Consider the following 57,671-nt stretch of genomic DNA (forward strand, 5'->3'; position numbering starts at 1 on the left):
GACGAGAATGGCGAGTTCAGTGTCAGTAAGGCGCGCGTAGTTCAGCAGCGTGTTCGGGGTGGCACCGCCAAAGTCCGGCAGCAGGTTAATGTAGCTGGGCTTGAGGGCGTCCGGGTCCTTGGGGTCAGAATCGAAGGGAACGGTATCTACCTGCGCGAAAATCTCGGGGATGATAGTTTTGCCGAGGTCGCGGTTTTTCTCGGTGTCCACGCTGTAGAGGGCGTTGAGCTGATTCAAAGGCATGGGCTCTTCACCATGGGCACTCGCCCAGCGGTCGGCACGATGCAGACCCAGAACCAGGTCGACGAGGGCGTCGAGGACGTTATTACGGTTACGCTGGTCAATCTTACTCCACGTACCGGGGTCCTCGACTGCGCCACTGTGCAGGTCGGTGAGGGTACGCAGCAGCTGCTGCTGGGCGGCGTAGCTGTCACGCTGGCGGGTAGAGGCAGCCTCCGATTCCTCGGGCGGCTCGATAACGCAGCTGTAGCTGGTCGCCGCCACAGCGCTATCAATCGTGCCGTACGAGGGCACGGTGAAGGGCTCCGACAGCGTGGAATCGGCGCTGACCTCGGCAACGATCAGGCTCTCTTCGTAGCCCTTAATGTCTTCAAGCCAGTTCTTGGCGTTGAACGTCGCATTGATGGGGGTCGAATCAATACGCGAAAGCATCGTGAGCTTCTGAATACGGCTGGCACGGAACGTGTACTCCTTACGCTCCGAGCTCTCAGTGTAGTAGCCGACAAAATACCAGGTGCCGTAACGGTACCCAATACCGGCAACACTGACCTTCTCCTGCACGCGGGTCGCACCGGCAGCCGTCTGATAGGTGAACGTGACCGTCTTACGCTCCGCATAGGCGGTGAACAGCTCATTCAGGTGCGGGTTATCGCTAAAGTAAATACGCTGAAGAGGCTCGCGGTAGGTGTACAGGTTCTTCGCGCGCTGACGCTTGCCGGTCTTCGGCTCCAGAATCTTCGCGGCGGCGAGCGCCTCATCGGTGAGGTTCTCGCTGGTCAGCGCAATCTTACGCAGAATGCGGTAGGCGTCATCCTGCAGTTCGGTGCCTTCCCAGCCGCGCAGGATGGTGTTGATGAGGCGGAACTCCTCAGCGGTGGGGTTCCATGCGGGTAGCTTAGCTGCGTCGCTGGGTTCGAGTCGGTAGCGCTCCCCCAGATCCGTGGTCACGTGGGTAATGCGCGCGCCGGCATCACGCAGGGTCTGCTTGGCTCGTTCAAAGGCGCGTTCCTGGGACTCGCTGAGGGAGCCGTTAGCGCGCGTGCTAATACCGAGCAGGGTCAGTAGCTCGTTGCGGCTGATGCCCTGGGTTCGGGTTGCGGCATCGGGTGCCTCGGCGGCGGTGGCGAGGCGGTTCAGGGTCATGAAAAGCTGAGCTGCGGTGGACATGATTCCATCATACCGTGTGTGTTCCGCGGCACTTACTCAGCGTGTGGGTACGCAAAAGCCCGGTACCCCTCCCACAAACGGGAGGAAGCACCGGGCTGCGCGTCTTACGTGAGAAGCGCGAAAAACGCGAAAACCTTACCGGCTAGTCCTTAGCGGACGTCCAGCAGGTCCACCACGAAAATCAGGGACTCACCGGGCTTAATGACCGAACCAGCGCCGCGGTCACCATACGCCATGTCGGCGGGAATCTCCAGGCGACGACGGCCGCCGACCTTCATGCCGAGCAGACCCTCATCCCAACCGCGGATAACCTGGCCAACGCCCACCTGGAACGGCAGCGGCTCGCCGCGGTTCCAAGAAGCGTCAAACTCTTCACCGGTGGAGAATGCCACACCAACGTAGTGGGTGAGCACGCGGGAGCCGGGAACAACCTCAGCGCCAGCACCCTCGATCAGGTCGGTAATGACCAGCTCGGTGGGGGCGTCGCCCTCGGGGAAATCGATTTCAGGCTTTTCGCGGTCGAGGTTACGCTGACCGAAAGACATGGGTGTCTCCTTTGATTGGTTCGACATACATCGAAATAGTGGGTGCGCTCGCCGCCTAAGCCGTATAGGCGGCGAGCGCGGTATAAAAATGTGACGTAAAAACGTGGGTCCCGAAAATATAGGTCCCAGGCTACTGTGCGGTAGCCGAAGCGGACGCTGCCGGGGTCGCAGAAGCATCAGCGGTTGCCGAGGCGCTCGCCTCCGCAGCAGCCGCGCTAGAAGCCGCCTGAGCACGCTGCAGGGTCTGCGGGTTCTCCTCCGCACCCAGAATATCAACCACGAACACCAGGGTTCCCGAAGGCTTGGAACCGCCGGTGTCGTTACCGTACGCCAAATCCGCCGGGATGACCAGCTCAACACGGGAGCCGACCTTCTTGCCCTTCAGACCCTGAGTCCAGCCCTTGATAACGCCCTGCAGGGAGATGCCCATCGGGGTGGCGGCGTCATAGTTGCCGTCGACGACCTTACCGTCGGAGTACTGCACGCCAATGTAACGCACGTACACGGTATCGGTTTCCTTGACCTCGGCGCCCTCGCCCTCAATGAGGGTCTTAGCGGTCAGCTCGGTGACCTCCGGCTTGTTATCGGGCAGCTTGATTTCAGCCTTGCCGGTGGACTCATCCAGAGTGAAGGACGGCAGCGACGGGTCAGCCTCAACAGCCTTACCGGTTGCGTACTTGGGCAGTTTCGTCTTCACGGTGTACACCTCAACGTTGGTTGCGGCGCCGGGCGAAGCGGTCGTGGTGGTCACGCCCGCAGTGCTGCGCTGCTGCAGAACGTTGGTGGTGTACGAGAAGGAGCCGCCAACCTTAATCTTCTTCAGGGTTTCGTACACCTGCGGTGCAGCCTGCTTCAGCTGATCGTTAATCGGCAGCAGAATCGGCTCGCTGGAGTAAGTGGAACCGTTAAGCTTGCCGTCGGTGCCGTTGAACACGGCAGCCTCAACGAGCACGTAGTCACCATCATTGATGGAGTCACCGTTGCCTTCCTCAATCACGTACGCGGAGGGGCTAGAAGCGGCGAAGGGAGTCGCGAAGGACGCCTCAGGCGCAGCGGTCGCGTTCTTCAAGGTGTACTGCACCTTGGACAAATCGCCATTGCTGGACTGCGCGCCGCATGCGGACAGTGCGAGCGCAAGAGCTGCCGCGCTGGCACCGAAAATAGTGAGCTTAGAGCGTTTGGTCATAGTGTTATCCTCTGGGGTTTTCTGTGAGAGTGGGGCGTGTGAGTGCCCGTGTGCCACAGAACAGTTTACAGGTATAGGTTTAGCTGTTTTATGCTACGGCACGTAGCTGTGTTCAGGCTGTGTCGCGGCCGGGGTGTTCCCGAAGGCCCACAACCCCGACCGCCGGTGGGTTTCCCCTCATCAGAGTGTTTCTAGCAATGCTGTTTAGCGGCGCTGTTTAGCAGGGCGGCGGGAATGCCGCCTCCTGGTGCTGACGCGCCTTAGATGCCAACAGGCTCAGCACCTCCTCAAGCTCCTCGCTACCGGTAGCAAACGGGTCCTTACACACCAGCGTGTGCTGCGGGTAGGCATTGAGCTTCAAATGCACCCAATCCACGGTGAACTGCTCCCCCGCCGCAACCGCCGCATTAATGAAACGCGAACGCTGCAGAGCGCGAGTGTTCGGCGGCTGAGTCTTCGCCGCCTCCGCAGCACCCTCGGGCAGGATGCGCTTGACCGCACCGCGACGAACCAGCGCGTGGAAGACACTACGCTCCGGGTCGATGTCGTGGTACGCCAAATTCAGCTGACGGATGCGGGCGCTCGCATAATCGGCAGGCTGACCAGCCGCGCGGGCGCGGGCAATATACGCATCCAGAAGCTTCTTCTTAATAGCCCAGTCAATCTCAGTATCAATGCTGCTGTAGTCGCCGGACTCGATAGCGTCCAGGGTGCGCTGCCACAGGTCCAGGGCGTATTCCACGTGGTGGTGGTGCGCGCCGTACTGCTGCACGTACTGGCGTGCCGCATCCAGGTAGTGACGCTGAACGCTCAACGCCGTGTAGTGCTTACCATCGGTGGTTTCGAAGGTCGCGGTGCCGGTCAGATCGTGGCTGATAGCGCGCAGAGCCGCCGGAACAGACACAATATCCAGGCTTGTGACCGGGAAGCGGTCCTCCAGCATGCGCAACACCAGGTCGGTGCTGGCAATCTTCAGCAGGGTCGTCGGCTCCGCCATGTTCGAATCGCCATTAATGACGTGCATGCGGCGGAACTTCGAAGCGTCCGCGTGCGGCTCATCGCGGGTGTTAATGAGCGGGCGAGCGCGCGAGGTCGAGGTGGACGCCGCCTCCCAAATATGGTCGGCACGCTGCGAGAACGAGTACGAGGGCACACCCGTGCTGGATGCCGGGTCGGTCGAACCGGGCACCGGGCCGCCGTTCGGGTGGGTCTTACCGGCACCGACCAGAATCTGGCGGGTCACCAAAAACGGCACGAGCTGCTTAATCAGGTCGTTGAACTGCAATTTGCGGCTGATCAGGTAGTTCTCGTGGCTACCGTAGGAGTTGCCCGCCGAATCCACGTTGTTCTTGAACAGGTACAGTTCACCGTCGAGGGGGCGACCCTCCGAGCCTGCGAGCAGGCGCTTGCGGGCGGTACGCGCCAGGTCCGCGAAAAGTAGCTCACCAGCACGTTCCTGCGCGAGCAGTTCGTCAATGCTGCCGCATTCGGCGGAGGCGTACTCGGGGTGCGAACCCACATCAAGGTAGAGCCTACCGCCGTTGGGCAGGAAGACGTTCGTTGATCGCCACTGATCCAGGACGGGCTTGAAAAGGGCGGCGGCGGATTCTTCGATGCTCAGCCGACCGAGCCCGTGCGGGACGTAGCTGAGCCCGAATTCGCTTTCAATGCCGAAAATACGGTGTTCCATGATGCTGACCCGGCGCGGGGCGTGCCGGTTACTCGCCGCCCTTCTGGACGAAGCCGGTGACGAAGTCTTCAGCGTTCTCAGCGAGCAGGCCGTCAATTTCGTCGAGCAGGTCGTCGACCTCGCTCACGTCAGACACCACGTGCGAGGCGGCGAGAGTCAGTTCCTGCTCCTGCTCGGCTGCGGTGGTTTCGGTCTGCTGTGCGCTGATGCGTTCGCGGCTCATGGTTCTCTCCTTCAAATGGGGTTGTTCAGACCGGTACCGGTCTTAACGTTAAGTTATGGGGTCACAGGTGGGGTGCTTAGAGGTACTGCTGGAGGCGGTGCCAAATGCAATGCCGAGGCGATACCGGGGTGGTACGCACCGACTGCCGTGAGCTGTGCACTGCACCCTACCTGTGGGTTATGTGGTTTTTACTCTTCTGAATGGGGGTATTCACCCCGGGGAAGAATGTGAGTTGATGTGGGTTTAGGGGTGGTGAGGTGCTACTAGCGCAGGCGGTTCAGCAGCTCATCCGAATGGTTCACCTCATCCAGCAGCGGCTCTACCTCGGCGGCACCGTACCGGGTCGGCTCCATCATCGTAAAACGAGTCAGATCCTTCGAATACCTGCCACGGCAAGACACCGTATCCCAGTTAATACCGAGAATCTCCTCCGGCCAACGCGCCATCAACGTGCCACGCAAAAACGCGCGCGTCTCACGCGGCGGCTCAGTCGTCGCACGCTCCACCTGCTCCGCAGAGAACAGCGTACGCATACGGCCACGCGCCACCAGACGGTGATACAGGCTCTTCGACGGGTCAATATCAGCGTACTGCAAATCCAGAGCCTTCAACTTCGGATTCGCATAATCTACGCCCTGAGCGACATAGCCGCGCACCAGCGCATACTTCGCCACCCAATCCAGACGATCCGCCAGCGAGAGCGGGTTGGTTTCCAGAGCGTCCAGAACCTCGCCCCACAGATCAAGAATCTGCGCGGTCGCAGCATCCACACCCGCCGGGTTCGACTCCTCGTGCGCGCGGGAGGCCTCATAGTAGGCGCGCTGAATCTGCAGCGCACTCGCAGAACCGCTCGTGGACACCGGGTTCGGCAGGGTCACCGAAGAAGGCGCCAACGGCAGCTGAACCGACAGCGACAAATCGTGGCTGACCGCGTGCATCGCCGCCACCGGATCGGACAGGCGCACACCCGGCAGCACCGGGTGCTGCTCGCTGTGCGACTCAATCAGATTCATCACCAGCGCCGCCGTACCAAACTTCAACAGGTTCGAATAGTGCGAGAGGTTCGCATCCGCCGGAATCACGTGCAGGCGGCGGTACTTCGACTCATCCGCATGCGGCTCATCGCGCGTATTCACAATCGGGCGGCGAATCGTGGTCTCCAGACCAATCGTGCGCTCAAAGAAATCAGCACGCGAACTAATCTGAAAACCCGGAACCTCACCGTGCGTACCAATACCCACACGGCCCGCACCCGTAAAAATCGCGCGGGTCGCAAAGAACGGCAGGAGCGCATCCGCAACCTGCTCAAACGGAACATCACGGCTGATCAGATAGTTTTCGTGGGCGCCGTACGACTGGCCCTTCGAGTCGGTGTTGTTCTTGTACAGCTTCACCTGCGGCAAATCCTGCGCGTGGTTGCCCAACTCCACCAGCGACTCGTACGCCAGCGCGTCACCGGCAGCATCATAGAGCACCGCATCGACGGGGGTCAGAACCTCCGGCGACGAATACTCCGGATGCGCATGATCCACATACAGGCGCGCACCATTGGGCAGAATCGCGTTCATGGTCACGCGATCCCAATCCAGACGCTCCGGGAAACCACCGCGACCGTGCACACCGGCGAGCGCATCCAGGGCGCTACGCGGCTCGGCGGGCTCACCCGGTGCCTGAACGCCCGCCTCACGCATAATCTCCAGGGCGATATCTTCGCTGGTTAGCTCGGTGCGGGTGTGCGTCATCTGGCTCGAATGGGCGGTGGAGGCGTCCTGAACCTGACCGAAGGCATCACGCAGCGGCGACTCGGACTCACCCAGCCACTGACCTTCCGGGGTGGTGGTCGAGTAGTTCTCTGCCTGGCGTGCCTGCTCGGCGGTCAGCTCATCCGCCAGGGCGCGGCGCTGCAGCTGTTCGCGGAAAGCGGCGCCGCGGCGGAACGCCAACTTGGCGTAGGTGTTGACCACCAGTGCGGACAGCACGGTCGGGTTGGTGCCCGGCGCGGTGGGGGCGATGACGCCGTACTCGGTTTCTGCACCCATAATGCGGTGCACGCCGTAGCTGGGGGTGGAGTTCATGGGGTTCTCCTGAAAAAATCTATACCATCTAAAGGCTTTGGACCTGCGGTAATACTGAGGTTAATGCGGGATAAGCGCCCGGCTCATGCTTGTAGCGCGGTTTATGGTGCGGGCACACGGCTCATGATGCGTGCGCGGTTTAGCGCGGCGGCTCCACCGACACCAAACGGCCACGCACACCGGCAACGGTGAGCGCATCCTCAATATCGGGCAGCGGCGGCAAGTCCACCTGATCCTCAAACTCGGCGCGTACCGCCTCCAGCAGGTGGCGGGTACCAATACCCACGCCCGCTGCGTCCGCGCCGGCGGTCAGCGCCTGCAGCTGCTCCTTAATCGCCGCCTTCTTCGCGCGGTCCACAATATTGCGAATCACCGCGCCCGAAGCGAAATCGCCGCGGTACAGCGTGTGAGTGGACAGGTTCGCGCTCGCGCCAGAACCAACGACCATGGAAGAATCCACGGTCGCCACAGCGTACGCCGTGGAGGGGGTGCGCGCATACAGCTGACCTGTCGCCGCCGCAATCATCGCGGTCAGGGCGGCGCGGGTCGAACCGGCGGCTGCCACCTCCGCAGCGTCCAGGGGTAGGTCCTCGGTCAGGTACAGACCGAAAATCTCTGCCGCACCGGCGGCATCCGGGCGGTTAATGCGGATCTTCAGGTCGAGTCGGCCCGGGCGCATCACCGCGGCATCAATCAGGTCTTCACGGTTGGTCGCACCAATAACAATGACGTTCTGCAGCGACTCCACACCATCAATTTCGGCAAGCAACTGCGGCACGATGGTCGTCTCAATATCGGAGGAACGACCCGAACCGCGCATACGGAACAGCGACTCCATCTCGTCAAAGAACACGACGACCGGGTGACCCGCCTCCGCCTTCTCACGGGCGGCAACGAAAATATCGCGGATCTGACGCTCGGTCTCACCGACGAACTTATCGAGCAGCTCAGGGCCCTTAATGTTCAAGAAGTAGCCGCGAGTAGCCGAACCCGGGTTCAGCGCAGCCGCACGAGCCGCCAGGGAGTTCGCCACAGCCTTAGCAATCATGGTCTTGCCGTTACCGGGAGGACCGTACAGCAGAATGCCCTTGGGCGGTGCCAGGTGGTAGCGCTCAAAAATCTCGGGGTGCAGGTACGGCAGCTCCACCGCGTCACGAATCTGCTCAATCTGCGCGCCCAGGCCACCAATCTGCTCGTAGGTGACGTCCGGAATCTCTTCCAGAACCAGCTCCTGCGAGCGGGAGGCGGGAACCTGCGAGGTCAGCATGCGGGTGCGTGTGTCGAGGGTGACCGCATCGCCGGTGCGCAGCTGCTCAATGTCGAGGGAACCAGCCACGCGCGCCACCTGCTGAGCACCCGAGGACGTATCAACCAGCACGCGCTGCTCATCCAGCACCTCGCGCACGGTCACCACGTCACCGAAAGGTTCGGTGTCCAGGGCGAGCACCGCCTCCGTCTTGTCGTTGAGCAGCACGGTCATGCCGGGGGTCAGCGTGGACAGGTCAATGAGCGGGGATACGGGAATACGCATCATACGGCCGCTCACCTGCACGTCCAGGTAGGTGTCAATCTCGGCGGGGGTCTTATCGTCCGCGACCTGCTCGTAGGTCATGGTCTGACCCTCATGCACCGCCAGCACAATTGCCGAATTCAGCGGCGGCATGACGTTCTGCGACAGGGAGGCGCGCAGACGCTCTACCTGGTAGCGCATGCTGGTAATTGCCTCAACGAGCTTGCGGTTCTTCTCCCCCGCACCACGAATCTGTCGGCTCATATTGTCGCGGGTTGCCTCCGCCGCGGAGAGTCGACGCAGCACGGCGTCATACTCCTGCGCGCTGACAGGCTGACTGCCGGGCAGGGAGGTCGACCCGAAAGCAGCCGAGTAGTGCGGTGCCGCGCTGGCTGCACTATGGGCGGTGCCGTACTGGGGGGTTCCTGCCTGATCTGCAGATTCGTGGGTGGACACGGTAGCTCCTTTAGCTGTTCGTCCTGTGTGGGAGGCTACTCGGTGCGGGTGGTTGGGCGCAACGAGTAGCCCGGTGAGTGCACTGCGGGGGCTCCAGGCAACGCCCGTGCCCCCGCAGGTCAAAGGTGGTTCATCAATTATTCAGCAGACTCGATGCCGTTTTGTTCCAACGCAATCTCGTTCGCGCGTGCGGCGTGAGCGGCAAGGTTCTTCGCATCGCGTGCGGCGCGGCGAATCTTCTTATCGGTCACCTCACGCTCACCCACGTTCATGGGAATCCACGCGTTCATATCCTCTTCAGAGAAGTCAGTCTTGGACGCGCGACGCTTCGGTGCCAGGCGTACCGCACCGTCAGCCAGGCGACGAGCCACCACCAGGAACGCGGTGTGTGCCACCATGCGGTGGTCGGGGCGGACCGCCAGGCCCTCCACGTGCCAGCCGCGAACAATGGTTTCGTCACATTCGGGTTCGGTGAAGCGGCCGTCCAGGCGCATGCCCTCAACCAGGCGGGACATCTGGGTCACGGTCGCAACGTAGCAGATGAGCACGCCGCCGGGTGCGAGCGCCTCCGCCACAGCGTCCAGGCACTCCCAGGGTGCGAGCATGTCGAGCACGACGCGGTCGACGCTGCCGGGCTCTTCAACCTGCGGCAGGGTGTCCTGCAGGTCGCCGATGCTCAGCTTCCACGCTGGGTGGGGGCCACCAAACATGGTCTCAATGTTGCCGCGGGCGACGTCTGCGAACTCTTCACGACGTTCGAAGGAGTGCACGCAACCGTAGTCGCCGACTGCACGCAGCAGCGCGATGGACAGTGCACCGGAGCCGACGCCGGCCTCGACGACGCGTGCGCCGGGGAAGATGTCTGCCTTGACGATGATCTGGGCGGCGTCCTTGGGGTAGACGACGGCTGCGCCGCGCGGCATGGAGAGCACGAAGTCCTTGTAGAGGGGGCGCAGCGCCTGGTAGAGGATGCCGTGAGTGTTGGCGATGACGGTGCCTTCGGGTGCGCCGATGAGGTCGTCGTGCTTGAGGAAGCCCTTGTGGGAGTGGTATTCGCCGCCTTCGGCGAGGGTGATGGTGGTGATGCGGCCGCGTTCGTCAGTGATTTGGACGCGCTCGCCGGGGCGGAAGGGGCCGCGGCGGTTGATTGCGCCGGTGGGGGTGTGGGTGCCGCTGCTCACGGGGTGATTCTCCTCGGGTTTGGGTCAGTCTGTGCTGTTCGCACTGTGCGGCGAACCGCGGGACGGAAAAAGTCCTTTTCTATTTTAGCGGAGTCTGCAAATCGGCTGTGGCGTGTTCCCCCGCGGGCGTGATAACCAGCGTGATAACCAGGCAGCTGGTTTTTTGCGTGGTCAGCCGGTAGCGGTAGAAAGCTGCCGCATCACATGGAGGCGCAGAAAAGCGCAGGGCGGCAGCCACGGCTTACACCGTAGCGCCGCTCCTGCGTTTCAACGTTTTGTAGGGCGTTATCCCTAGAGGACCACGCCCAGGCGTGCCGCCAGGATGTCACGCACCAGCGCGCCACCGCCGACAGTGGTATCCGCCAGAGCCTTCACAGCCCACGCATCCACAGCCGCCAACGCCGCCGGAGCGTTCAGGTCCTCACCGAGTGCCTCACGCACAGCGGTGAGCAGCTCAACCGCCGCCTCATCGGTGACACCTTCGGAACCCTCACGGCCCTCAGCCACCGACACCGCATGACGGTAAGTGTCTAGGCGAGCCTTCGCGTGCTCCAGCAGCTCATCAGTCCAGAACCAATCCGAACGGTAATGCTGACCCATAATCGCCAGACGCACCGCGTTCGCATCCTCACCGGCCGCACGCAGACGCGAAACCAGCACCAGGTTGCCACGGGACTTGCTCATCTTGTGGCCGTCCAAACCGACCATGCCGGTGTGCGCGTAATGCTTAGCGTGCGGGCGTGCAGACACAGCCCACGAATGGCCCGCACCCAGGTCGTGGTGCGGGAACGTCAGGTCGTTACCGCCCGCCTGAACGGTCAGCGAACCATCCACAAAACGGCGGGCAATCATCGTGCACTCGATGTGCCAGCCCGGGCGGCCCGCACCCAGCTCGCCGGCATCCCAGCTCGGCTCGCCCTCACGCTCAACACGCCACAGCAGCGGATCCAGTGCGTCACGCTTACCGGCACGGTTCGGGTCGCCGCCGCGCTCAGCAAAAATCTCCAGCATCTCATCACGGGTCAGGTGGCAGACCTCGCCCGGTGCCCACGAGTAGCCCTCAGCGTTCGCGGGCAGTTCACGCACAGCCTTCAAGTCCAGGTACACGTCACCGTCAGGATGCACCACACCCTGCTCATCCGTGAAACCGGGCACGCGGTACGCCAGGCCGCGGCGCAGCAAATCCTCAATCAGCGGGAACAGCCACTCAATGGACTCCACCACACCCACATAGTGCGCCGGCGGAATCACGTTCAGCGCCTTCATGTCGGTGCGGAACAGCTCCGTCTGATCCTCAGCCAGCTCACGCCAATCCACATTCGTGGCGGTCGCACGCTCAAGCAGCGGGTCATCCACATCGGTCACATTCTGCACGTACGTCACCGGAACGCCCGCATCCAGCCAGGCGCGGTGTAGCAAGTCAAAAGCAACATAGGTGGAGGCGTGACCCATATGCGTCGCGTCGTACGGGGTGATACCGCAAACGTACAGGCTCGCCGCCTTATCCTCCTGAACCTGAACAATCTCACCGGCAGAAGTATCAAAAATGCGCGGCAGCGCAGCCTGACCGGGCAGAGTCACAGAGGCGGGGGCATCCCAAGCTCGCATGGGTTTCCTTTCCGTAAAAACGCCCACAACCGGTGGACGCGCCACACCCGCCGCCCAACCTCAAGGCATGCGGGTGCCAAAAAATCTACTCCAATAAGAATACCCGCCCGTGAGAAACTCACGGACGGGTATGTCATATCACGCTGAGGGCTAAAGCCTTAGAACGCCGAAGAAGTAGCGTTCAGAACGCCAGTGCCCAGACCAACGAAAATCAGGATACCGAGCGCAATGCGGTACCAAATGAAAATGCCGTAGGACTTCGAAGACACGTACTTCAGGAACCAGCCGATCATCAGGTAACCCACCACGAACGCGACCAGAGTCGCAACGATAGTCGACGGGATACCGTAGTAGCCGGTCGCCTCCTCACCGGTAACCACCTTAAAGGTCTTGTACAGACCAGACATGAACACGGCGGGCATAGCCAGAAGGAACGAGTAACGCGCAGCTGCCTCACGGGTGTAACCCATGAACAGACCCGCAGTAATGGTGCCGCCCGAACGGGAAACGCCCGGAATCAGTGCCAGCGCCTGCGCGCAACCGTACAGCAGGCCGTGACGGAACGTCAGGTCCTTCAGCTCACGCTGCTCGCGGCCAAAACGGTCCGCAAGACCCAGGAACACGGCAAAGACAATCAGCATGGTCGCCACAATCCACAGGCTACGGAACTGCGTGTCAATGTAGTCTTCCAGCAACAGACCCAGAACGCCGATGGGCAGGGAGCCAATAATAATCAGCCAACCCATGCGGGCATCCGGGTCGTTACGCGGTACGCGGCCGGCAAGAGCACCGAACCACGCCTTCAGGATGCGAACAATATCGCGCCAGAAGAAAATCAGAACCGCAGTCTCAGTACCCAGCTGGGTGATTGCGGTAAACGCGGCGCCCGGGTCAGCCTTCTCCGGCAGGATCTGGCCAACAATGTTCAGATGCGCCGATGATGAAATCGGCAGAAATTCGGTCAGGCCCTGAACGAAGCCCAAAATAATTGCTTGAATCCATTCCACGGTTTCAAGAATACCGCAGGTGTACCCGCCCGGGGCGGTTCGCGGAAGGTGATATGAAACCTCCGCAAACCGCCCCGTCCACACTGTGAAACGCTCAGGGTGCCGGTTCGGGCGGTACACCGCGGTGCATCCACGACTTGAGGAAGCCGCGCAAATGCCTCACATGCGTGTCACATGTGGGTCACAGGCGCGCTTTTCGGCGCAAGCGGACTAGCCGCACGACCAGTCAAAAACACCGGTCTCAAAATCAAAAACAGCGCTACCGCACCCAAAATTCAGCACATCAAACTCGTCGAACTCAATATAACGAGCCGTCAGACCATCCGGCAGGCTCTGTGCATAAAAATGCGTGCCGCCCAGGTGAGTGCCCACCGCAATCAGCGGCTTAGCCCACTCAAACCACGCCGAATCCTCCGAGTCCCAATCGAACGGGCTCAGATAACCGGTATCCGGGTCAACATTCTCAAACACATCACTGGGGACCTTACCGGCGTTCGGGTCATCCGTCGGAACCCACCCCACCAGAGCAGGCTTACGAGCCAACGGCTGCTGCTGATCCGCCAAAGCCCAGGCGCTGAAGCTCTCCTCCTCACCACGATGCTCACCGGGGCGGCGCACATCCTCAGGCGGCTCCGTGCGGGAGGCGAACTCAGCCTCAGTCAGGTACAACACCGCAAACTCGGCATCCAAAATATCGCGCAACAGAAGCTGATACGGATGCACCCGAGCCTGCGCATACTGCACCTCAAACGGGTCGTCACTTGCAGCATTAGCAACACCCTCAGTCGCCTCATCCTCAGCGAACTGGCCATCACCGGCGAAGAACGAGAACGCCACCACGCCCGGATACTTCTGCGCATCCGGCAGGTACTCCTCCGGCAACCTCACCGTAAAAATATGCTGCATCGGCAAACCGGTAAACGTACTGCGCGGCCACTGATCCTGCTCAATACCGGGACCAGTCGAACCCACCCAGCCAGCCTCCCACACCTCGGGGGAACCGGCAGGCAGAGCAGTATCATCACCACCGCGCAGCTCATAATTCCAGGCACGAGCAGAAGAATCGGTGCCCGCCGCATCAACGGGGCTAAACACCATCGCGTAGCTTTTCATGAGAGTTCCTCTCTGCAGATTATTTCGCCCCACAAACCGCCAATGCACACAACACCTGTGCACATTAAACGACTAAGGGGCGGGATACATACTCCCAGTATGCATCCCGCCCCCGCATCATGCACGGTTAACGGTCACCCGCAACCCCCGCACAAAGCATATACGGTCATCGCCTACGCCTGGCGCTCATCACGCAGCGCACGGTTCACAGCCGAAATCATCGCCTTCAACGCCGCACGAGTAGTCGAGCTGTCCACACCGATACCCCACAGCACGCGAGAACCAACAGCAGCCTCAACATAGCAAGCAGCGTTAGCAGTCGACGAAGACGACATCGTGTGCTCCGAATAATCCATCACACGAATATCCACGCCCTCACCCGAAAGGATGTTCTGCAGAGCATCCACCGGGCCGGTACCCGAAGCGGAACGAGTGTACGTGTGACCATCAATGTTCAGACCAACACGCAGAGTAGTCGCACCAGTATCAGCCGAATCAATATTAATCGACTCAATACGGTACTTACCCCAACGCTTCTCAGGATCAGCAGCAGGCAGATACTCATCCGCGAAAATGTTCCACAGCTTCTCACTGGTCATCTCGCCACCCTCAGCGTCGGTACGAGCCTGAACAATCTTCGAGAACTCAACCTGAGCACGACGCGGCAAATCCAGACCGTGATCCTGCTTCAGCAGGTACGCCATACCGCCCTTACCGGACTGCGAGTTCACACGAATAATCGCCTCATAGGTACGACCCAAATCGCGAGGATCAATCGGCAGGTACGGAACCTCCCAGTACACCTCATCCACGGTCTTACCCGCCTCAGCAGCGGTACGCTCCAGAGCCTCAAAGCCCTTCTTAATAGCGTCCTGATGAGAACCAGAGAACGCGGTGAACACCAGGTCGCCACCGTACGGCGAACGCTCGTGCACCTTCAACTGGTTGCAGTACTCAACAGTCTTACGGATACCGTCAATATCAGAGAAATCAATCTGCGGATCAATACCCTGGGTGTACATGTTCAGACCCAAAGTTACCAGGTCAACGTTACCGGTGCGCTCGCCATTACCGAAGAGACAACCCTCAATACGGTCAGCGCCCGCCAGGTAACCCAGCTCAGCAGCAGCCACGCCGGTACCGCGGTCATTATGCGGGTGCAGCGACAGCACAATGTGCTCGCGGTGGTTCAGGTTGCGGTGCATCCACTCGACCGAGTCGGCGTACACGTTCGGGGTAGCCATCTCAACGGTAGCGGGCAGGTTCACAATCAGCTCGCGACCGTTCTGACCAATCTCCAGCTCCTCAGCCACAGCGTTCACCACGCGAGCCGCGTACTCCAGCTCGGTGCCGGTGAAGGACTCGGGCGAGTACTCGTAGATGACCTTAGTATCAGAGACCATCTGCTCTTCGTACTTGCGGCACAGACGCGCACCCTGCAGGGCGATATCCAGCACGCCCTCCTGATCCTGGTTGAACACCACGCGACGCTGCAGCACGGAGGTCGAGTTGTAGAAGTGCACAATCGCCTGCGGTGCGCCCTCAATCGCCTCAAAAGTGCGGGCAATCAGGTGCTCACGCGCCTGCACCAGAACCTGAATGGTCACGTCCGAAGGAATGTGGCCATCCTCAACGAGAGTGCGCACAAAATCAAAGTCAGTCTGCGACGCCGAAGGGAAACCAACCTCAATTTCCTTGTAACCCATCTTCACCAGCAGCTTGAACATCGCAAGCTTACGGTCGGTGTCCATGGGGTCAATCAGCGCCTGGTTGCCGTCACGCAGATCCACTGCGCACCAGCGCGGAGCCTTCTCAATGACCTTATCCGGCCAGGTGCGGTCCGGCAGGTCAACAACAATCTGCTCGTGGAAAGGGCGGTACTTATGTACCGGCATGGGGCTGGGCTTCTGGTGGTTTTTCATGATGAATTCCTGTTGGTTGGTCCGTCTCGCTCTACCCCAAATGTGGGGCTCGTACCGTACCGGGTATCGGTCCCCGGCAGCCGTGGTCAAGGCGGTGCATCAGAAAGGATGCGAAGGTGAGATGCCGCGTCAAAAAGCCGGAACGGTTGCGGCAGATTCTAGCGTGCCCCGTTCCGGCGAATAAGCAGCAGGTTCACTGCCTGGCGGGTAACCCCGCGCATGCTCTCACCGTCAATAGTCATGCCTCCACGCTATCACAGGCGCCGGAGGCGGTGGCAGGGCACACGGGACGCCGTCCATCATCTGGAAAGAATTAACGGCAAAGGGGCGTAGCCACCATTTCTGGCGCTACGCCCCTTCACTCAATAGTCACGCATCTGCGCTGTGCCCTACTAGGTTCTACTAGCTACAACCTAGTAGGCGAAAGCAGTCTGGCACTTGTTCTGATCAGCAGTCTGACCGGTCGCGTTACCCGCAATCGCAGCCTCCTGCTTCTCCATCGCCTCACCGGACGGGAAGTCAGTACCAATCGTTACCGATACGCCCAGAACCTCTTCGGTCGCCACCAGGCGGGTCACGTTCAGCTTCGCGGCGATTTCCTTCGCCTCCGCCTCGTAACCGGTCGAGTAGAACACCGTGGTGAAGTTCGTCGGGTTAGCGGAGGTACCCGGAGTAACATTCGAATAGCCCAGACCCTCAATCACCGAAGAAATCGTAGCCGAGCGGCCATCCAGACCGGTCGCGTTGTACACGCTCACCGGAACCGTACGATCGAGCTGAACCGGAGCGGCAGAAGTAGCCTCAGCTGCCGGAGCCTTCTCCTCCTTCAGCGACTTATCATCACGCAGACGCTGGAACACGTTCGCAGCATCCGCAGAAAGCTGCAGGCGGTTCGCGTCCTGGCTCCACGGCTCAGTCGGCACCGTCGCAAACACAACATTCGACAGGTCCACGCCACCAAGAGTCGCACCAACACCCACCAGAGTGCTGATATTAGCCAGGTTCTTATCCACCGTCACGTTCTGAGTAATCGCCTCAGAAATGTTAATCAGACGGCCCGGATTCGACAGAGTACCCTCGCTCTTCACCTTACGCAGCAGCGAAGACAAGAAGCCCTGCTGAGCCTGAATACGACCAATATCGGAACCATCCGAGAAGCCGTGGCGGCTACGCAAGAACGCAAGAGCCTGCTCACCCTCAACAGTAGAAGTACCCGCAGGAAGCTTCAGGCCACTGTACTCGTCATCAATCGGAGCGTCCACACACACCTGAACGCCGCCAACGACCTTCGACAGCTCCTTCACAGCGTTAAAGTCCACCAACATGAAGTGGTCAATATTCACACCGGTCAGCTTACTAATGGTCGCCACAGTACAACCGGCACCACCGCGAGACAGAGACTCGTTAATCTGAACGTTCTCCTCAGCCGGGTACACGGTGCCGGTCTCAGGATCAGTACACTGCGGAACGTCAACCATCAAGTCACGCGGGAACGACAGCACGCTCACGTTCTTACGGTCCTTGCTGATCTGCAGCAGCATCATCACGTCCGCGCGAGCCTCAGAATTGCGGTCATCCTCATCACCGTACGCCCCGTTATTACCCTTACGGGTATCGGAACCAATCACGAGAATGTCCAAGGCGCCGTTCTCCAGGCCGTCCTTGTAATTGCTGATGTTCAGCTCCTGAGTATGCAGATTATTGCGCATACGCAGAGCCACCACACCACCGTAGCCGACAACAACGACGAGCATGCAAGCAACGAGCAGAGCAATCCACTTATTGCGGTTTGAAGTCATGACCGTCGTGCGCATATGACGACCGGTGCTTCGTAAACGAGGTGCCTGGGGCATACCTTTTCTCTTTCTGCCGGTGAGCAAGTGCTTTCTCAGAGTAACACTCTTCCCTATGAGCGCCGAATGAGAGTGAAAAGTTTCACCCGGAGGCATGTACATATTTCCGCAAGCCACCGGGTGAAAACTATGGATGCGCGACCGCCTCTCGGAGTAGTCCCTCAAGGCGATGCGCTCAGGAAAGCTACTAGAATCCCAGGCGGTTCAACGCACGCGCGTCAGACTGCCATTCCTTCGCAACCTTCACATGAATATTCAAATAAATGCGGGTACCAAGCATCGCCTCAATCTGCTCACGAGCCTTCGTACCAATCTTGCGCAGATTCGAGCCGCCCTTACCGATAATGATGTACTTCTGCGACTCACGCTCCACAAACAGGTTCACGTGCACATCCAGCAGCGGGTTATCCGCCGGGCGGCCCTCACGGAACTCCATCTCCTCAACCGTCACAGCAATCGAGTGGGGCAGCTCCTCGCGCGCACCTTCCAGGGCAGCCTCACGCACCAGCTCCGCGATGAGGGTTGCCTCCGGCTCATCGGTCAGCTCACCCTCCGGGTACAGCGGCGGCGACAGCGGAGTGTACTGCGCCAGCAGGTCAGCAACCGCATCCACCTGGAAATGCTTCACAGCAGACACCGGGATAATCGCAGCCCAGCCGCCCTTACCGTCAACCGGCATCGGCTCAGCAACCTCACCGGCACGGCGCTTAGCCGCAGGACCCGAACCCTTCGCGAAAGGCACAGCATCATTCTTGCCGCCCTTACCCTTGGGGCCCTTACCCTTCTGCTTCGCACGATGCGCGGCACGCTTAGCACGAGCCGCACGCTCAGCGCTCATGACCTCCTCGCCGAGCGCCTCAACAGCCAGCAGCTGCTCACGCAGCTCCTCAGAGCTCACAGTGTCAGCCTTCGTCACAATAGCAACCACCGGCTTATTGCTCGACGCCACCAGCTGCGACGCAATGTAACGGTCACCCGGACCGATCTTCTCATTCGCCGGAATGCAGAAGCCCAGCACATCCACCTGCGAAAGAGTGCTCGCCACCAGGTCGTTCAGACGCTCACCCAGCAGAGTGCGGGGGCGGTGAATACCCGGGGTGTCCACCAGAATCAGCTGGTACTCGTCCTTGTGCACAATACCGCGAATCGTGTGGCGGGTCGTTTGCGGACGGTTCGAGGTGATAGCCACCTTCTGACCGACCATAGCGTTCGTCAGAGTAGACTTACCCGCATTCGGGCGGCCCACCAGCGACGCGAAACCCGAACGGAAATCCGCCGGGTAGGTCGGCAGCGGGGTGCTCAAGTCCAGAGTGCTCAAATCGAGCGGGGTGTACTCCTGGTCCATTGTGTTTCTCCTTGTCAAACCCCGTGCGGGGTGTGTGGGGTGTCAGCCTCATCTATCTGCGCCTTCGGGGCGGCGGCGGGCTGGCTCAAAGTATTTGTGCGGCGTCTATGTTCGATGTCTAGCGGTTGCCGTGCTTATCGGGGGCAGGTTCAGCCTCAGCAGTATCTCCCGGAAGGTCCGGATGCGCATGCGGCTCAGACACCGCGGGCGGCTCCGTATCCACGGTGAGAATGTCGGCAACCTCCGCAGAATGAGCCTCCGAGGAACCCTCAGCGTTCTCCTGCTCATCACGAGGCGGCTCGTACCACGCCTGCAACATATCCACCTGGTGGCGGCGGCCCGACGAACCAATCGCACGAATATGAATGCCGTCAATCTCAATCTCAGAACCAACAATCGGCACCATACCCAGATGCTTAGCGAGCAGACCGCCCACCGTATCAACATCTTCGTCCTCGAGTTCACGGCCGAAAATCTCGCCCAGCTCATCAATGCCCAGACGAGCCGACAGACGGAACGTGCCGTCATCGTTCAGCGTGTACTCGGGGCGCTCATGGTCGTACTCGTCGGAGATGTCACCGACCAGCTCCTCAATGAGGTCCTCCAGGGTAATCAGACCGGCGGTTCCGCCGTACTCATCAACCACAATCGCCACGTGCGTGGACTCGCGCTGCATCTCACGCAGCAAGTCCATGGCACGCTTCGACTCAGGCTCAAAACGAGCCGGGCGCATCAGCTCAACCACGGTCGGCAGGGCGGTACCCGCGGGGGCCTCACCGTGCAGGATGAAGGCGCGCATCGCATCCTTCAGGTAGAGCACGCCCAGAATCTCATCGCTCGAATCACCAATCACCGGCATACGCGAATAACCCGAACGCAGGAACAGGCTCAGCGCCTCGCGCAGCGGGGTGTCGCGGCTCGCGGTGAGCATATCGGTACGCGGAACCATGAGCGAACGGATGCGGGTATCGTCCATCTCAAAGACGGACTGCACCATCTGCGCCTCGTCATCCTCAATGGTTTCAGCGTCGGAAGCGCGGTCCAGGAACTCGCGCAGTTCCTCCTCATCGAACACGCCGACGGGAGCCTCAGCCGAACGCTCCGGCGCCAGGCGCACGCTGAGCTTATCAAGCAGGCCGGTCACCGGAGTCAGCAAAACCGACAGGTAGTGCACCGGGCGAGCCAGCACACGAATCGACGCGACCGGGCGGTTACGACCCAGAGCACGCGCCAGCACGTGCAGAATCGGGTAACCCACCAGCGCAACGATCACGAGGGTCAGCACGGCGGCGAGCGCGTGTACCTCTACCAGGTTCAGCAGGCAGGTCATGGTGGCGAGCACCGCGGCGGCTGCCGCAATGAGGCGGGTCAGGCGCAGCGGATGCGTGTACGCCTCGGAGTCACCGTCGAGGGTGCGTTGCAGGACGCGGGCGCCAAGGGTGTCCGGGTGCGCCTCCACGGCTTCTTCTGCCTCGTTGTGCGGCAGGTAGGTGAACGCGGTTTCGGCGATTGCCGCAACCACGGTCAGGCAGAGCGCGATAACGGCGAGGAGGGCTGTGAGTAGAATATCCACGCCGCTCCCCTAGTGTCGGGTTTCGACCGGTGCCGGGCGGCCCAGGAACTCTTCGAGGATGGAGCGCTGAATGCCGAACATTTCAGCTTCCTCTTCGGCGGTGCCGTGGTCGTAGCCGAGGCAGTGCAGAATACCGTGGGTGGTGAGCAGGCACAGCTCATCGAGGGTGCTGTGGCCCGCGTCCGCGCCCTGACGTGCGGCGACGGGCGGGCAGAGGATGATGTCGCCGAGCATGCCGCTGGAGGGGTTTTCGGGGGTTCCCGGTTCCAGCTCGTCCATGGGGAAGCTCATCACGTCGGTTGCGCCGGGCAGGTCCATCCACTCGATGTGCACGCGTTCCATTTCGTCTTCGTTCACGATGGCGATGGACAGGTAGGTGTCATCGGCAAGGTGCATGCGCTTGAAGGCGTGCTCGACGAGGCGGGTGAGCACCTCGGTGTCTACCGCTTCGAAAGATTCGCGGATGAAGGCGTCGGTTGCCGGGTCGGCACCGGTTGCGGGTTCTTCACAGTCGAATTCGATCTCTGCCACCGTTTAGCGTCCTTCCGGGGTGGTCTGTGCGTTGTCGGGGTTCTGCGCAGGGTTCTGCTCGGCGTTCTTTTCGGAGCCGCCGTTAATGCCGGCGCGGTCGAGCAGCTTTTCGGCTGCGGCCTCGATGGTGGCGCGCTTGACCTTGCGGTTGCGCTTGCGTTCCATTGCCTTCTGGTCTTCGCCCCACTGGTCGTAGGCGGACACAATGTTCGACACCAGGGTGTGGCGCACCACGTCAGAGGATTCTAGGATGCTGAAGTGAATATCCTCCACGCCCTGCAGAATGTTGCGCACCTGCTTCAGACCGGATGCGGCGCCACCGGGCAGGTCAATCTGGGTGATGTCACCGGTAATGACCATCTTCGAGCCGAAGCCCAGGCGGGTCAGGAACATCTTCATCTGCTCGGCGGTGGTGTTCTGCGCCTCGTCGAGGATGATGAACGCGTCGTTGAGGGTGCGGCCGCGCATGTACGCCAGCGGTGCGACCTCGATGGTGCCCGCCTCCATGAGCTTGGGGATGGTTTCGGGTTCGAGCATGTCGTGCAGTGCGTCGTAGAGCGGGCGCAGGTACGGGTCGATCTTCTCGTTGAGGGTGCCGGGCAGGAAGCCCAGACGCTCACCGGCTTCCACGGCGGGGCGGGTGAGGATAATGCGGTTCACTTCGTGGGTCTGCAGCGCCTGCACAGCCTTCGCCATGGCGAGGTAGGTCTTACCGGTACCCGCCGGGCCGATACCGAAGATGACGGTGTTCGCGTCGATAGCGTCCACATACTTCTTCTGGTTAATGGTCTTGGGGCGAATCGTGGTGCCGCGGGTGGAGAGGATGCTGGTGGACAGCGAGTGCGCCGGGTTGCTCAGTTCGTCGCCGAGCATGCCCATGAGGCGGTGAATGACCTGCACGGTAATCTGCGTGTCGTGGCTGGAGAGCACGCGCAGTTCGTTCAGCAGCTTAGCGGCGGTGTTCACGGCCTCGGAGGGGCCGGTGATGAGCACGTCCAGGTCCTTGGGGCGCAGGCTAATCTGCTCGAAGTAGTCCTCGATAATCGCCAGGTGTGCGTCCTGCGGGCCGAGCACGGCAATCATTTCTGCGGCGCTCTTGAAGGATACGGTACGCGCGGTTGATAGAGGTCGGGAGGTAGTCATATGGGCTCCTTGGCTAGTGATGTATTTACAAGTATAGATGTGCGTGATGCGCCACGCTCAGGGTGGGCTCTATCAGCTAGGTTCTAGCAGGCGCTTTTACCGGCTGGACTGTGCCGGGGCTAGACTTGAGCGGCAGCGCTCTACCAGCGGCCCAGCACCACATTCAGGGTGCACATGGCGGCAGATCCGGCGGTGGAGGAACGTAGCACCTCGTCACCGAGCAGTGCCAGCTGCGCGCCGGCGTCGGTGAAGAGCTGCACTTCGCGGTCGCTAATGCCGCCTTCGGGTCCAACGAGCAGGTAGATTTCTTCGGGCAGGTTCTCCGCCTCGACAAGCTTGCGTGCCAGGGCGCTGAGGCGTTCGGTCGCCTGCTCATGCAGGATGAACACGGCGGCGGACTGCTCAGAACCCTCCCCAGCAACTTCTTCAATGAGTTCCACCAGGTCGGCGGTGCTGTACAGATCGTACACTTCGGGAATGAGCGCGCGGCGCGACTGCTTCGCCGCGGCGGTGACGGTGTTCTGCCACTTGGTGTGTGCCTTGGAGGCGCGCTCCCCCTTCCAGCGCACGATGGAGCGGTCCGCACTCCACGGAAGCACACCGTACACGCCCAGCTCGGTGGCGGTTTCGATGGCGAGCAGGTCGCGGCCGTCCTTCGCGAGCGCCTGCACCAGGTAGATGGAGGGCACGCTGCGTTCCTCGCGTAGCTCCTGCACCTGCACGCTCACGCCGTCCGCGTTGATGGAGGCGACCGTACCGAGTGCGCGGCGGCCGGTGCCGTCACCCAGGTCGATGCGTTCGCCGAGCTCGAGGCGCTTGACGAGGGCGTGCTTGCCTTCGGAGCCGCCGAGCGCGCAGGTGGCGCCGGGGGTGAGTGCGTCGTATTCTTCCGTGCTGATGTAGAAGATGGGGGCGCTCATGGTTCTCCTTGAGGTGCGGTTTGAAAGCGTGGGTAGTGTGCGGGTGGCGTGTGAAATGGGTGCGCAGCTTAGCGCGGGCGCGTACAGTGCTGTGCTGACAGGAATGCGGCGGGTGCGGGTTGAGTACCGCACCCGCCGCATCCTCAGCTTGGTGTAGGGATCCTACTTGAACTGGTCCTTCAGGCGGGAGAAGAGACCGCCGCGGTGCTTGACCTGCGAACCTTCGGTGAGGGATTCACCGCGCAGGGCGGCGAACTGGCGCAGCAGTTCACGCTGTTCTTCGGTCATATCGGTGGGGGTGACCACCTGGATACGCACCAGCAGGTCGCCGCGACGCTCGGTGCCGAGCACGGTTGCGCCCAGGCCGTTGAGGGTGATCACGTCACCGCTCTGAGTGCCTGCGGGGATCGCAACTTCTTGGTCGCCGTCGAAGGTCTTCAGCGGGATGGTGGTGCCCAGCGCCGCCGCGACCATGGGGATGTTCACGGTGGTGACCAGGTTGTCACCCTCGCGGCTGAAGTACTTGTCGCGCTTGACGTTCAGGTCAATGTACAGGTCGCCGTTGGGGCCACCGTACAGGCCTGCTTCGCCCTTGCCGCGCAGGCGGATACGCGCCTGGTCGTGCACACCGGCGGGAACGTTGAAGGTCAGCGGAACGTCTTCACGTACGCGGCCCTGACCGTGACATTCAGGGCAGGGGGTCTTGATGACGGTGCCGTAGCCGTGGCAGTCGGGGCATTCAACCTGCTGCATGACGGTACCGAGGATGGACTGCACGCGACGCTGCATGAAACCGTGACCGGAGCAGGTGGTGCAGGTTTCGGGCTGGGTGCCCTCTGCGGTGCCTTCGCCGTTACAGGACTTACAGGTCACGGCGGAGCGACGCTCAATAGTCTTCTCAACACCAAACACGGCATCCTGCAGGCTGATGGAGACGGTAATCAGGTCGTCCTGGCCCTGACGCATGCGGGATGCGGGGCCGCGGGCACCTGCCGCGCCGCCGGTGAACATGTTCAGCAGGTCCTCAAAACCGCCGAAGCCGCTGAATCCGCCGCCCGGGTAGCCGCCGCCTCCGGGGTAGCCTGCGCGGCCCTGTTCGTCGCCGGTGGTGTCATAGTTGCGGCGCTTTTCGGGGTCGGAGAGCACCTCGTAGGCGAGGGTGACGCGCTTGAACTCTTCGGCTGCGTCCTCGGAGGGATTCACGTCCGGGTGCAGCTGGCGTGCCTTCTTTCGGTACGCCTTCTTGATCTCTTCGGGGCTGGCGTCGTTCGATACGCCGAGAGTATCGTAGTGGCTCATGCGTTTCCTTCCTCTCGAGACGATGGCGGTGCTCGATGAGTGCACCGCCAACAATGGTCGTATCAATTCTAGGGGATACCACCCCCGACCCGATACAATGGCTAGGCTGAAAGGGGGTCGCTCCCGCTATCCGCTTAATCTGCGGTGCGCCCCGAACCCCGTTTTAGTTCCCCCGCCGGTTCTGTCTCACGGTTCCGTCTGATTGTTCTGTCTCACGGTTCCGGCGCTGTCACCGCCCCTACTGGCTCTGCTGCCCCTACCGCCCCAAAGGAGAATACGTTGAGTACCCACCACTCCCCCTACGGCTGGGGTGCCCAGGATCTAAACGCCGCCCGCATGAGCCGCCAGGCGCCGCCTCCGCGTAAGGTGCCGCTGCGCCGCGGCCTGCTGATTGAGGATATTAACGGCTGGGTGGGTGAGGTCGTGAAGGCTGAACGCATCGGCGGTGCCCTGTTCTTCGGACTCGAGGACGCGAAGGGTCGCGTGAAGAATTTTCCGCTGGGTCCGGGCTACATGATTGAGGGTGAGCCCGTTGAGATTGTCGCCCCGGTAGCGGCGAAGGAGCCGAAGCGCACGATTTCTCGTTCCGGTTCTATTGCGGTGAAGAACGCCCCGGCTCGGGTGGCGCGCGCCTCCCGCATCTGGGTTGAGGGTCTGCACGACGCCGAGCTCGTGGAGAAGGTCTGGGGCCACGATCTGCGCGTTGAGGGCATTGTTGTGGAGCCGCTGCACGGCGTGGATGATCTCGCCGGTGCTATTCGTGAGTTCGCGCCGGGCCCGGGCCGCCGCCTGGGTATTCTGGTCGACCACCTGATTGAGGGCACGAAGGAGCAGCGCATTGTTGCGGAGGCGTTGGCTGTGCCGGGTGCCGCCGGGCACGTGAAGATCGTGGGTCACCCGTTCATCGATATTTGGCAGGCGGTCAAGCCCTCGGTGCTGGGTTTGAAGGCGTGGCCGCAGGTTCCGCGCGGTGAGGATTTCAAGAAGGGCACGCTGCGTCGTCTGGGTCAGCCGCACGAAACGCAGGCGGATGTGGCGCAGGCGTGGAAGCACATCCTCTCCCGCGTTGACTCCTACGCTGACCTGGATCCGACGCTGCTCGGTCCGGTCGAATCGCTCATCGATTTTCTCACCGAGCCGGGCGCCTAACCGCACCCGAAACCCGCTATTGCGCCCCCGTCTGCGGGCGCAGGTGTGAATTTGCTCAGAACCCTTCCCTCGAGGGCATTATCCTGTGGGTTTTGTCCCCTAAAGCGGTACAATGGTTGAGCATGTGGCATTGCCCCCGCGGGCTGTGCCGCGACATCACTACACTCTAGGTCACCACCGCTCAAACGAAGCACCTCGTCAGGGGTGAATCCACCGGCTTCGGTGACCGCCACAAGAAACTTCTATCGAACTAGGATTTTCGTGACTAACGATGTTCGCCCGGCAACCGGGCCTCAGAAAACCCGTAAGATTAGCGTGATTCAGGACCGCAACCGCGCGACTTTCGCGCATTTCGGCGGTATTCTCGGTATCATCCCCTCCGCTGCGGTTTTCTACGTCAGCCGCAATAACGCGCCCTTCGCTGAGCAGGAGGCTCGCGAGGCAATGAACTTCACCCTGCTGCCCTCCATCGCTCTGGTGGTGCTGTGGGTTGTGTCGTTCCTGCCCGGCATGGGCAACATTGCCATGGTTCTGGGTGCGCTCGTGTGGCTGTTCATGGCTATTGCGTCGCTGCGTGCCGGTATTGAGGTGAACCGCGGTGAGCCGTACAGCTACCGCATTAACCCGCGCCTGCTGGACCGCTTCTACTCCACCGAGAACGCAGAATCCGCAGAGTCCTAAGAACTGCCGGTTCTAAACCGCGCTGTCTCAGAACCGCGCTGATAGCTTTTACGTTTGAACGCCCCGCACGTTGTGTGCGGGGCGTTCTACGTTTAAGTACTGCTGTTCTAAAGCCTACTGGCGGAGGCGCTGGCACGTTGGGTTGTGCCTGCTGCTGTATTCGTAGGTTTATGTTGCCGGTTGGGGCTGCAGCTGCCCTGCTGGGGATTTTCTTCCGGGGCTTCTTTGCCTAGTGCGCGTGAATTACCGCAAACTCTACCGAATGGTGCTGTAGATAATCGTTGTTAAACGATCGTGGGCCCCTGTTACCAGGAGCCCACAACCGTATTCACTCAACTTCAGCAAAGACGAGAACACGCTGTTAGACATATACCGTCCTGCCATGACCTATTATGGCACAGCGTAACCTTCAACCACAACTTGAAATTGGGTGTTTTGGAGAATTTTTTCTAAGGAAAGTAATCGAAAAATACGCACTCTAAAAGCGGTATGAAGGAGTGGAAAATTCTTTCGGCTAGTCCAGCACAAATGCGAACAATTAGCACGCCGGTGTAAGGTGTGATGCTCCCCTAAATCCCCTCCAAATAGCCCCGAAAAATTTTTTTAAAAGTTTTTTGAGACCCGCAAAAACGCCCCGAAATCACCGAAATATTACGGCAATACCGGGGCGCACGCCATTCGCAGGCTGCGTCAGAGAAAAGCATCAAGTGGAGCTGCGACAGACCAGAACCGGAACGCCGCCCCGATTGAAAAGCCCCTTGTCAGACCAATGCTTCTTAGTGCTCCTCGTGCTCTTCCGAGACCTCCGGGAGAAGCTCACGGGTGACCGCATCGCCCAGCAGGCGACCCTTGAGGGTTAGTCGCACGTGGGCTTCAGGGTCAGGTTCAGCTTGAGAATTCAAAGCATCAGGCTCAATCAGAGCTTGAGAAACCAGCCAGCGCAGGGAGGCGCCCAGCTGCGCCTCATCGTGCACGGCGAGTAGCTCGCGCATCGCCAAACCCTCACGCACGCGGATCATGAGCATAATCGTCTCAAAAGCACGAGTGGCAGTGTCCAGCACCTCACGTGCCGCCGCCGGGGACTCCCCCGCACGCACCTTCTGCGCATAGGGCACCGGGTGCTTCACGTTCCACCAGCGGGTACCGTTCACGTGCGAGTGCGCGCCGGGGCCGATGCCCCACCAGTCCTGGTTGCGCCAATAGGCGAGGTTGTGGTCGCTGCGGGTGTCCTCGCTGCGCGAGTAGTTGGACACCTCGTACCAGTTGTAGCCGGCTTCGGTGAGCAGCTCCTCGGCGAGCAGGTACATGTCCGCCATGAGGTCTTCGTCTGGCATGGTGTATTCGCCGCGGCGGATCTGCGCGGCAAGCTTGGTGCCGTCCTCCACGATCAGCGAGTACGCGGAAATATGGTCGGGCTCGTAGGAGATTGCGGCGCGAACGCTGCGCTCCCACTGGTGTAGGCTCTCCCCCGGCGAACCGTAGATGAGGTCCACGGACACCTGCAGGCCGACCTCCTTGGCCCAGGCGACGACCTTCGGTACGTTCGACGGCGTGTGGGTGCGGTCGAGTACCTGTAGCACCTCGGGCACGACGGACTGCATGCCGAAGGAGACGCGGGTGAAGCCACCGTCCTTGAGGGTCTGCAGGTCTTCGCGGGTGACGGAGTCGGGGTTCGCTTCGGTGGTGACTTCTGCGCCTTCGACGAGGCCGAATACGTCGATGGCTGCCTGCAGGATGCGTACGAGGTCGCGGGCGGGCAGTTTGGTGGGGGTGCCGCCTCCGAAGAAGACGGTGTGCATGGGGCGTTTTGCGACGCCGGATGCCTCGAGGGTGCGGGCGGCGAAGAGGATTTCTGCGATGGCGTCGTCGGCGTAGGTGCCCAGGCCGATACCGTTGCCGAAGTCTTCGGTGGCGTAGGTGTTGAAGTCGCAGTAGCCGCAGCGTACGGAGCAGAAGGGGATGTGTACGTAGAGGCTGAAGTCGCGGGTTTCGCATCCTGCCGCGCTGGTGGCGGGGATGCGCCCGTCGCGGGGTGCGGGGGCGCCGGTGGGCTGGGCGGGCATTCTGCCTCCTGGAACTAGGTGTACGGGTCGTGAATCAATAATATGGCGGGCGGCATCAACAGACAGCGTGCAGAGAACCCGGCGGTACACGAGGCACCAGCCGGGTTCTCCACACAAACAGGTCGGCACACAGCCGGAAAAGCTACGAAGCTGAGAAGGCTACTTCTTCTTTTCCTTCTCCTCGCCCGAAGACAGTGCCGCAATGAAGGCTTCCTGAGGAACCTCCACACGACCGACCATCTTCATGCGCTTCTTGCCTTCCTTCTGCTTCTCCAGCAGCTTACGCTTACGCGAAATATCGCCACCGTAACACTTGGACAGAACGTCCTTACGCATCGCGCGGATATTCTCGCGGGCAATAATACGCGAACCGATAGCCGCCTGAATCGGCACCTCAAACTGCTGGCGAGGAATCAGCTCACGCAGCTTAGAAGTCATCATCAGGCCGTACGAGTACGCCTTATCGCGGTGAGTAATGGCGCTGAACGCATCCACCTTCTCACCCTGCAGCAGGATGTCGACCTTCACCAGGTCGGCCTCTTCCTCACCGTCGAACTTCCAGTCCAGCGACGCGTAACCGCGGGTACGGGACTTCAACTGATCGAAGAAGTCGAACACGATCTCTGCCAGGGGCAGGCGGTAACGCATCTCCACACGATCCTCGGAGAGGTAATCCATGCCGCCAATCTGGCCGCGGCGAGCCTGGCACAGCTCCATAATCGCGCCAATGTACTCGCTCGGGGCAATAATCGTACACGCCACCATGGGCTCGCGAATCGTCGCGACCTTACCCTCGGGGAATTCGCTCGGGTTGGTCACGCGCTTAGCGTTGCCAGCCTCGTCCACCACGTCGTAAATAACGTTCGGCGCGGTCGAAATCAGGTCCAGGTTGAACTCGCGTTCCAGACGCTCACGCACAATCTCCAGGTGCAGCAGACCCAGGAAGCCACAGCGGAAACCGAAGCCCAGAGCGGCAGAAGTTTCCGGCTCGTAAATCAGTGCGGCATCGTTGAGCTTCAGCTTATCCAGCGCGTCACGCAGCGCCGGGTAGTCCGAACCGTCAATCGGGAACAGGCCGGAGAACACCATCGGCTTGGGGTCCTCGTAACCGCCCAGGGACTCCTCGGCGGGCTTGGCGGCGGAGGTGACGGTATCACCCACACGGGACTGACGGACGTCCTTCACACCGGTAATGAGGTAACCCACCTCGCCCACGCCCAGGCCCTTAGAAGGCACAGGCTCAGGGGAAATCACGCCGATTTCGAGCAGGTCATGCTCAGCGCCGGTGGACATCATCTTAATCTTCTGGCGCGGCTGCAGGCTACCGTCCACAACACGCACGTAGGTGACCACACCGCGGTAGGAGTCGTACACCGAGTCAAAAATCATGGCACGCGCCGGGGCGGATGCGTCACCCTGCGGGGCGGGAATCGCCTCCACAATGCGGTCCAGCAGAGCCTCAACACCCTCGCCGGTCTTACCCGATACGCGCAGAACCTCGTCAGGCTCGCAACCAATCAGGTTCGCCAGCTCCTCAGCGTACTTATCGGGCTGAGCCGCGGGCAGGTCAATCTTGTTCAGCACCGGGATGATGGTCAGGTCATTCTCCATCGCCAGGTACAGGTTCGCCAGAGTCTGAGCCTCAATGCCCTGGGCGGCGTCCACGAGCAGAAGCGCACCCTCACACGCAGCCAGGGAACGGGACACCTCATAGGTGAAGTCCACGTGGCCGGGGGTGTCAATCATGTTCAGCGCGTAGGAGGTGCCGTCAACATCCCAGGGCATGCGCACAGCCTGAGACTTAATGGTGATGCCGCGTTCACGCTCAATGTCCATGCGGTCCAGGTACTGCGCCTTCATATCGCGCGGGGCAACCACGCCGGTGGCCTGCAGCATACGGTCTGCGAGGGTGGACTTACCGTGGTCAATGTGGGCGATAATGCAGAAGTTGCGAATAATCGCGGGGTCGGTCGCCGCCGGAACGGGCGGGTTCTTCGACATGGGTGCCAATCACATCATCCTTTCGAGATGCTGGCTGCGGGTATGGGCATAGTTACCTATCATTTTCCCATACCCGCGCCATATGTGCGAACGGACCTAGCGTTCCGAAGAATCCTCCCCGGAATCCACACCACCATCTGCAGGGTTTTCACCCTCGGAGGCGCCGCTGAGGGAATCCAGGTAGCCCTCAATATCCTCGGCAATCACCTCACCGGAGACAGTGCGCAGAGTCGAATCCATCTTCTGCTCAATCTCACGCACCAGCTCAACCTTCTCGTAGTCCTTCGCCATTTCTTCGGCGAGTTCCGCCTCCCACTCATCAGCGTGGGTGCGCAGGCGGTCGTACTCCTCCGAATCGACCTTGATGCCGAGGATGACTTCCAGCGCCTCGATCAGGCTCACGACCGCACGCGGGTTCTGCTGGTCAAAGCTCAGATACCCCGGGATGCTCATACGCAGCATGACCGAGGAGGACAGGCCGTGCTCAGCGGCGAGCGCAGACATTGCCATCGTCACCGAGGTAGAACCGGTGAAATACTCGTGCAGAATACCGGGGATTGCCGCCAGCTTCTCGTCGTAAGTGGTCAGCGTGTACGGGTACGGGCGGGTGTGCGCCACCTGATCCTCGAAGGTCTCAACGAAGATTGCGTGGTCCACGTGGAGTTTCTTTACGTACTTGAAGAAGCGGGTCATGAACCGCTGCAGGCACAGGCTGGGGGCGGGGCCGGTCACCACGAGCAGGCGCAGTCGGCGCTCCGGGATGGTGACCATGTTGTAGAACATCTTGGGCCACACCAGGACCGTGGATTCGGAGTCGTCGCTGTTCTGCAGCTGCGGGGCGACGGAAGCATAGTCGTAGAAGTCGTCCATGTCGAAGCCGGGGCTCTCATCGCACGGGTCGAACGCGCGGTGAATCACGTCGAGGGCGTCCTCACCGTTGCCCGGGGGTTCCTTCGCGGAGTTGAAACCGACCAGCATGACGGTCGTGTAGTTGTCCTCCTCGGAGGATTCGCCCAGGCGCAGCTTGCCGAGCAGGCCCTTCTTCGCGGGCTGTTCTGTGGAGGCGGGCTTGGCGAAAGCGTCAAAGAGTCGGGCGGGAGGGAAGTTCGGCTGGCTCATCATTGTCCTTAGCTCGTGGTCGGTGGTTGTGTGGTGTGTATCGGCGGTGCTCACTCCCCCGGTGCCGTCTATACGGCACTATTGCTAGGGTGCGGGCGGTGTGCGGTACCGCCGATAGTTCCCACTATACGGGCTTCCACGCGACCCGCAAGCGGTTTCGTCACCGGGCGGGCGGTGCCGCTGCGTACAGTGGAAAACTCAAAAATGGGTACACAAAAGCCCCGCACACGCACACCGTGCACAGGGCCTTGCCACACCTAAAATCTAGCGGTCGAGAAAGTCTATATGTTCCTCGTAGTCGAAGTCTTCAGTAGCCAGTTTCTGAATGGAAGATAAAATGTCTTCCGGGATAATCCCTAAGTTTGCCTTCTCTAAAACATCTTTCGGCATCGACAACCCAGCTTCTACACAATCAGCAGCGGAGCACGACAAAGACATTTCCCACTCCCCCACGGCATCAAAGTGAGTAGCCCACTTATCTTTGCGCGCGATAGGAAGAGAAACCATGTACCCAGAAATGACCTTAGCTTCTTCCCAATCTAGCATATACATTCACGCCCAGACTACCTAAACGGATAAATCGATTCGACCTTCAGTTTATCATCTTCTTTACTTACAGCAACTAAGATTTTTCCTATTCTGGGTATTTCTTTCGTGATTACATACGTCTCGGGAAATCTCCCGGGTTCCCATTCAGATCTAGGAGTTTGAACTATACCTAACAGAAGAATAGCTATATCCCCCGGATCTAACGTGCCAAATGTAGTAGGAGCATTCCCACCTTCACCATGACGAGCCAAAATATGTTGCTACTGCCCAGGTCCCAACAATTTCAAATACTCAGGCCACCCAAAAGAATAATCCCGCAAAACCTCTTTTTCCTCGGGGTAATCAGAATGAAGCCATAGTGGAGCATATTGGACTCCAGCAGAAAGCAATATCCTAATCTGAACTCTTTTCTCGGTACCAGTCTCTACCGGCCCTTCTTCGCGGGCTGTTCTGTGGAGGCGGGCTTGGCGAAAGCGTCAAAGAGTCGGGCGGGCGCCTCCGGAAATCTGGGTATAAAGAAACCCCGTGCACGCACACCATGCACAGGGCTTCTAATTATATAAATCTAACGCTCTAGGAGGTCTAGATGAGCCTCATAGTCGAACTCTTCAGTAGCGTAAGTCCACATGCTCTTCACTAAATCATCGGGCATCCAGCCATGATTAGCTATTCGTGCAACATCATACGGAAAAGTAACCTGATTCTTTACAAAATCACCAATAACGCAGGATAGAGACAACTCCCATTCACCGCCTCGGTCAAAATTTTCTGCAAATGCTCGCGTCTTCTCTTCCAAGTGCCGAGAAAGCATAACAGCAGACAGAATCTTAGCTTTTTGCCAATCCTGCATGTTATTTTCCTTCCTCAATTGGGTAAAAGCTCCGTACAGTGGAAGCTCAAAAATGGGTACACAAAAGCCCCTCACAAGAACACCGCGCACAGGGCTTTCGCAGTATCCTAACGCTCTAACAAATCAAGGTGGGCCTCGTAATCAAAATCCTCAGTAGCAAGTTCCCGAATCCTCGCGTAATCCTTATCATCGAAATACTCAAAATCTAAGTACTTCAAAACAACCTTCGGGAAATGTGCCCCCTGCTTTAAAAAGCAACTGACCGCAGCAATAATAGCTTGGTCCCATTCCTCAGTCCGGGCATATTCTCCCACCCATTTACGACTAATATCAGGCATCGGCATAGTTAGAAGATACTTTGCGATGATTTCTTCTTCCATGCTTTACCCCTTTTACCAGGTTTTTATAGGGAAAATTGACAACACATCTATTTTACCTAGATATTCTGGATCCTTTGCAAGCTTTGCGGCAACTCTTACAAGGCCTATCTTTGGAACGTCTACAACTGCAATATATTGGTGTCGGTTATCCGGGCTCTTCATAAACTCAGTATTTTTCACAGTATATAAAAGGACATCTGCAATCTCATCAGGAGAAAGACCCCTAAACCATGTACGTCCCGACCCATTCTCACCGTAGCGCTTCAACAAAGGTATGGGTGGTTCGGCGCCATGCCTCGGCTCTTCGGTGCCGCTGCGAGGACCGCCTCAGTCTTCTCATTTGCGGCATCACTGATGAGCTCCTGCAAGGTCGCGAGGTTCGCCTCGATTTCCTCGCTGGTCGCACCCGGTACAAAGGGTGCGAAGTCCTGGGATAGGCCAACAGTGGCGAGTGCCTTGACGCGCGCCAGCTCAGCCTGCAGGGACGCAATCTGTGCGGTAGCATCATCCTGCGGCTCAGAGGTTTCAGCCTCAGCTTCAGGTTCCTGCGTGGGCTCTTCAGCAACAGTAGGCTCAGGAACCTCTGCCTGCTTCGCCTTCACAGCCGCCAGCTCAGCCTTCAAATTCTGAACCAGCTTCCACGCACGCTCAGGATCAAAGGTCTCACCGTCACGCTCCCACGGGGGCGTAGTTTCAGTAGTCTCTTCAACCTTTGCTTCGGTGACAGGTGCTTCGCTCATTTTTGTTCCTTTCGGGTATAGCAAAAGGCACCCTGCCGCTTAGCAGGATGCCTTTCGCAAAAGTTATGAGGAGCTAACCGGTGGTGCCTCCGGTGTCTTCTAGACCGAAGCACAAAGCCGCGGCCGCCCAAGCGTTATTGCCACACCAATAGGTGAGGCTCAGGGTTTCAGAGGGGTCGTTTAACTCCTTAACCCCAAGTGTACATGAAAATCTATCTTCCTATTTCGTCAGTTGTCTTTGTATTACTGACTTGCTACTACTCCAATGGGTCGCAGGCTGCGGGCTCCACCTCCCAATCATCAGCATGAGCAGCAAATAGTCACAATTTACTCACTATTTTGAAAAAGGTTTTGCTAGATGTTGCCTCTTCTCTTTACGACAAGAACGGCGCTTCACTCAGCTTTAGGTTCCTTCTGGGCATAGCAAAAGGCACCCCGCGCTTAGCAGGATGCCTTTCACAAAAGTTATGAGGAGTTAGCCAGTGACGCCCCCGAACGGTCCTCTAGACCGAAGCATAAAGCCGCGGCCGCCCAAGCATTATTGCCACACCAAGAGGTGAGGCTCAGGGTTTCAGAGGGGTCGTTTAGCTCCTTGAGCCCAAGTATACACGAAAAAGAGACCCCCTGCATTCCCCTTAGAGGAGGGGGAATGCAGGGGGTCTCTCAACCAGAGAGGTACTCACGTACCCCGCAAGTTTTAGAAAGGCAGAAGCGCCAAATCGTATGGAGTGCCAGCATAAACATCCGGCAACTCACCATTAGCTACCTTCTCACGATACAAAAGGGTTACTTCGCTATCGTCGAATGGGAATTCCTTAGCTTCATACCTACGCTTAATCTCTGCTAAACCCCACTCATATTCGGCACCGGGGCGCGCAGCCGGAGCATTAAAAGAACGCCCCATCAACTCAGCACGCATCCACCCCTCCGGAGTATTTACGTCAAACGTGGGCTTCGTAAAATCGAACGGAGCACGCCAATACTCAGGGTCTTCACGATAATCGTAAGCTTCTTCTGCGATCTCGCTACTCATGGGGAACCTCCTGATAATATGCAAAAATGTGTACCCACACCGGCGCTATGTGAGACGCCGCTTAGAACGCTAAAGATAGGCGCGGGCGGTGTGCGGTACCACCGATAGTTCCCACTATACGGGCTCCCCCGCGACCCGCAAGCGGTTTCGTCACCGGGCGGGTGGTGCCGCTGCGTACAGTGGAAAACTCAAAAATGGGTACACAAAAGCCCCGTGCACGCGCACCGTGCACAGGGCTTCTAATTATATAAATCTAACGCTCTAGGAGGTCTGGATGAGCCTCATAGTCGAACTCTTCAGTAGCGTATGTTTTTTGTGGCATAGCAAAAGGGGGGTGCCCCCCTGTGAGGGTTGGCTAGTTGTCGTTGCTGGGGTGAGTTCGGGGGGAAGGGAATAGGGCCTTCTACGGGCTTGATGCCGCGGCGGGCGTACTCGGCAGCGATTTCAGGACGCTTATTCAGCTTCCGCACCGCCGCTACCAGCCGCTTCTCATGACCGTCATTACTCAACCAATTAATGTACGGGTAGCTTAGCAAGAAATCTACGTACAGCTCAGGATCCATAGGGTAACCATTATCCGAAGACACCATAAGGTTCTCTTCCGCTTGCATCCGCTCATAACCGGAGAAGCCGACACCGTAATGCCCGCCTTCTTCCGTATCGGTCAAAGCCCAGTTAAAAGTAGTAGCAGAGTCTTCAGCATAATACGCCTGCCGGGGACTAACGTCGATATCTTTAACCCACATGCTTCCACTCATTTTCCTGTAGGAGCCTTCTAATATCCGAGGAGATATTTAAAGGCGCAAGTACTTCTACCCCAGCATCACCCAAATTAGCTCGACAATCAACCCCCTTCATCGGAAAAGCAGCATGAAGTATAGTGCGACTACCGATAATCTCAAGACGGGCATGTAAAAGAAGATCGTCTATAACCCCTAACAGCTTAACCCCAGCCGTCCCACTCCCGTAGGACTTAACAGAGACCATGTCAGGAGAATCTAGCAGCTTTTGCACAGCTTCTCGTGCCCGTTGCTTCGTCCACCCCGGAGGGAACTTCACATTATTCCGATGAGTACTCTCAGGACGATGCCCACCATCTAGCCCGTTCGGCTCGCCTTCCAGATATGCCGCATATCCTCATCAGTCAGCCGATACTCGGGCACCTTCACAGAAGCACGCGGAACAGTCTCAACACCGGGTGGCGGCCATTGCCACTCCTGCACCTCGGGCAGCCCCTTACGCCGGGAACGCCGCGAAGAGCCCATCTTCTTCGGATACTGACCATCCACAGAAGCGAACCCCCTTTCTGCCATAAACCCGTTATGTTCCTTGAACGCCTGCGCCTCGAAGCCACACCGCTGGGATGACTCCAGCTCATCAGTCACAGCTTCCAGATGCTGTTCATCCGCACCATCTGTCACGGTGAAGGCGGCGGCTTCGTCCCGCTTATTCTAGATCAGCACGGGCGAGCCGGCGGCGGCACGCTCGGTCACGCCTCGGAGACGCAAACACTATCGGCGTATGTGGCGCGTGACCGGCAGGCGGCGTTTGCAGAAGCGTTGGAGGGGCTGGCGGGCTAGATTTGGTCCCCATTTACTCCCCACTTTGAAACCAGTAAACCCCAAAAATGAACCAGTATTTAACCTGGCATAAAAAAGAAGAACCCCCGCATTTCCCCTAGTCAGCTAGAGGAAATGCGGGGGTTCATATAGTTTGCACACCTGTTAGGTGTGCGCTCTCACATTAGAAAGCCTTGTTTACCAGCGCAGCAAGACCGGACTTCTTGTTTGCAGCGGTCTTCTTGTGCAGAACACCCTTGGAAACAGCCTTGTCCAGCTTACGGTTCACAAAACGCAGAGCCTCAACAGCAGCTTCCTTGTTCTGTGCCTCAACAGCAGCCTTGACCTTGCGGGTCGCGGTCTTCAGCTCGGACTTTACAATGTTGTTGCGCAGGCGAGCCTTCTCGTTGGTGAGGATACGCTTCTTCTGAGACTTAATGTTAGCCACAATTAAACTTTCTGTTTTGTCTTATTGGTCGGTGAGGGCGACGCTGGCCGATCATCGACTGAGCGGCGTGGGGATGCCTATGGCAACCGGCCAGCAGTGCCCGATGACCATCGGACACTCAACCACACATAATACCAGATGAACAGCCTCCACGACAGACCCTCGCGGAGAGAAAAATACTGTGAAAACCGCTACACGCAGCCTCCACATCCGGCGCAGATAATCGGCACCGGTCGCCGGTGAAACTACCGGCACAGGACGTTAGCCGTTATGGCGAGTCCACGCACGCTCAATCAGGCGGAACGTATCCTCCGGCATAATCGCACCCTCACGGCGCATCGAATCCGGGCGAACACGAATCACACGGTTCAGTTTCACCTCAGAAGCGCGGCCCTGCGGATCCCACGGACCCGAACCAATATCAAGGTAGTTCGAATCAGCGTGCTCACGGTTATTGTGATCCTTGCTGGTCATCATCAGCGCCAGCAGGTACTCACCGTCACGACCCACCAGAATCACCGGGCGGTCCTTACCCTGCGAGTGGTCCTCCTCGAAGGGAACCCACGTCCACACGATTTCACCCGGGTCAGCGTCGCCGTCCAGGGAGGGCGAGTACTCAAAGTTGATCATGTCGCGGTAATCGCCCGGGTAATCCGAACCGTCGGATGCGCCGGTCGAAGCCGGTGCGGAAGGCTTAGGTGCCGAGGACTTTACCGAGGAAGACTTCGGGGCGCTCGGCTTAGGCGCCGAAGAGCCGGAGGTACGAGCCTCACCCTGACGAGATTCACGCTGACGAGATTCATCCTTGCGGGACTCACTCTTCTGGGAGGACTCGGAGCCGCCCTTAGACGCAGTAGCGTCGTTGAGGGCATCCTCTGCCGCCTTCTGCAGGAAGGGCAGCAGGGCAAAGAAAATTTTCTTCAGAATTTCGAGCATGGGCTCTATTATGCACTACAGGCGCGGAGGTAGAGCAATCGCCAAAACAGCCTGCTCCACCGCATACACCGCGTCCTGCGACTCGCCCTTCAGCTGCGCGTCCGCATCAGCCAGAAGCTGCACAATATGCGCCAACTGGGCGCCGGTAAAACGGCGGCCGTCACGCTGAGCCTGCTCAACCTGCCACGGTGACATACCCACCTCACGCGCCAGCTCGTTAGCGCTCATACGCACGTGGTGCACGCGCGCAATATTGCGGATGCGCATGGCGAGCGCACCCAGCATCGGAATCGGCTCCGTACCGGTGGCAAGGGAGTGGCGGAGCAGACGCAGAGCCTCCGGGGCGTTACCGGAAATCGCGGCGTCACTCACACGGAACGCGGTGACCTCGGTGCGGCCGCCGTAGTAGCGGTTCACCGCCTCTTCGGTGATGTCGCCGGGTACGTCTGAGAGCAGCTGCTGGCATGCGGCGGCAAGCTCCGCAGTGTCAGAGGCGGCGGCAGTCAGCAGGGCCAGGGCCCCGCCGGTAATCGGGCGCTGAGCTGCGGCAAACTCCCCCGCCAAGAACTCGCTCTTCTCCCGGTCGGTTTTGAGCGCCTTGCAGTTGATGAGCACGAACTGGGAGCGGACCAGGTCGATGAGCTTCTTGCCGCGGTTACCGCCCGAGTGGTTCAGAATGAGCATGATGTCCGGCTCGGGGGCGTTCAGGTATGCGAGCGTATCGGTCAAAAACTCGTCGCTCATGGAGGCGACGTTCTCAACCTCAATGATCTTCGCCGAACCGAACAGGGAGGGCGAAGCGTGCAGGATCAGCTCCCCCGCCGTGTAGGTGGCGGCGTTAATCTGAACGCGGTCCACCTCCGGGTGGATGCTGCGGAACAGCTCACGCAGGCGTGCCGCAGCGCGGGAGGCGAAGTACTCCTCCGGGCCGTAGAGCATGACGGCGGGTGCCGGGGTGACGGTACGCCACGCGGTGTCGAGGGCGGGGCCGCCTCGGCGGGCGTAGCCTCGGGAACCACCACGCTGGGTTGAACGCTTACGCTCGGACACGCTTATCACTCGCCTTTATCTGCAGGGTACGGGCTGAACTCGGCCCCGCTGCACACGGGGGTGCTGCGCGGGTAGAGTCTCGAGTATCCATCATAGCGTTTTCTTCTCAGATGCCTCCTAGCGGTGGTTAGGGGTAGTCGGTCAGAGGTTGATGCCCACGGTTAGATGCCCGCAGTTAGTCGGTTAGGAACGGGCGGGCTGATGGGAGGGCGCGGTGCGCGGTACCACCCGCAAATACTGCCGGTGCGTGACCGCACGGTAGCGGCGCGCATCCACCCACCAGAGGGCAACGCTCAACGCCAGCACGCAGAGGGCGCTACACACCACCGCCGGGACGCTCGAACCGGGCTCCCACGGGTTACCCGGCGCGTGCGCGGCAGTGTGTGCCGCCCACTCGATGCCCTGCCCGGCAAGGCCACCGGCACGCAGACACAAATCCGCCGCAGTGGGCAGACCCAGGAGCATGAATCCGAGCGCCGCCAGCCCGGCGAGCATACTCAGCGGCGCCAAAGGAGCGGCAACCAGGTTCGCCGGAACCGAGTAGAGCGGCACCTTACCGCTCATCGCCAAAATCAGCGGAGTGCACCACAGGGACGCCACGATGGGTGCGGCGAGCATTTCCGCGCAGAACACCGGCATGACGCGCATGAGCAGACGAATCAGCGGCGGGCCCAGCAGAATCAGCGCGGAGGTTGCCGTTACCGACAGGGCGAACCCCATATCCACGGCGAGGTGCGGGGCGGCAAGCAGACATATCAGCACCGTTGTTTGCAGCGCCGCCAAAGACTGGCGACCCGAACCGCGTAGCATCGCGTAAGCACCGAGCAGACCCATGGCGAGGGAACGAATTACGGAACCCTCAGAGTCCAGCAGCATGGCGTAGGCGAGCACCGCCGCGACCCCGCACAGCACCATGACGCGGTGCGGAATGGCGAGGGTGCTCAGCCGGTGCACGAGAGGCGGCAGAGCGTGGGCATTTGGCGGGGTAGATTGCTGACGCTGGGCAAGTTGATGGGGTCGGGCGGGGCGGCGAGAACGACCCGTGCCTCTCCCCCGCAACCGCTGCATCCAGGAACGGAACAGCAGGTATGCGCTAGCGAAACGGTACGGACGAATCGCCAGCACCAGCCGGTACGCACCCAAAAACACAATGGCAATATTCGCCCCGGACACCGCTGTAATATGGCTGAGCCCGCTGAGCTTATACTCCTCCCGCGCGGTGGAACTCATCAGCGAATCATCCCCGTAGGCGGTGCCCAAAACCAGTGCCGCCGACTCCGTGCCGAGGGTGTCCAGGGCGCGGATGCGCAACTGCTCCTTGAGCGTGGACAGGTACGGCTCCTCCGCAGGTCGGGTGGCAGTGTTCGACCCGGTACCGTAGGCGGGCGCGGGAAAAATAGTTGCGCCGCTCAGCTTCGCCGTGGAACCATTGAACTCCACCGTGCCGAGGGCGGTCACCCTCATGCCCGGATAAATCGCCTGCGAGCGCGCGGTACCGCTCCCCTGGTGCTTAGCCGCCGAGTTCGCCTCCGAACGTGCCTCCAGCCGCTGCGCGGTACTCTTTGCCGAACCGTCACGCCGATACACGCGCACCCGCTCATTCACCAGCGCACGCACGCTCCGCCCCTGAATTTCCTCCAGCTTAATAACCACCAGAGTAGTACGCGGATCCACGCGGCGAACCTGCTCCACCGTGCCATTCAGACGAAGCGAAGCACCCTGCGCCTGCTGCAGTGTGGCGCGGGATGCATCCACCCCCGTAGCGCACAAAAGCACCGCCTGAACCGTGACAATACACGCCAGAAAAACCAGCTGACCGGTCGTGCGAAAGAGCAGACTGTAGGGCATCACCACACGCGGCGGAAAGAACAGCAGAATCGCCAGGCACCCCAGCAGAGCAATGAGCACACACGCCAGCGGATGCACCACCCGCCACGTGCCCACGGTCAGCGCCGCCGCGGTAAACGCCCACAGCGCCAGCACCGTGAAACTCAGGCGAAGGTCCAGGTGAATGAGGCTTCCCTGGGCGCGTAGCTCCTGCTCGTCACGGCGGGTACGCCACCGTTCAGCGCCGATGCTCCAGCGGTAGCGGGCACGGTCATACGCCGTAGCCGCGGACCGGGTGAGGCGCGAGGAGCTGGGAAAGAGCTCCCGCTCCCCTGTCTGCCCCGTGCGTTTGCGCGGTGTGCTGAGTTTTTGCAGTGCGCTGAGTTTTTGAGGTGTACGAAGTTTTTGCAGTGCGGCGGGTTTTCGCGAAGATACCCGCTTGCCCCGCGAGGGGCGCCCCTGCGGCGCAGACTCCCGGCGGTTCCACGCAAGCATTAGACCGTCACCAGCGGACGCAGATTCTCCAGCATCGACGGGCCGATGCCGGGCACCGCATCCAGCTCATCCACGCTGCGGAAGCCGCCGTGCGCCTCACGCCAAGCAATAATGCGCTGAGCCATCGCAGGACCAATACGCGGCAGGCTCTGTAGCTCCTCAGCGGTGGCGGTGTTAATGTTCACCGGGGTTGAGCCCTTCTGCGCGTTCCCCGAAGAAGTCAACGTGCGCGCAGGCTGAGGGGCATTATTCTGAGCTGCGCCGTTCTGGGAGGCGCCATTCGCCGCGGTACCCTGACCCGCATTCGCCGTGCCGCCATTGGGCAGAATCTGCGCCGGAGCAGCCGTCTCACCACGATGCGGCACATAAATCTGCACCCCGTCACTGAGCGCACCGGCAAGATTCACGCGGTCCAGGTCAGCATCCGCGGCGGCACCGGAGGCGGCGGCAATCGCATCCACGGCACGACCCTGCGCGGGCAGCGTGTACACGCCGGGATTGTTCACGGCACCCGCCACGTGCACCCGCACTGTAGCCTCACCGGAGGCGCCACCCTGCGCGGATTCACTCGGCTGAGCAGTGGCCTGAGCAGCGGACTGAGTGGCGGGGCTCTGCTGGGCACCCACCGCCTGCACTGACTCGGCGGAAGCACTCGGGGAGGCGACCTGCTCTGCACGCGGCGCCGCCGAAAACTGGGTCACACCCCACACCACGGCAACCAACGCCAACACCGCCACCAGAAGCAGCACGCGCGGCGACAAGCCCCAACGGGTACTGCGGGTGGTGCCGGGCTGATCGGCTTGCTCCCACTCCGCCCAATCGTCCACCTCGTTCCAATCGGGTTGCTGATCCCAGTCAGCCCAACCATTCGACTCCGGCTGGGATGCCGCGGGCTCGGCAGGTGTTTCTTCGGCAGGCACCTCCGCTGGCGTTACCTCAGTTGAGATTGCCAGCGGCACCGTGTCCTCGGCATCCGGCGCACCGTTCTTGCGGGCGCGGGGGCTGCGGTAGAGGCTGTTCATCAGGGAGCGGGCGCTACGCTGCGCGCCGCCCTGCTGAGGTGTGCCGCCCTGCTGGGCTGCACTATCCTGCACAGGGCTCTGTACAGCGTTCTGGTCGGGGTTGGGGGTCATGCTCGTCATACCCCTACCCTAGGCTCACGCGCGCGAACGCACGAGGGCACGCAAAGAACCTGTGGATAACTCCCCTCGCACAACGCGAAAGGGGCCATCCACAGGCTCATTTTTGAAAAATATGCGGTTTTTGTTCAAAAACGGAGGGGTTTGGTTTGTCATAAAACCGTCACAAACACCCCAGCCACACGAGCTACCCGCACCGTTTAAGAGCAGAATCTAGCCTTCGCTTAGTCCTCGCGCGGCAGCTCAGTACCCGGAACACCCAGCTCCGAAGCACGCTTATCAGCCATCACCAGCAGGCGACGAATACGGCCCGCAATCGCGTCCTTCGTCATCGGCGGATCAGCCAGACGACCCAGCTCATCCAACGACGCATGCTTATGCAGCACACGCAGCTCACCGGCATAGCGCAGATGATCCGGCGCCTCATGACCCAGAATCTGCAGGGCACGCTCCACGCGGGCGCTCGCCGCAACAGCCGCCTGAGCGCTACGGCGCAGGTTCGCATCATCAAAATTCGCCAGACGGTTCGCAGTCGCACGAACCTCCTTGCGGGTGCGAGCCTCACGCCACGTGGTCAGAGTGCCGGTCGCGCCCATACGCTCCAGCAGCTGCGAAATCGTCTCGCCGTCACGCACCACCACACGGTCCGTGCCGCGCACCTCGCGTGCCTTCGCAATAATGTCCAGGCGACGAGCCGCACCCACCAGCGCAAGCGCCGCCTCCGGACCGGGGCAGGTAATCTCCAGGGAGGAGGAACGACCCGGCTCAGTCAGCGAACCGTGCGCCAAGAACGCACCGCGCATGACCGCCTCGGCGTCCTGCAGAGAGCCGTTCACCACGGCCGGCGGCAGGCCACGCACCGGGCGTCCACGCAGATCCAGCAGACCGGTCTGGCGAGCCAGCGCCTCACCGCCGTGATCCACACGCACAATGTAGCGGCCGCCTCGACGCAGACCACCACCGCTGACGCTGGTCAGCTCAGAGTCGTGGCCGTAAATCTCCGCGATGGTGCGGCGCATACGGTGGGCGGTTGCCTCGTGGTCGACCTCAGACTCCACCACGATTCGCCCCGAGACAATGTGCAGGCCTCCGGTAAAACGCAGAATCGTAGAGATTTCTGCCTTACGAGCAGAGACTTTCGTTGCCTCGTAGTTGGCGAGTTCGTCCTTAACGAGCGTGGTTAATGCCATGAACAGGTCCTTCTGGGCGTAGTGTCTAAGAGTCTATAACTTCGGGAAATGGGCGCGCCAAAATAGCAGCCTCAGCGGTGATTCTAAGAGCTCAGCTCAAACGCTTCGTTATACGCAGCCGCAAGCTTCAGCGGGTCGTGCACATTCGGCTGGGAGCTCGAACGCAGATGCGCCCACACAACCTTCGCACCCATCGCGGAAGCCTCACGCTCCAGCTCGGAACGGTGATCAGCCTGCATGTCAGCGTCAGCAATTACGGCGTCCAGGTGCAGCTTCGGGGCGTACTGGCGCAACAGGTCCAGGTGAGTCGCCGGGGTGAAGCCGACCGTCTCCTTATCGTCGGAGAGGTTCATGACCACGCAGCGGCGCGCCTCCGTGCGAATAATCGCCTCACGCTGAGCATCCAACAGCAGATGCGGCAGAACCGACGTACGCCAAGAACCCGGACCCAAAACAATCCAGTCCGATTCTTCAATAGCGGAGAGCGCCTCCGGGCAGGGGCGAGCATTCTCAGGGGTCAGACCAATATCGTGAACGCGTTCCTCCTTCGAGAGGTTCACCTGGCCGACCACCTTCACACGCTCAATACCGCCGCCATTATGTTCACGCAGCACGGTGCCGTAAATGACCATCGGATCCAGCGCCATCGGCAGCACGCGGCCGCGCGCATTCAGCAGGGCACCCGCCCAGTCCAGACCGGCAACCGGGTCATCCAGCAGCTGCCAGAGAGTCGCAATCAGCAGGTTACCGAGAGCATGGTAATCCAGCGGGAACTCACCCTCGTACCCCTCGGGCGCGCTAAAACGATGCTGCATCACATCACGCCACGTGCGACCCCAATCGGTGTCATCACACAGCGCAGAAAGCGCCATACGCAAATCTCCCGGAGGGAGAATACCCATCTCCTCACGCAAACGACCCGACGAGCCGCCATCGTCAGCAACCGTCACAACAGCCGTCAAATCAGGCGTGACGTGGCGAAGCGCAGACAGGGAACCGTACAGCCCGTGGCCGCCGCCCATCGCCGTGACCTTCGGCGAACGGTGCGTGGTCTTCAACAGGCGCAACGCCTGAGTCGGCAGAGCCGGCAGGCGCGGAATACCCTGAGTGTCATAACTGGTCGAATGGGTGGACATAGTAATACCTCACATACCCGGAAGGAATGGTATGCCGGCCCCACGGTGTGCGGGGCCGGACGGCGGCTAATGAAACACGACGCGGTGGTTGGGACGCGCCGGGCGGAACTTACTCGCGGCCTTTGTCACGGTGCTGAACATTCACGTTCAGCTCACCGAAAGCAGAGAGACGACGAGCCAGTTCTTCCGTCACAGCCACGGAACGGTGCTTACCACCGGTGCAGCCAATTGCGATGGTGGCGTAGTACTTGCCCTCACGGCGGTAGCCCTCAAGCACGGGGCGAAGAGCCGCAAGGTAGTTGCTGATGAACTCCTCGGTACCGGGGTGCTCCAGCACGTAGTCGCGCACCGGGGCGTCCTGACCGGTCAGGGGGCGCAGCTCCGGAACCCAGTGCGGGTTCGGGATGAAACGCATATCAGCCATGTAGTTAGCGTCCGACGGCGCACCGTACTTGAAGCCGAAGCTCATCACGGTCAGGTTCAGCTTCTTATCCGCACCCTCAGCAAACATTTCACGCACGGTACGAGCCAGCTCGTGAACGTTCATGCCGGTGGTGTCAATGGTGCGGTCAGAAGCGAGGCGCAGACCTTCGAAGAGAGTGCGTTCAGCGCGGATACCATCGAGGACGCGGCCCTCACCCTGCAGCGGGTGCGGGCGGCGCTGAGCCTCGTAGCGGGCAATAATGGTCTCGTCCTTGGCGTCAAGAAAGAGCATGGAGAAGTCAATATCGGACTTGCGCAGAGTCTCAATCGCAGCGGGAAGATCGGAGAACAGTGCGCGGGCGCGAACGTCAATGCCGAGCGCCACCTTCGGCACTCGCGCACCGTCACGGGTCACCAGCTCAGCCAGGGAACCGAGCATCTGCGGCGGGATGTTATCGATAACGTACCAGCCCTCATCCTCCAGTACGTTTGCGACAGTGCTGCGGCCTGCACCAGAAATACCGGTGATCACCAGAATCTGAGGACGCTCCTCACTCTGGGCGGACTGTACCGTGGCGGGCTTGCTCTGATTCTCGGGCATGGTGCTTCTTCCCCTTCAACGCGAAATACTCTCTATGCCATGATACAAGACCTTTATCTGACGGTTCGGGGGTACGGTCAGAAATTTCACCAGTATGACAGAAATATGAGACGCTCCCCCGGCGAACCCCGGAAGGAACCCCAGAAGAAAGAAACCCGCATCACAAGTGCTTGCACATAATGCTCTCCGAGGGGTCTACAGAAGGAGGCGGACGGCAGAGTCTGCAGGGTACAGCAAAGCCCGCACGATACCTCCCACAGGAAGTACCGCACGGGCTTTGAAGATATGTAAGCAAGCGCGCACCAGCTGAGTAGCTACGCGGACGCATGAGGATTCTCAGGCAGAAAGCTCAGGCAGGAACGCCGCCACATGCTCCAGCAGACGCACCGACAGTTCCTTCTTCGAACCGGAGAACACCGGCGCCTCATCATTCAGAGTCGACAGCAGCGTAATCGTGTTATCGTCCGTGCCGAAACCACGATTCACACCCACCGTATTGACCGCCAGGAAGTCCGTGCCCTTACGCTGTAGCTTCTCACGACCCAGCTCCAACGGAGTCTTCTCCGCCGAACCGGTCTCCGCCGCAAAACCAACAATGAGCTTCGGGCCGAGGGTGCTCTCCCCTGCCTCACGAGCCTGCTGGCGGCGCACCACGACCTCACGCAGAATATCCGGGTTGCGTACCAGCTGAATCACCGGCGCATCCTCAGAATCGGCGCTCTTCTTAATCTTGAACTCGGCGAACTCGGCGGGCCTAAAATCAGCCACCGCCGCAGACATGATCAGCACATCTGCCGCCGTGCTCGCCTCAAGGGTCGCCTCACGCAGCTCCAGGGCGCTCACCACGCGGGTCACCTGCACACCCTCCGGCGCGGGAACCTCAAGGTTCGCACCGATCAGGTGCACGGTCGCGCCCAGGTCGCGTGCCGCCTCCGCGAGCGCCACGCCCTGCTTGCCGGTCGAACGGTTGCCGAGGAAGCGTACCGGGTCCAGTGCCTCACGGGTGCCGCCAGCGGTAATGACCACGAGGCGGCCGGCCAGAGGACCACGCAGCGATTCGGATGCGCCAGTTGCCTGGCTGGGTTCACCCTGGCCTGCATCAACCTGCCCCAGCAGCGCCGAAGTCAGCGTCGCCGCACGCGCCGCCGCCATACGCTCCTGCTCCGTACCCGTGTACAGGGGCTCAGTCGGCGCGTAACCGGGCGTGTACACCGGGTGCACCTGACCCTTCGGGAAGCGCGCAATCACATCCAGCGCCACCGCGAAAATATCCTCCGGCTCAGGCATGCGACCCGGACCAGAATCCGGGCCCGTCAAACGCCCAATCGCAGGCTCAATCACGTGATAACCCCACGAACGCAGAGTCTGCACATTCGCCTGAGTCGCCGGATGCTCCCACATCTGGGTATGCATCGCCGGCGCCAAAATCACCGGGGCGTGCGTCGTCAACACCGTAGAGGACAGCAAATCATCAGCACGACCAGCCGCCAAACGAGCCAGCAAATCAGCGGTCGCCGGGGCAATCACCACAGCGTCAGCCTGTTCAGCCTGACGCACGTGGTTCACCTCCGGCACGCGGTCAAACACGTCCGTTGAGACGGGGTTACCGCTCAGCGCCTCCAGGGTGGGAACACCCACGAACTTCGTCGCGTTCGGGGTGGGCATGGCGATCACCTCGTCGCCATTCTTCGCAAAAAGACGAAGGAGCATCGCCGCCTTATACGCAGCAATGCCCCCTCCAATACCAACGATAATGCGCATGGTACGTCAAAGAATCCTTGTAGAAGCAGATTACTCAGCGGACTCGTCGAGGATAACCTCTTCGATAGCAATAACCTCTTCGCTACCTGCGGGGATGTACTCCTCCTCGATAGCGCCAGAGAACTCAGCCGCGCTGAAATCAATCACAGCGGACAGATCCTCGGGAATCGGGTAGCCGTCCTCGTCGAACTTAGCGTCCGGGCGGTGCTCCGCCACAACACGGTCAGCAATGATTTCACGCATTGCCACCGACAGGGACTTCTCGTTCGACTCAGCGTCAACCAGCGGGCCAACGTGCGCAGCAGTATTGTCCTGCAGGTTAGCGTAGTACGCGTTAATCTGGCGTGCACGGCGGGCACCGAAAATCACCAGGCCGTACTTGGACTCCGCCTTCTCAATCAGCGCGTCAGCGCTGGGGCTCACGATGCCCTCGGGAGCGACACCGTCAACGAAGTTGTAGTCCTCGTGTTCCTTGATTTCGTTTGCCACTAAAAACTCCAAATAGCTTGATGGAATGTACGTACCGAACACCCCCGCACACCGTTCGCGCTATGGCGCAAACCGGGCACGCTGAGGGCACGGTCAAAACTAAAGAACTATTCTACCCTCTCAACGGCTAAAACGCACGTACCAGCCTAGACAAAAAATGTCAGCCCATACAAAAAGGTGGGGGTTCGAAGAAAACTCTTCGAACCCCCACCCTTCACAACGCCTCACGGCAGAACTACAGGTCGGAAGAAACTCTAGCCCCACCGCAAACGCAAAGCATGCAGATTAGGCGGCGCCAATCAGCTCAGCAATCTCCTTCGCTGCACGCTCAACAGAGTCGTTGACGACCGTGACGTCAAATTCCTTCTCAGCAGCCAACTCAACCTTCGCGGTTTCAAGGCGACGAGCTTGCTCCTGCTCACTCTCGGTACCTCGACCCACCAGACGCGACACCAGCTCATCCCAGCTCGGAGGAGCCAAGAAAATCAGGCGAGCATCAGGCATGGTCTCGCGAATCTGGCGAGCACCCTGGAGGTCAATCTCAAGGATCACCGGGCGGCCAGCATCCAGAGCCTCCTGGACCTTAGCGCGCGGAGTACCGTACTTGTTCTTACCGTGCACCACAGCGTACTCAAGCATCTGACCGTCAGCAATCATCTGGTCAAACTCTTCCATCGAAACGAAATAGTAGTGAGTACCGTCAACCTCACCGGGGCGAGGATCACGAGTAGTAGCGGAAACAGAGAACCACACGTTCGGGTAGTTCTCACGAATGTACTGGCACACCGTACCCTTGCCAACAGCAGTGGGGCCAGCCAGTACGGTGAGAGTCGGCTGAGACATAGCTTCCTTACTGCGCCTTCATCGGCTGAAGGCGCGAGGTATTAGGACTGAGAAGACTCGGAAGACTGACCAGCAGTCTTACGACGTGCACGGTTCAAATACCGCGAATTACGGTTGAAGTACTCCACCATCTTGCGACGCTGGTGTACACCAAGGCCGCCGAGGCGGCGAGTCGGTGCAATATGAAGTTCTTCAATGATGCGTTCAGCTCGAACGGCACCAATGCCCGGAAGTGCGCGCAGCATCTGCCCCACCGGCATTTTAGCCAGTGCAGGGTCGGAATCGACCATATCGAGCACCTGACGCACAGAAAGTTCGCGTTCACTCAGTGCACGCTTAATTTCCTGGCGGTGTGCTCGGGCAAGTACTGCCTTCTCGCGGGCGGAGGCGCGCGCATCCTCAGTTAGCGGAGTCAGCGGCATGGTTGGGTCCCCCATTTCTGCGAGTTATAGAATTTTACTTATCAACTAATGTAACACGGATAGCACGAGAACCCTCGTTCCACCCGCGGCACTCACCCTCGCACCAACAATGCGTCTACGCACGTCAGCACGTAAATATCAGGGAGTACCCCTATAGCATAGCGGAGTATTCGCCCTATCAAAAGTGGAGCCACGCACGCACCTCAAAGAGCAGGCACACTCCCCCACTACAGAGGTGAGCAAACTCGCATCGGCGCGAGCGGGCGGCGGTAAAATTATGCATGCGAGTGTACCGAAAAATTGCGATAAAACAGGCTCGCACAGGGGGTACGCAAAAGGGGCGCGCACCCCGAGCAGACTCTCAACAGAATCCACCGGAGCACACGCCCCTCACACAACACGCGAACTATGCGCCGCGAGCCGCCAACAGGTCATCACGAGCCGCCTGCGCAGCCTTCGCCAGGCCCTCAACCGAGGGGCCAGCAGCCAGCACGCCACGGCTGGAATTCACCAGCACCTGCGACTCAACGCCCGCAAACACGCGGTACAGGTCAGCCGCCGAAGCACCCTGCGCGCCGTAACCGGGCGACAGAATCGGGCCGTTGAACACGCTCAGGTCAATACCCAAATCAACCAGCGCCTGACCGACGGTCGCGCCAACCACCAGGCCGCACGGGCCCATCTGCTCCCACTGGCGGGAAGCATTCTCGGCGGTAGCCGCGGCAATAATGCGCTTGGCTACGGCGCCCTCAGATTCCGATGCGCCCACGTGCTGAACGCTCTTACCCTCGGGGTTCGAGGTCAGCGCCAGCACGAAAGTGCCGCGGTCATTCTGATCAGCCAAATCCAGCGCCGGACGCAGCGACTCAAAACCCAGGTACGGGCTCAACGTCACCGAATCGGTACCCAGCGGCGACGAGGAGCCGAGCCACGCATCCGCGTACGCCTTCATGGTCGAGCCGATATCGCCGCGCTTAGCGTCAGCAACAATCAGCACACCATCAGCGGCAGCGCGGGCGAACAGCGCCTCCAGCACGGCAAGACCGGCAGAGCCGTGACGCTCAAACAGCGCCACCTGAGGCTTCAACGCCGCCGCAAACGGGGCGCAACCCTCGTACACGGCCTCGGTGAAGGCGGCCAGACCGGCAGCGGAATCCTCAAGACCCCACTGCTCCAGCAGGTTCGGATGCGGATCAATACCCACACACAGCGGGCCGCGCTCCGCCATCGCCTTCGCCAGACGATCACCAAAAGCAGCGGACATTACGCCTCGCCACCCTCGGAACGAGCATCCACAGCGGCAGCCAGCTGAACGTCATGCTCCTGCAGGCTCATAATGTCCCAGCTGTGCTCACGCAGAGCATTAATCGCCTGAACAGCCGCAGCGAACTCAGAAATGGTAGTCATGACCGGGCAGCCCACCGAAACCGCAGCGGCACGAATCTCGTAACCATCGCTACGAGCAGCACCACCGGCAGGGGTGTTCAGAATCAGGTCAATGTCACCGTTGCGGACCATGTCCACAATCGAGTGGTCGCCATTCGCCTCAGCGAACTTCGACGCCACAATCACCGAGTTCAGGCCGTTACGGCGCAGAATCTCAGCGGTACCACCAGTCGAAACAATCTCGAAGCCCAGCGACTCCAGCATCTTCGCGTAAATAATGACGTTACGCTTATCGTGGTTAGCCACCGAAATGAACACCTTACCGGAGGTCGGCAGCGGCGAACCAGCACCAGCCTGAGCCTTCGCGAACGCGGTGTCATAGTGCTTATCCAGACCCATGACCTCACCGGTCGAACGCATCTCCGGGCTCAGCAGCGAATCCACCACAACACCCTCGGGAGTGCGGAAACGAGCGAACGGCAGAACCGCAGCCTTCACAGCAATCGCGGTCTCCTGCGGCAGGGACGCACCATCCATCTTCGACGGCAGGTAGCCCTCAGCCTTCAGCTCAGCAATGCTCTTACCCAGACCAATCAGCACAGCAGCCTTAGCCATCTGCACGCCGGTAGCCTTCGACACGAACGGAACAGTACGGGACGCACGCGGGTTCGCCTCAATCACGTACAGGTTCTCAGACACGTACGCGAACTGAATGTTAATCAGGCCGCGCACGCCGGTGCCGCGAGCAATCTTCTCGGTAGCGTCCTTCACCTTCGCGATGATGTCCGGGCCAAGAGTAATCGGAGGCAGAGTACAAGAAGAGTCACCCGAGTGAATACCGGCTTCCTCAATGTGCTCCATGACGCCGCCCAGGTACAGCTCCTCGCCGTCGAACAGGGCGTCAACGTCAATCTCGATAGCGTCCTCAAGGAACTTATCAATCAGAGCCGGCTGCGAGGGCGAAACCTCGGTAGCGTTCTCCAGGTAGCGAGCCAGGTTCGCCTCGTCGTAGACGATCTCCATGCCGCGGCCGCCCAGCACGTACGAGGGGCGAACCAGAACCGGGTAACCAATCTCGTCAGCGATGCGCTTAGCACCCTCGAAGGTGAACGCGGTACCGTTCTTGGGCGAAATCAGGCCGCCCTCCTCCAGCACGCGGGAGAACTCGCCGCGGTCCTCAGCCAGGTCAATAGCCTCGGGGGTGGTGCCCAGAATCGGCACGCCCGCATCCTTCAGGGCACGAGCCAGCTTCAGCGGAGTCTGACCGCCCAGCTGCACGAACACGCCCATCAGACCGCCGGTACGACGCTCCGACTCAACAATCTCCAGCACATCCTCAAGGGTCAGCGGCTCGAAGTACAGGCGAGTCGAAATATCGTAGTCAGTCGAAACGGTCTCAGGGTTGCAGTTGACCATGACGGTCTCGTAACCCAGCGAACGCAGCACCAGCGAAGCGTGCACACACGAGTAGTCGAACTCGATACCCTGACCGATACGGTTCGGGCCCGAACCCAGAATCATAATCGAGGGCTTCTCGTGGTGCGCAACCTCGTCCTCCAGGTCGTAGGAGGAGTAGTGGTACGGGGTGAACGCCTCAAACTCAGCAGCACAGGTGTCAACAGTCTTGAAGACCGGGCGAATACCCAGAGCGTGGCGAACACCGCGCACAACATCCTCAGAAGAGCCGATAATCTCAGCGATCTGAGCGTCCGAGAAACCGTGACGCTTAGCCAGCTTCAGGGTCTCCGGGTCAAGGTGGTCACGCTTCTCATACACCACGCCAGCAACCTCATTCAGCAGCACCAGCTGATCCAGGAACCACGGGTCAATCTTGGTCGCCTCGTGCAGCTGCTCCACGGTAGCGCCAGCCAGCAGAGCCTGCTGAACCTGGTAGATACGCTGAGTGGTCGGAACCTTAGTCTTCTCAATCAGCTCAGCCAGCTCAGCCTCAGACAGGGACAGCGGCTTGAACGAGAAGGACGCACCCTTCTGCTCCAGCGAACGCATCGCCTTCTGCAGAGCCTCAGTGAAGTTACGGCCCAGAGCCATAGCCTCGCCAACACTCTTCATGGTGGTGGTCAGGGTCGGGTCAGCAGCCGGGAACTTCTCAAACGCGAAGCGCGGAACCTTCACGACCACGTAGTCCAGGGTCGGCTCGAAGGACGCCGGGGTCTTCTGGGTGATGTCGTTCGGAATCTCATCCAGGGTGTAACCCAGGGACAGCTTGGTCGCAATCTTCGCAATCGGGAAGCCGGTAGCCTTCGACGCGAGCGCCGAAGAACGAGACACACGCGGGTTCATCTCAATGACGATGATGCGGCCGGTCTTCGGGTCAATCGCGAACTGGATGTTACAACCACCGGTGTCCACGCCAACCTCACGAATCACGTTAATCGCGATGTCGCGCAACTTCTGGAACTCACGGTCGGTCAGGGTCAGTGCGGGTGCCACGGTGATGGAGTCACCGGTGTGCACGCCCACGGGGTCGAAGTTTTCGATGGAGCAGACGACCACGACGTTGTCGTTGGTGTCACGCATCATCTCCAGCTCGTATTCCTTCCAGCCGAGGATGGACTCCTCCAGCAGGACCTCGCTGGTCGGCGAGTACTGAATACCGGCACCGGCAATACGGTAGAGGTCTTCCTCGTTGTACGCCATACCCGAGCCGAGACCACCCATGGTGAAGGAGGGGCGGACCACCATCGGGTAGCCCAGCTCCTTAGCGGCTTCCAGCGCCTCCGGCATGGAGTGAACAATCACCGAGCGTGCAGACTCACCGCCGGCGCGCTCCACCACGCCCTTGAATGCTTCACGGTCCTCACCGAGGTTAATCGCCTCAATGTTCGCGCCGATCAGCTCAACATTGTACTTGGAGAGCACGCCGCGCTCATCCAGGGAGATAGCCGCGTTCAGCGCGGTCTGACCACCCAGGGTCGGCAGGATTGCGTCCGGCTTTTCCTTCTCGATGATCTTCTCAATCACCTCGGGGGTGATGGGTTCAATGTAGGTGGCGTCCGCGAACTCGGGGTCGGTCATGATGGTTGCCGGGTTCGAGTTCACGAGGATGACGCGCACGCCCTCCTCCTTCAGCACGCGCAGCGCCTGAGTGCCGGAGTAGTCGAATTCCGCTGCCTGACCGATGACGATGGGGCCGGAACCGATGACGAGGACGCTATTAAGGTCAGTACGACGAGGCATTTATGCTTCCTTTGCAGTCTTGGTTGCGACCATCAGGTCGATGAAACGGTCAAAGAGGTAGGCGGAATCGTGCGGGCCCGCGGCAGCCTCGGGGTGGTACTGCACGGAGAACGCGGGGATGTCCTTACAGGTCAGGCCCTCAACCACGTTGTCGTTCAGACCCACGTGGGAGACCATGACCTGACCGAACTCAGCGTTCGGTGCGGTCACGTAGTCGCCAATCGGCGCATCCACAGCGAAGCCGTGGTTCTGCGCGGTGATTTCAACCTTGCCGGTGGTCTTGTCCATGACCGGCTGGTTGATGCCGCGGTGACCGAAGGGCAGCTTGTAGGTGCCGAAGCCCAGGGCGCGGCCGAGCAGCTGGTTACCGAAGCAGATGCCGAAGAACGGGGTGCCCTTACGCAGCACGCCCTGCAGCAGCTCAACCTGCTCATCAGCGGTTGCCGGGTCACCGGGGCCGTTGGAGAAGAACACGCCGTCAGGGTTGTGGGAGTAGATGTCCTCGAGGGTTGCGCTTGCGGGCAGCACGTGCACGCGCACGCCACGCTCAGCGAAACGCTGCGGGGTCATCGACTTGATGCCCAGGTCCAGGGCGACAATGGTTGCGACCGGGGGCGCGAACCAGTTGAACTGGTGCGGCTCAACGGTGTAGGCGGTGTCAACCGAAACCGAGTCAGCGAGCTTACGACCAGCCATCGGCTCGGAGGCGCGCACCTCCTCCAGCAGTTCAGCTTCGGGGCGTTCTGCGTGCTCACCGGAGAACACGCCCGCACGCATCGAACCGCTCGAACGCAGGCGGCGGGTCAGGGCGCGAGTGTCAATGCCCTGAATGCCGACGATGCCCTGCTCGATGAGCTCTTCGTCGAGGGTGCGCTCGGAACGCCAGTTGGATGCCACGCGTGCTGCGTCGCGAACCACGTAGCCGGCAACCCAAATCTTGCGGGACTCAGCGTCGGTGGTGTTCACGCCGGTGTTGCCGATATGGGGAGCGGTCTGAACCACAATCTGACCCGCGTAGGAGGGGTCGGTCAGGGTTTCCTGGTAGCCGGTCATACCGGTCGAGAAAACCGCCTCGCCCAGGGACGCGCCGGTTGCGCCGTAGCCGTAGCCGCGGTAGACGGTGCCGTCCTCCAGGACGAGCAGCGCGCGGTCCGTACGCAGGGCGCCGGATCGTGTCATGTCAGTCATGCTCTTCTTCCTTTTCTCTGGTGTTCTCCCCCGCTTCCTGTACGGCCTCTACCGTGCAGGTTCCGGGGTAGTCTATGGTGCCTTCGGCGGGGTGTTCGCCTACCGTCAGGCTAAATCTATGGGTGTGCGGGTGCGCCGGGGATATTAGCCCAGGATGTTGGTCCGGGATATTAGTCCCCGCTGCCGGTTAGGCTTCCGGTTCTGCCGCCCACTTCTCGGGCGCATCCACCGCGTTCGGGGCGATGCGGCGCAGCTCCTGCAGTACCGCCTGCTTATCTTCGGCGTAGCGGGTGCGGAAGCCGGTCTGCACGCGGTGACCGTCCAGGGTCCAACCAATCACGACCAGGCCGTTCTTCTCCACAACCTTACCCGCCATACCGCGGTCGGTGGTGATGACTGCGAGCTTCTTCGCCGGAATCCACAGGTCCTTCGCGCCGTTACGGGTGAAGATGATGCTGTCCGGGTAAATCAGCAGGGTGGACTTGCTCTTGAAGCCAAGCGAATCGAAACCCACACGGTCCAGCCAGTTACCGAAGATCGTGGTGCTGACGTACTCGCCCTCAAAAGCGGCGTCAGCGGTCATGCCCTCGTAGCGTTCGGGAACTTCCTTGAGGGAGCCGAACATGTTCGCCTGGCGTGCCAGGCGCGAGCGCCATCCGTGCCACATGCCGTAGATGCACAGGGCGACCAGGGCGATGCAGATGACGGCGGTCAGGAACTTTCCCACGAAGGTTCTCTCTTTCGGTTGGGGTCTCGGTCGATGATCTCGGCCTGGGTTGGTGAGGTTGGGGGCGGTGCTCCCGGCGAGGCGGTGGCAGGCGCGAAACCTACCACCGCCAGGCACGGTCACCACGTACATTCGCCTCGCGGGTTAGCGGCGCGGGGTTGCCAGCTCGCCGTTCAGCACGGTCGGGTGGCCAGCGTAGAAGGTTGCACGAATCGAGCCGGGCACCTCCATGTCGCGGTAGGGGTTGTTCTTACCCTTGGTAGCCTGCTCCTCCGGCTTGATCACGCGGGTTGCCTTCGGGTCGACCAGCACAATGTTTGCCGGTTCACCTTCGGCAAGCGGGCGGCCCTGCTCGTGGTCCAGGCGACCAATCTTCGCAGGCTCCTCGGAGAGGATGCGTGCCACATCGCGCCAGGTAATCATGCCGGTGTCAACCAGGGTCATCTGGATGATGGACAGTGCCTGCTCCAGGCCGGTCATACCGTTCGCGGCGCACGCCCACTCGCATTCCTTAGTCTCTGCCGGGTGCGGTGCGTGGTCGGTACCAATCACGTCGATGATGCCGTCGGCGACTGCCTGACGCAGCGCCATGACGTCCTCTTCGGTGCGCAGCGGCGGGTTCACCTTGAACACCGGGTCGTAGGTGCGTGCGGTCTCGTCGGTGAGCAGCAGGTGGTGCGGGGTTGCCTCCGCGGTCACCTTCACGCCGCGGGACTTAGCCCAGCGCACAACCTCAATGGAGCCCTTGGTGGACAGGTGGCAGATGTGCAGCTTGGAGTCCAGATGCTCAGCCAGCAGCACGTCGCGGGCAATGATTGCCTCTTCAGCGACGGCGGGCCAACCGGCAAGACCCAGGTCAGCGGACACCTTGCCTTCGTTCATCTGGGCGCCCTCGGTCAGGCGCGGCTCCTGCGCGTGCTGCGCAATAACGCCGTCGAAGGTCTTGACGTATTCGAGCGCGCGGCGCATCACGGCGGGGTCGTACACGCACATGCCGTCGTCGGAGAACACGCGCACGTTCGCGGTGGAGTTCGCCATGCCGCCAATGTCGGAGAGGCGCTCGCCCTTCAGACCCACGGTCACTGCGCCGATGGGCTGCACGCGGCACCATGCGGATTCCTTGCCAAGGCGGTCAACCTGCTCGACGACTGCGGCGGTGTCTGCCACGGGCATGGAGTTTGCCATGGCGAACACTGCGGTGTAGCCGCCCAGGGCTGCTGCGCGGGTGCCGGTCTCGACGGTTTCGGATGCCTCGTAGCCGGGCTGACGCAGGTGGGTGTGGATGTCGACCAGGCCGGGCAGCGCCACCTGGCCTGCCGCCTCGACGACCTGTGCGTCTGCGGCGTCAATGTTCTCTGCGATGCGGCTAATCACGCCGTCCTCGATGAGGATGTCGGCGACCTTTTCGCCGTAGAGGCTTGCGCCCTTGATCAGGTACTTGCTCATGGTGTTGGTTCCTCTCGTTAGGAAGGTCGTTTAGGATTCGTCGCCGGCGTAGAGCTTGGCGCTGGAGCCGTCGGTCAGAAGCAGGTAGAGCACCGCCATGCGTAGCGCCACGCCGTTACTGACCTGGCGCAGGACCCAGGAGTTGGTGGCGTCGGCGGCTTCGGTGCAGATTTCCAGGCCGCGGTTCATGGGGCCCGGGTGCAGGATTGCGACCGGTTGCGGCTGTGCCTGCAGGGTTGCGAAGCGTTCGGCGGT

General features: G+C 60.5%; 49 protein-coding genes (2 of these 49 running past the window's edge). 2 read left to right on the forward strand and 47 right to left on the reverse strand.

Annotated features, from left to right (window positions below):
• From QZ822_RS00420 to dnaJ, 19 genes are all read right to left on the reverse strand, one after another.
• Window positions 1-1,407: the 5' portion of a WYL domain-containing protein gene (locus QZ822_RS00420; protein ID WP_294641770.1), read on the reverse strand. Its footprint begins 855 nt before the window's first position; 1,407 of the gene's 2,262 nt are visible here — the first part of the coding sequence; it begins with the start codon at window positions 1,405-1,407; its stop codon lies off the left edge, out of view.
• 149 nt (window positions 1,408-1,556) lie between these two features.
• On the reverse strand, window positions 1,557-1,952 hold the full coding sequence (locus QZ822_RS00425; protein ID WP_005508667.1) for an FKBP-type peptidyl-prolyl cis-trans isomerase: 396 nt from the start codon (window positions 1,950-1,952) through the stop codon (window positions 1,557-1,559).
• A gap of 130 nt (window positions 1,953-2,082) precedes the next feature.
• Window positions 2,083-3,138 (reverse strand): FKBP-type peptidyl-prolyl cis-trans isomerase, encoded by a 1,056-nt coding sequence (locus QZ822_RS00430; RefSeq protein WP_294641772.1) that lies wholly within the window; start codon window positions 3,136-3,138, stop codon window positions 2,083-2,085.
• A gap of 217 nt (window positions 3,139-3,355) precedes the next feature.
• Window positions 3,356-4,828, reverse strand: a complete 1,473-nt coding sequence (pafA, locus tag QZ822_RS00435; protein ID WP_294641774.1) for a Pup--protein ligase — start codon at window positions 4,826-4,828, stop codon at window positions 3,356-3,358.
• Between the two features lie 28 nt (window positions 4,829-4,856).
• Window positions 4,857-5,051: a ubiquitin-like protein Pup gene (locus tag QZ822_RS00440; protein ID WP_005506016.1), complete on the reverse strand. Its 195-nt coding sequence runs from the start codon at window positions 5,049-5,051 to the stop codon at window positions 4,857-4,859.
• A gap of 263 nt (window positions 5,052-5,314) precedes the next feature.
• Window positions 5,315-7,126 carry a depupylase/deamidase Dop gene (gene dop, locus QZ822_RS00445; RefSeq protein ID WP_294641776.1) on the reverse strand — a complete coding sequence of 604 codons (1,812 nt, stop codon included), beginning with the start codon at window positions 7,124-7,126 and terminating at the stop codon, window positions 5,315-5,317.
• A gap of 139 nt (window positions 7,127-7,265) precedes the next feature.
• Window positions 7,266-9,092: a proteasome ATPase gene (gene arc / locus QZ822_RS00450; RefSeq protein ID WP_294641779.1), complete on the reverse strand. Its 1,827-nt coding sequence runs from the start codon at window positions 9,090-9,092 to the stop codon at window positions 7,266-7,268.
• A gap of 137 nt (window positions 9,093-9,229) precedes the next feature.
• The gene (locus QZ822_RS00455; RefSeq protein ID WP_012903527.1) at window positions 9,230-10,273 is read right to left on the reverse strand and encodes a tRNA (adenine-N1)-methyltransferase; all 1,044 of its coding nucleotides are present in this window, start codon (window positions 10,271-10,273) and stop codon (window positions 9,230-9,232) included.
• A 291-nt stretch (window positions 10,274-10,564) separates the two neighbouring features.
• Window positions 10,565-11,881 (reverse strand): cysteine--1-D-myo-inosityl 2-amino-2-deoxy-alpha-D-glucopyranoside ligase, encoded by a 1,317-nt coding sequence (mshC, locus tag QZ822_RS00460; RefSeq protein WP_294641780.1) that lies wholly within the window; start codon window positions 11,879-11,881, stop codon window positions 10,565-10,567.
• Window positions 11,882-12,039: 158 nt separating this feature from the next.
• Complete coding sequence (locus QZ822_RS00465; protein ID WP_200963036.1) at window positions 12,040-12,888, reverse strand: undecaprenyl-diphosphate phosphatase; 849 nt, start codon at window positions 12,886-12,888, stop codon at window positions 12,040-12,042.
• A 210-nt stretch (window positions 12,889-13,098) separates the two neighbouring features.
• Window positions 13,099-14,001: a hypothetical protein gene (locus QZ822_RS00470; RefSeq protein ID WP_294641783.1), complete on the reverse strand. Its 903-nt coding sequence runs from the start codon at window positions 13,999-14,001 to the stop codon at window positions 13,099-13,101.
• A 173-nt stretch (window positions 14,002-14,174) separates the two neighbouring features.
• On the reverse strand, window positions 14,175-15,923 hold the full coding sequence (leuA, locus tag QZ822_RS00475) for a 2-isopropylmalate synthase (RefSeq protein WP_294641785.1): 1,749 nt from the start codon (window positions 15,921-15,923) through the stop codon (window positions 14,175-14,177).
• Window positions 15,924-16,336: 413 nt separating this feature from the next.
• Window positions 16,337-17,722: an LCP family protein gene (locus tag QZ822_RS00480; protein WP_294641786.1), complete on the reverse strand. Its 1,386-nt coding sequence runs from the start codon at window positions 17,720-17,722 to the stop codon at window positions 16,337-16,339.
• A gap of 241 nt (window positions 17,723-17,963) precedes the next feature.
• A complete protein-coding gene (locus QZ822_RS00485) occupies window positions 17,964-19,121 on the reverse strand; it encodes a GTPase Era (protein WP_193389055.1) in 1,158 nt (385 codons plus the stop codon).
• Window positions 19,122-19,239: 118 nt separating this feature from the next.
• A complete protein-coding gene (locus QZ822_RS00490; protein WP_294641788.1) occupies window positions 19,240-20,694 on the reverse strand; it encodes a hemolysin family protein in 1,455 nt (484 codons plus the stop codon).
• Window positions 20,695-20,703: 9 nt separating this feature from the next.
• Complete coding sequence (gene ybeY, locus QZ822_RS00495; RefSeq protein ID WP_005505992.1) at window positions 20,704-21,225, reverse strand: rRNA maturation RNase YbeY; 522 nt, start codon at window positions 21,223-21,225, stop codon at window positions 20,704-20,706.
• A 3-nt stretch (window positions 21,226-21,228) separates the two neighbouring features.
• Entirely contained in the window at window positions 21,229-22,368 is a 1,140-nt protein-coding gene (locus tag QZ822_RS00500; protein ID WP_049346286.1) for a PhoH family protein, read from the reverse strand.
• A gap of 140 nt (window positions 22,369-22,508) precedes the next feature.
• Window positions 22,509-23,288, reverse strand: a complete 780-nt coding sequence (locus QZ822_RS00505; RefSeq protein ID WP_070666560.1) for a 16S rRNA (uracil(1498)-N(3))-methyltransferase — start codon at window positions 23,286-23,288, stop codon at window positions 22,509-22,511.
• A 162-nt stretch (window positions 23,289-23,450) separates the two neighbouring features.
• Window positions 23,451-24,587: a molecular chaperone DnaJ gene (gene dnaJ / locus QZ822_RS00510; protein ID WP_049337409.1), complete on the reverse strand. Its 1,137-nt coding sequence runs from the start codon at window positions 24,585-24,587 to the stop codon at window positions 23,451-23,453.
• 279 nt (window positions 24,588-24,866) lie between these two features.
• On the opposite strand from dnaJ, the gene QZ822_RS00515 reads away from it, so the two are divergent.
• Both QZ822_RS00515 and QZ822_RS00520 read left to right on the forward strand, forming a co-directional pair.
• Window positions 24,867-25,736 carry a DUF3097 domain-containing protein gene (locus tag QZ822_RS00515; RefSeq protein ID WP_070691614.1) on the forward strand — a complete coding sequence of 290 codons (870 nt, stop codon included), beginning with the start codon at window positions 24,867-24,869 and terminating at the stop codon, window positions 25,734-25,736.
• A gap of 261 nt (window positions 25,737-25,997) precedes the next feature.
• Complete coding sequence (locus QZ822_RS00520; RefSeq protein WP_294641794.1) at window positions 25,998-26,417, forward strand: DUF4870 domain-containing protein; 420 nt, start codon at window positions 25,998-26,000, stop codon at window positions 26,415-26,417.
• 776 nt (window positions 26,418-27,193) lie between these two features.
• Here the strand turns inward: QZ822_RS00520 and hemW are convergent.
• The 28 genes from hemW to QZ822_RS00660 all read right to left on the reverse strand — a co-directional run.
• Window positions 27,194-28,480: a radical SAM family heme chaperone HemW gene (gene hemW / locus QZ822_RS00525; protein WP_294641796.1), complete on the reverse strand. Its 1,287-nt coding sequence runs from the start codon at window positions 28,478-28,480 to the stop codon at window positions 27,194-27,196.
• Window positions 28,481-28,639: 159 nt separating this feature from the next.
• Entirely contained in the window at window positions 28,640-30,490 is a 1,851-nt protein-coding gene (gene lepA / locus QZ822_RS00530) for a translation elongation factor 4 (RefSeq protein WP_070678332.1), read from the reverse strand.
• A gap of 87 nt (window positions 30,491-30,577) precedes the next feature.
• A complete protein-coding gene (locus QZ822_RS00535) occupies window positions 30,578-31,600 on the reverse strand; it encodes a PAC2 family protein (protein ID WP_294641798.1) in 1,023 nt (340 codons plus the stop codon).
• A gap of 264 nt (window positions 31,601-31,864) precedes the next feature.
• Window positions 31,865-32,146 carry a hypothetical protein gene (locus QZ822_RS00540; protein WP_294641800.1) on the reverse strand — a complete coding sequence of 94 codons (282 nt, stop codon included), beginning with the start codon at window positions 32,144-32,146 and terminating at the stop codon, window positions 31,865-31,867.
• A gap of 568 nt (window positions 32,147-32,714) precedes the next feature.
• Window positions 32,715-32,999, reverse strand: coding sequence for a hypothetical protein (locus tag QZ822_RS00545; protein WP_294641802.1), 285 nt, complete (start codon window positions 32,997-32,999; stop codon window positions 32,715-32,717).
• Between the two features lie 107 nt (window positions 33,000-33,106).
• Window positions 33,107-33,379: a hypothetical protein gene (locus QZ822_RS00550; RefSeq protein ID WP_049345449.1), complete on the reverse strand. Its 273-nt coding sequence runs from the start codon at window positions 33,377-33,379 to the stop codon at window positions 33,107-33,109.
• 263 nt (window positions 33,380-33,642) lie between these two features.
• Window positions 33,643-34,119: a hypothetical protein gene (locus QZ822_RS00555; RefSeq protein WP_294641806.1), complete on the reverse strand. Its 477-nt coding sequence runs from the start codon at window positions 34,117-34,119 to the stop codon at window positions 33,643-33,645.
• 697 nt (window positions 34,120-34,816) lie between these two features.
• Window positions 34,817-35,152, reverse strand: coding sequence for a hypothetical protein (locus tag QZ822_RS00560; RefSeq protein WP_049341900.1), 336 nt, complete (start codon window positions 35,150-35,152; stop codon window positions 34,817-34,819).
• Between the two features lie 296 nt (window positions 35,153-35,448).
• Complete coding sequence (locus tag QZ822_RS00565) at window positions 35,449-35,898, reverse strand: hypothetical protein (protein ID WP_294641808.1); 450 nt, start codon at window positions 35,896-35,898, stop codon at window positions 35,449-35,451.
• 351 nt (window positions 35,899-36,249) lie between these two features.
• Window positions 36,250-36,537: a hypothetical protein gene (locus QZ822_RS00570; RefSeq protein WP_294641811.1), complete on the reverse strand. Its 288-nt coding sequence runs from the start codon at window positions 36,535-36,537 to the stop codon at window positions 36,250-36,252.
• 358 nt (window positions 36,538-36,895) lie between these two features.
• Window positions 36,896-37,159: a 30S ribosomal protein S20 gene (gene rpsT, locus QZ822_RS00575; RefSeq protein ID WP_049349792.1), complete on the reverse strand. Its 264-nt coding sequence runs from the start codon at window positions 37,157-37,159 to the stop codon at window positions 36,896-36,898.
• Window positions 37,160-37,420: 261 nt separating this feature from the next.
• A complete protein-coding gene (locus QZ822_RS00580) occupies window positions 37,421-38,095 on the reverse strand; it encodes a type II toxin-antitoxin system PemK/MazF family toxin (protein ID WP_294641814.1) in 675 nt (224 codons plus the stop codon).
• A gap of 15 nt (window positions 38,096-38,110) precedes the next feature.
• Window positions 38,111-39,145: a DNA polymerase III subunit delta gene (gene holA / locus QZ822_RS00585; protein WP_005505965.1), complete on the reverse strand. Its 1,035-nt coding sequence runs from the start codon at window positions 39,143-39,145 to the stop codon at window positions 38,111-38,113.
• Window positions 39,146-39,328: 183 nt separating this feature from the next.
• The gene (locus tag QZ822_RS00590; RefSeq protein WP_294641815.1) at window positions 39,329-41,128 is read right to left on the reverse strand and encodes a ComEC/Rec2 family competence protein; all 1,800 of its coding nucleotides are present in this window, start codon (window positions 41,126-41,128) and stop codon (window positions 39,329-39,331) included.
• A gap of 338 nt (window positions 41,129-41,466) precedes the next feature.
• A complete protein-coding gene (locus QZ822_RS00595) occupies window positions 41,467-42,609 on the reverse strand; it encodes a ComEA family DNA-binding protein (RefSeq protein WP_294641817.1) in 1,143 nt (380 codons plus the stop codon).
• 221 nt (window positions 42,610-42,830) lie between these two features.
• Window positions 42,831-43,796, reverse strand: coding sequence for a DNA-binding protein WhiA (whiA, locus tag QZ822_RS00600; protein ID WP_005505961.1), 966 nt, complete (start codon window positions 43,794-43,796; stop codon window positions 42,831-42,833).
• A gap of 83 nt (window positions 43,797-43,879) precedes the next feature.
• Window positions 43,880-44,932 carry a uridine diphosphate-N-acetylglucosamine-binding protein YvcK gene (gene yvcK, locus QZ822_RS00605; RefSeq protein ID WP_012903503.1) on the reverse strand — a complete coding sequence of 351 codons (1,053 nt, stop codon included), beginning with the start codon at window positions 44,930-44,932 and terminating at the stop codon, window positions 43,880-43,882.
• Between the two features lie 109 nt (window positions 44,933-45,041).
• Window positions 45,042-45,956: an RNase adapter RapZ gene (rapZ, locus tag QZ822_RS00610; protein ID WP_102033761.1), complete on the reverse strand. Its 915-nt coding sequence runs from the start codon at window positions 45,954-45,956 to the stop codon at window positions 45,042-45,044.
• Window positions 45,957-46,292: 336 nt separating this feature from the next.
• The gene (locus QZ822_RS00615; protein WP_294641820.1) at window positions 46,293-47,717 is read right to left on the reverse strand and encodes a phosphopantothenate--cysteine ligase family flavoprotein; all 1,425 of its coding nucleotides are present in this window, start codon (window positions 47,715-47,717) and stop codon (window positions 46,293-46,295) included.
• 30 nt (window positions 47,718-47,747) lie between these two features.
• Window positions 47,748-48,206 (reverse strand): DNA-directed RNA polymerase subunit omega, encoded by a 459-nt coding sequence (gene rpoZ / locus QZ822_RS00620; protein ID WP_044150418.1) that lies wholly within the window; start codon window positions 48,204-48,206, stop codon window positions 47,748-47,750.
• Between the two features lie 285 nt (window positions 48,207-48,491).
• Entirely contained in the window at window positions 48,492-49,049 is a 558-nt protein-coding gene (gmk, locus tag QZ822_RS00625) for a guanylate kinase (protein ID WP_005505951.1), read from the reverse strand.
• Window positions 49,050-49,090: 41 nt separating this feature from the next.
• A complete protein-coding gene (gene mihF, locus QZ822_RS00630) occupies window positions 49,091-49,471 on the reverse strand; it encodes an integration host factor, actinobacterial type (RefSeq protein ID WP_005508715.1) in 381 nt (126 codons plus the stop codon).
• 406 nt (window positions 49,472-49,877) lie between these two features.
• Window positions 49,878-50,735, reverse strand: a complete 858-nt coding sequence (gene pyrF / locus QZ822_RS00635; RefSeq protein WP_294641822.1) for an orotidine-5'-phosphate decarboxylase — start codon at window positions 50,733-50,735, stop codon at window positions 49,878-49,880.
• On the reverse strand, window positions 50,735-54,055 hold the full coding sequence (gene carB, locus QZ822_RS00640) for a carbamoyl-phosphate synthase large subunit (protein ID WP_294641824.1): 3,321 nt from the start codon (window positions 54,053-54,055) through the stop codon (window positions 50,735-50,737). Before carB ends, pyrF begins: the two co-directional genes overlap by 1 nt.
• Complete coding sequence (gene carA / locus QZ822_RS00645; RefSeq protein ID WP_049327218.1) at window positions 54,056-55,243, reverse strand: glutamine-hydrolyzing carbamoyl-phosphate synthase small subunit; 1,188 nt, start codon at window positions 55,241-55,243, stop codon at window positions 54,056-54,058. It abuts the gene before it with no gap.
• Window positions 55,244-55,430: 187 nt separating this feature from the next.
• Window positions 55,431-55,970 (reverse strand): hypothetical protein, encoded by a 540-nt coding sequence (locus QZ822_RS00650; RefSeq protein ID WP_200963021.1) that lies wholly within the window; start codon window positions 55,968-55,970, stop codon window positions 55,431-55,433.
• Between the two features lie 144 nt (window positions 55,971-56,114).
• On the reverse strand, window positions 56,115-57,416 hold the full coding sequence (locus QZ822_RS00655; protein ID WP_070616376.1) for a dihydroorotase: 1,302 nt from the start codon (window positions 57,414-57,416) through the stop codon (window positions 56,115-56,117).
• A 30-nt stretch (window positions 57,417-57,446) separates the two neighbouring features.
• Window positions 57,447-57,671: the end of an aspartate carbamoyltransferase catalytic subunit gene (locus QZ822_RS00660; RefSeq protein WP_049337443.1), read on the reverse strand. 777 nt of this gene lie beyond the right edge of the window; only the last 225 of its 1,002 coding nucleotides appear in the window; its start codon lies off the right edge, out of view; it ends in the stop codon at window positions 57,447-57,449.

Origin of the sequence: uncultured Rothia sp., assembly GCF_916715725.1 — a bacterium.
GTDB lineage: Bacteria > Actinomycetota > Actinomycetes > Actinomycetales > Micrococcaceae > Rothia.

What these genes read in the sequence shown, in the direction of transcription:
- QZ822_RS00425 (WP_005508667.1), bottom strand. Translation starts at nt 1,952, where the DNA reads ATGTCTTTCGGTCAGCGTAACCTCGACCGCGAAAAGCCTGAAATCGAT.
- QZ822_RS00430 (WP_294641772.1), bottom strand. Translation starts at nt 3,138, where the DNA reads ATGACCAAACGCTCTAAGCTCACTATTTTCGGTGCCAGCGCGGCAGCT.
- pafA (WP_294641774.1), bottom strand. Translation starts at nt 4,828, where the DNA reads ATGGAACACCGTATTTTCGGCATTGAAAGCGAATTCGGGCTCAGCTAC.
- QZ822_RS00440 (WP_005506016.1), bottom strand. Translation starts at nt 5,051, where the DNA reads ATGAGCCGCGAACGCATCAGCGCACAGCAGACCGAAACCACCGCAGCC.
- dop (WP_294641776.1), bottom strand. Translation starts at nt 7,126, where the DNA reads ATGAACTCCACCCCCAGCTACGGCGTGCACCGCATTATGGGTGCAGAA.
- mshC (WP_294641780.1), bottom strand. Translation starts at nt 11,881, where the DNA reads ATGCGAGCTTGGGATGCCCCCGCCTCTGTGACTCTGCCCGGTCAGGCT.
- QZ822_RS00470 (WP_294641783.1), bottom strand. Translation starts at nt 14,001, where the DNA reads ATGAAAAGCTACGCGATGGTGTTTAGCCCCGTTGATGCGGCGGGCACC.
- leuA (WP_294641785.1), bottom strand. Translation starts at nt 15,923, where the DNA reads ATGAAAAACCACCAGAAGCCCAGCCCCATGCCGGTACATAAGTACCGC.
- QZ822_RS00480 (WP_294641786.1), bottom strand. Translation starts at nt 17,722, where the DNA reads ATGACTTCAAACCGCAATAAGTGGATTGCTCTGCTCGTTGCTTGCATG.
- QZ822_RS00485 (WP_193389055.1), bottom strand. Translation starts at nt 19,121, where the DNA reads ATGGACCAGGAGTACACCCCGCTCGATTTGAGCACTCTGGACTTGAGC.
- QZ822_RS00500 (WP_049346286.1), bottom strand. Translation starts at nt 22,368, where the DNA reads ATGACTACCTCCCGACCTCTATCAACCGCGCGTACCGTATCCTTCAAG.
- QZ822_RS00505 (WP_070666560.1), bottom strand. Translation starts at nt 23,288, where the DNA reads ATGAGCGCCCCCATCTTCTACATCAGCACGGAAGAATACGACGCACTC.
- dnaJ (WP_049337409.1), bottom strand. Translation starts at nt 24,587, where the DNA reads ATGAGCCACTACGATACTCTCGGCGTATCGAACGACGCCAGCCCCGAA.
- hemW (WP_294641796.1), bottom strand. Translation starts at nt 28,480, where the DNA reads ATGCCCGCCCAGCCCACCGGCGCCCCCGCACCCCGCGACGGGCGCATC.
- QZ822_RS00535 (WP_294641798.1), bottom strand. Translation starts at nt 31,600, where the DNA reads ATGAGCCAGCCGAACTTCCCTCCCGCCCGACTCTTTGACGCTTTCGCC.
- QZ822_RS00540 (WP_294641800.1), bottom strand. Translation starts at nt 32,146, where the DNA reads ATGCTAGATTGGGAAGAAGCTAAGGTCATTTCTGGGTACATGGTTTCT.
- QZ822_RS00545 (WP_294641802.1), bottom strand. Translation starts at nt 32,999, where the DNA reads ATGCAGGATTGGCAAAAAGCTAAGATTCTGTCTGCTGTTATGCTTTCT.
- QZ822_RS00550 (WP_049345449.1), bottom strand. Translation starts at nt 33,379, where the DNA reads ATGGAAGAAGAAATCATCGCAAAGTATCTTCTAACTATGCCGATGCCT.
- QZ822_RS00555 (WP_294641806.1), bottom strand. Translation starts at nt 34,119, where the DNA reads ATGAGCGAAGCACCTGTCACCGAAGCAAAGGTTGAAGAGACTACTGAA.
- QZ822_RS00560 (WP_049341900.1), bottom strand. Translation starts at nt 35,152, where the DNA reads ATGAGTAGCGAGATCGCAGAAGAAGCTTACGATTATCGTGAAGACCCT.
- QZ822_RS00565 (WP_294641808.1), bottom strand. Translation starts at nt 35,898, where the DNA reads ATGTGGGTTAAAGATATCGACGTTAGTCCCCGGCAGGCGTATTATGCT.
- QZ822_RS00580 (WP_294641814.1), bottom strand. Translation starts at nt 38,095, where the DNA reads ATGCTCGAAATTCTGAAGAAAATTTTCTTTGCCCTGCTGCCCTTCCTG.
- QZ822_RS00595 (WP_294641817.1), bottom strand. Translation starts at nt 42,609, where the DNA reads ATGACGAGCATGACCCCCAACCCCGACCAGAACGCTGTACAGAGCCCT.
- whiA (WP_005505961.1), bottom strand. Translation starts at nt 43,796, where the DNA reads ATGGCATTAACCACGCTCGTTAAGGACGAACTCGCCAACTACGAGGCA.
- yvcK (WP_012903503.1), bottom strand. Translation starts at nt 44,932, where the DNA reads ATGTCCACCCATTCGACCAGTTATGACACTCAGGGTATTCCGCGCCTG.
- rapZ (WP_102033761.1), bottom strand. Translation starts at nt 45,956, where the DNA reads ATGCCCGAGAATCAGAGCAAGCCCGCCACGGTACAGTCCGCCCAGAGT.
- QZ822_RS00615 (WP_294641820.1), bottom strand. Translation starts at nt 47,717, where the DNA reads ATGCGCATTATCGTTGGTATTGGAGGGGGCATTGCTGCGTATAAGGCG.
- gmk (WP_005505951.1), bottom strand. Translation starts at nt 49,049, where the DNA reads ATGTCTCAGCCGACTCTCACCGTACTGGCTGGCCCCACTGCTGTTGGC.
- mihF (WP_005508715.1), bottom strand. Translation starts at nt 49,471, where the DNA reads ATGCCGCTGACTCCGCTAACTGAGGATGCGCGCGCCTCCGCCCGCGAG.
- pyrF (WP_294641822.1), bottom strand. Translation starts at nt 50,735, where the DNA reads ATGTCCGCTGCTTTTGGTGATCGTCTGGCGAAGGCGATGGCGGAGCGC.
- carB (WP_294641824.1), bottom strand. Translation starts at nt 54,055, where the DNA reads ATGCCTCGTCGTACTGACCTTAATAGCGTCCTCGTCATCGGTTCCGGC.
- carA (WP_049327218.1), bottom strand. Translation starts at nt 55,243, where the DNA reads ATGACTGACATGACACGATCCGGCGCCCTGCGTACGGACCGCGCGCTG.
- QZ822_RS00655 (WP_070616376.1), bottom strand. Translation starts at nt 57,416, where the DNA reads ATGAGCAAGTACCTGATCAAGGGCGCAAGCCTCTACGGCGAAAAGGTC.